A 57671-nucleotide genomic window follows, 5' to 3' on the forward strand; every position below is an offset into this window, starting at 1 on the left:
TTGTAAAATGAGTGCCATTGGGGCGTGCATGAGAAAATTGCTGGCAATCGCATATGGAGTACTAAAAACCGGCACCTCGTTTGAAGTGCCAGCGTAAAAAATTGACAGGCAAGACGGTATCTCGCATCCGCTCGGAATGACCGGAATCAATACGCCATCTCGTGAAGCACACAAAAATAATCAATACAAAATATCAATTACTAAATCAGTTGCCCCCTCACCCTAGCCCTCTCCCCCAGGAGAGGGAAAACCATAATGCAAATCGTCCACCGTGATTTACTTAAAAGTGAATATACTCCGGCGCAGACTTTCCTGACTCAGCAGATTCAAAACCGGGCTTGCCCAGCAGCTTGAACATCTCCTTCTTATACGCCTCGACTCCCGGCTGGTTGAACGGATTTACACCCAACATCAGTCCGCTCACCGCGCATGCGATCTCAAAGAAGTATATGAGCGCGCCCAGGCTCTCTGCATCCAGCCTCTCAAGATGGATCGTCATATTCGGAACACCGCCGTCTCTATGTGCTTTGGCCGTCGCCTCATATGCCTTTGCGTTGACGAAGCTCAGTTCTTTGCCCATGAGATAGCCCAAGCCGTCCGAATCGTCAGCCTCAGGAACCATCAGCGACGGCTCCGAGCCACCAACAATCAAGAAAGTCTCAGCAATCATCCTGTGACCCTCCTGGATATATTGACCCAGGGAGTGCAGATCAGTGGTGAAGTCGACTGATGCCGGAAATAGCCCCTTATTCTCTTTTCCTTCGCTCTCGCCGTAGAGCTGTTTCCACCACTCGGCCATAAAGTGCAGCCTCGGCTCGAAAGATGCAAGCAGTTCTATGGAAAATTCTTTGTTGTAGAGCACATTTCTGGCTGCCGCATAAAAATATGCCGGATTGCTCATCGGATCGGTGTTGGAACAAAGCTCCGCGCACTTCACTGCCCCAGCGACCAGAGCGTCTACATCGACACCAGCATAGGCAACAGGCAGCAGGCCGACTGCCGACAATACCGAATACCGTCCGCCGATGTTGTCCGGCACGACAAATGTCTCGTAGCCCTCGGTTTTGGCTAGCTGCAGCAGTGCGCCTTTCTTTGCATCAGTAGTGGCGACTATGTGCTTTGCCGAAGCTGCCAATTCGCGCATGATCCTGGATGCGATGGCGGGCTCGGTGGTGGTGCCCGACTTTGAGATGACATTGACCGCTACTCTCTTGCCTGCAAGCTGCTTTCTGAGTCTGGTCATATAGTGAGCGGAAATATTCTGACCCGCATAGACTACTTTATCGGGGTCATCGGCCAGAGCCTCGATCACCGCTCTTGCTCCCAGATATGATCCACCTATGCCGATCACCAAAAGCACATCCGTCTCTTTGCGCAGTCGATCTGCAGTTGCTTTCACACGAGACAGCTCGGCAGATGAGAGAATCTGAGCCGGGTTCAACCACCCGGTGAAGTCAGAGCCGGGATGATTGCCTGAGCGAAGCCGACCATCGATCAGCTTTAACTCATCTTTGCGACCGGCGATCATTTCGCTCGTTACGTTTGGTTTGAGATATTCTGCATTTATTGCTATTGGTAGTTTGTTGAATTGGTTCGACATATTACTCCTCTGGACTCTCTATCCGGTTATACTTATTCATGGCTGCCTCAATGCCTTCAGCCAGGATCATATCCAGCGCATCGGCTGCGTGTTCGAGAGTGACATCCATCTCCTGGCGGTCCTTACGGTTGAAACGTGAGAGCACATGGTTTATCGCTTCGCCATGGTGGCCTATTCCAATGCGCATGCGCGCAAATTCCTTGGAATGGATATGCGCAATGATCGACTTCATGCCGTTGTGTCCACCGGAGGAACCCTGAAGGCGTATTCTGATCTTGCCCAGCGGCAGGTCCATATCGTCATAGATCACAAATATATCCGAAGGTTCAAGGTGATATTTGCGCATTATCTGGCCGACGCACTGGCCGCTCTCGTTCATAAATGTCTGAGGCTTCACAAGCAGAATCTGCTCGCCGTAATGGTCGAAACTGCCTACCAGACCACGACACTGCCTGCTCAAAATTTTGACCTTACGGCGCTTCGCAAACGTATCGAGCACATCGAAGCCGACATTGTGCCTGGTGTGGGCATACTGCCTGCCGGGATTGCCCAGACCGACGATCACTCTCACGACTGTCCCTTCCACGCTTTATCGAAAATTTCACTGACGCTGCGGTCCGCATGGATTCGCATTATGGCATCGGCCAGCAGATCGGCCATTGAAACAATTACTATCTTGCCGTTTCGCCTGTCATCAGAAAGCGGAATGGTGTCGGTGATAATAACCTTCTTGATGGCAGAAGCAACCAACTTCTCGGGCGCATCGTCCGAAAGAACACCATGCGTGCATGCGGCGTAGACCTCATTCGCGCCGCGTTCGAGAAGGGCATTCGCGCCGCTTACTATTGACCCGCCGGTGTCTATCATATCGTCGAGCATGATTGCCGTCTTGCCCGATACATCACCTATCACTTCCATCACCACAGTCTTGTTAGGCTCAGGCCTGCGCTTCACTATGATCGCAATGGGTGTCCCCAAAGCCTCAGCAAGCGCACGCGCACGTGGAACGCCGCCCACATCCGGCGAGACCACTACCGTATTCTCGTCAACCTTAATATTTTTGCGTATATAGTCCGCTATGATCGGTCCCGCATAGAGATTATCGACGGGCGTATCGAAGAAACCGACTATCTGGCCTGAGTGCAGATCGACAGTAAGCAGCCTGCTCGCACCAGCCGCCGTCAGCAGGTCGGCAACCAGCTTGGCCGTAACGGGTTCGCGCGGCTTGACTTTCCTGTCCTGCCGTGCATAACAGTAATACGGCACCACGACATTTACCCTGCGCGCTGATGCCCGCTTGAAGGCGTCTATCATTATCAGCAGTTCCATCAGGTGTTCGTTCACCGGGGTCGGAAACGACTGGACTATGAACACATCGTCGCCGCGCACGCTCTCGTTCACCTGGACATGGACCTCGCCATCAGAAAACCGCTGGAGCGACATCTCACCGACATGTACCCCAAGCCGCTCGGCAATCTTTTTCGAGAGTTCGGGATTTCCAGCTCCTGAAAAGAGCATCAGTTCGTTCATTTTAGCTGCCTTTCCTGAGTTTTGAGACCGCTGATTGTGACATCGGTGAGCCGGGCGAACGGACCTACTTCGCAGTTGCTGCCTATGCGACTGCCACGCTCGATTATAGTGCAGGGATGGACTATCGTGTCGCCGCCGATCTCGACATCGCAGTCGATATATGTGGTCGCAGGGTCGACTATGGTCACGCCCGAAAGCATCAGTTTGTCCAGTATACGTTTACGCATAGTCGCGGCAGCTTCGGCAAGCTCGATCCGGTTATTGATTCCCAAAGTGTCCTTTACATTATCCGCAATAACCGCTCCCACCCGCTGGCCGGACTTATTCAAAAGCTCGATCACGTCAGTTAGATAATACTCTGCCTGGGCATTGTCCGGCTTAATCATCGTCAGCTTCTCGGCAAGCTGTGGGACCTTGAAGCAGTAGATCGCTACATTGAACTCACCTATGGAAAGTGTCGCCTCGTCGGCATCCTTGGCTTCGACAATCTTCACTACCGCGCCGCTATCATCCCGCACAATCCGGCCATAGTGACCCGCGTCGTTGAGCATGCCGGTGAGCAGTGTGGCTGCGTTGTCGGCTGACGAGTGAGTGTCTATAAGTCGGCAAATCGCCTCGGATGTAATCAGAGGCGTATCGCCTGGGAGCACGACCACATCGGTTATGTCGCTTGCAATACTGGGCATCGCCTGCATGGCCGCATGCCCCGTACCGAGCTGCTCGGTCTGGTAAGCATATGTAATATCCTCACCCAACGCCTGCCTGACCCTTTCGGCCTCGTGGCCGACCACTACTATCACCTGCTCGATCTCGGCGCCAAGGCATGCATCGACGACGTGGCGGGTCATAGACTTGCCGCATATCATATGCGCCCCCTTGGGAAGCGCTGATTTCATTCTTGTGCTCTTGCCGGCTGCCATCACAACCGCCGCGAATTTGCGTTTCACTGTGACATCCTCCGAGCACTATTATAGCAGAATTGAAGTAAATGAGGGGAGCCAACAGCTAAACTCGGCGTGTTGACGACCGTATACATCAGTAGTATATTGAAAAAAACGGCAATCGGGGTAACTACACGTGATTACGGGCTTTTGGGAATTTTTTGCGCCAAGCAGGCACAGCGACGGGCATGTGTGGGATTTGGACACATGGAAGCGGCATCTGGACGATATGGCGTCGCATGGCATCAATGTGCTAAATATCTACTTGCATGGATATGCCACCGGATACATGTCTTCAATATCGTTTCTGGATTCAACCAGCTCAGCTAACAGAGACTCGTGCAACAGGCTGCTCAACGAGATAATAGACCATGCGCACCGCCGAAATATTAAGGTCTTTGCAGCAAATCACACATATATCTATGCGCGTAAGTGCGTAGACAAACTGGATGCCTGCTATATAGACGATTTGGGCGTAGATATGATTTACTGGCCCTACGATAAGCTGGTGACCCTGTCCGCCGACAGCGGTTATACACAGGAGCTTATCCTAAAAATGTTTGAGGAGCAGTATAACTTCTTCCCCGAACTCGACGGCTTTATCTATGAGGGAGAACGCAAATACTTCCCCGGTCCAGGCTCAAAACGCAGCTATGACAGGTGGGCGGCCTCTCACGGACGCAGGCCCTATACACAGGTCGGACCGGAGCAGTTCTTTCACTGGGCTAACGAAAAGAATATAAACCAGGACTGGATCGATTATGTCAGTTTTCGCGAAGGCTCGCTGGTTCGTAACGTCTGGGAAACGCTGAAACAGCAGGGCTTCTCCGGCGAGATATTTTACTGCTATGGAACGATTGATCACTCAGTCGACCATCCGGTGAACGCGGATATTTTCATAGACACTTCGGGCGGCTGCTGCGGCTTTTGTCCGTATAACTACAGTTTCCCGACATCCTCCGATATCTATGACAATATCAAACTCATATCGGACAATCGCAGAGTTCCGGTAATGTATGTAGTAGACGCCCAGGTGGGCTGGCATGCGGCGCGAGACGAGAAATCGCCCGATTATATGAATGATGCATGGGCGCAGTATATTGAAGAGGCCAAGCAGCTTCAGCCGGACTACTTTATCTTCTTCGGATACCAGTGGAACTCGTTGCGAAACGGAGTTGCGCCGGCAGATAATCGAAAGAAGATATATAACCTGATCGGCAGCATGATCCGATAAAATTTAGCGACCGGCAGAGCCAGAAAATCTGGATTCGAGAAAAAGGCTCGGCGGGAGCCTCGCCCTCCCTGCATGCTCATTAACGGTGCAAGTCCCCGATGAATCGGACATCGGCAAAAATACTCGAATGAATGAACTCTATCCCTTTGAGGTTGCCTGTTCGCGGCGAGTGCACTACAATATAGTAGATGCAAGACCCAGGGGGTATAGACTATCATGCTTGATGCGAAATTTGTAAGGACAGAGCCGGATAAGGTGAGACAGGCTCTGATCAACAGAAACGACGACCCGGCAAAGCTTGACGAGTTTGTTAAGCTCGACGAGCAGTGGCGCCAGGATATCTATGAAGTCGAACAGCTCAAGGCTGAGCGTAATTCCGTCTCCGAACACATCGCAAAGATGAAAAAAAACAAGGAAGACGCGACCTCGGAGATCGAACGCATGCGTGAGGTGTCCGGTCGTATCAAGCAGATGGATTCTGATATAGCCGAAGTTGAGACAAAGATCAATGATATCCTGCTAACTATCCCCAATATGCCGCAGGACAGCGTGCCTGTTGGAAAGGATGAGTCGGACAACCCGACCATCCGCACATGGGGTGAGCCAAAAAAGTTCGACTTTGAGCCCAAAGCTCATTGGGACATCGCGACGAATCTGGACATCATAGACTTCGACCGCGGCAGCAAAATAGCGGGCAGTGGATTCATACTCTATAAGGGACTCGGGGCACGGCTTGAAAGATCGCTGCTGAACTGGATGCTTGACGTGCACACCTCCAAGCATGGATATAAAGAGGTCTTCCCGCCGTTTCTGATCAACCGAAAGGCAATGACAGGAACAGGCCAGCTCCCGAAGTTTGAAGAGGATATGTATCACACCGATAAGGAAGACGACCTCTTCCTGGACCCGACTGCCGAAGTCCCGGTGACAAACATATTCTCGGATGAGATACTGGATGCAGACCAGCTTCCGATATATTTGACAGCCTACACCGCATGCTTCAGGCGCGAGGCAGGCTCGGCTGGCAAGGATACGCGCGGTCTGCTGCGAGTGCATCAGTTCGACAAGGTCGAAATGGTGAAATTCGTGCGGCCTGAGACTTCATATGATGAGCACGAAAAATTAACCGCAAATGCTGAGTTTATTTTGCAGCAGTTGGGTATACCATATCGGATAGTATTGCTGTGCACGGGCGACTTGGGCTTCTCGGCTGCCAAGTGTTATGACCTTGAGATACACGCGCCGGGTGTGGATAAGTGGCTGGAAGTTTCGAGCTGCTCGAACTTCGAGGACTTTCAGGCGCGCCGCGCAAACATCAGGTATCGACCCGAACCAAAGGCTAAACCGGAGTTTGTCCACACACTTAACGGCTCAGGTGTCGCACTGCCCAGACTGGTCGTATCGCTAATTGAAAACTATCAGCAGCCAGATGGCTCGATTATCGTGCCGGAGGTCCTGCGGCCATATATGAATGCAGACAGAATTAGTATCTAGTATTTCATATTGATTATTGCTGGAAAAGCAGATTCTTTGCTAATCCGAATCGCAGTTTTTTCGGGCGCGATCAGATATCGCGCCCGAACGGTAGCAAACCGAAGCTGACTGCACGCCGACAGAAAAATATAAAATACCAAATCTCAAATACTAAATTGGAGTATGTTATGGGTGATTTGATTTATCTCGATCATGCAGCCACGACCCCGGTCGACCCGGAGGTCCTTGATACTATGCTGCCGTTTCTGAAAGACAAATATGGCAGCGCTTCCACTCTCTACTCGATTGGGCGTGAAGCCCGCGATGCGGTCGAGACCGCTCGTGAACGGGTCGCCGAGCTGATTAACGCTCAGCCCGAAGAAATTTACTTCACATCAGGCGGCAGTGAGTCCGATAACTGGGCAATCTTCGGTGTGGCTTCGGCCAAAGCCAAAAAGGGCAATCACATCATCACCAGCAAGATCGAACATCATGCAGTGCTGGAGTCATGCCATACCTTGGAAAAGCATGGCTGCACGGTTACATATCTGGATGTGGACGAGAATGGTTTTGTGAGTGTTGATGATCTCAAATCAGCAATCACTGACAAGACGATCCTCGTGACTATAATGCACGCCAATAACGAAATAGGCACTATAGAGCCTGTGGAAGAGATAGGTAAGATTTGCAGAGAAAAAGGTATTCACTTCCATTCGGATACCGTGCAGACGGTAGGGCATATACCCGTGGATGTGCAGGCTATCGGATGCGACTCACTCGCAATCTCAGCGCATAAGCTCTATGGTCCAAAGGGCATCGGCGCAATGTATATTCGCAAAGGCTCCCGCGTGGACAGGTTCATGCAAGGCGGCGGCCAGGAAAATAATCGACGAGCCGGAACTCACAACGTGCCTGGGATAGTTGGTCTGGGCAAAGCGTGTGAGCTTGCCAAGGTTAGAATGGCTGAGGAAGGCGAATATACGACCAGGCTGCGTGATGCATTGATCCACGGCGTGGAATCGAAGATAAAAGATATCAGGCTCAATGGAGACCGCATCAAACGAGTGCCGAACAATGTGAACTTCTCGTTTACCGGGGTCGAAGGCGAATCAATGATCCTACTGCTTGATATGCAGGGTATATGTGTCTCATCAGGCTCGGCATGCACGTCAGGCTCTCTCGATCCCTCTCATGTCTTGATGGCTCTGGGGCTGAAACATGAACAGGCTCATGGCTCATTACGAATGACTCTGGGCAATGACAACACAATGGAGCAGATAGACAAGGTAGTGAATGTGCTGCCGGGGGTAATCGACCGCCTCAGGCAGATGTCGCCTATATACGCCGTCGGAGAAAAGTGCGATCAGGAATAGTCCGCATAGGGTTTGCATAAAGGCAACCGGATCATATGACAATCCGGCTGCTTTCTAGCCCGAATTATGCGCTTAGTGAATAATGCGGGTGAAGCATTTGCGATGGTATTTGAGAAGCCTATCAAATTCTAATTGGCAAATGCTTCACCCCTACATTTATGGAGCACTAGAACTGACGATATGCGCAGGAAGGCTGCTGCATTATCTGGCCGTTGTCTATCGTCTGCTTCCATGTGCCGGTGCTGGCAGAGAATTCGATCTTCGGAGAACACCACTCGACCTTGCCGGATGTCGTTGTGGTCGGATTGTATTCAAATACCTCTCCGCTGAAGCGGCTGACGCCGTCAGTGCTCTCTCCCGAATACGAGTTGGTAATGAGCCAGTTGCCGCTTGGAAGGACATGTATGCAGGATGCTCTCAATGGAACGGACAGCGCTTGAACACCAGCTGTTTCATCATCACGATCTAGATTGCTCCTATAACTATCGTCAGTCAGAATTGCAGCCACTTTCGGCAGGATCGATGGATCCGAAGGAACTATGGCATCATAGACGCCATAATTATCGCAAACATACAGATACCTATTGCCGGAAGAAGCATCATCTCTGACATAGAAATACCTTGGGCTCGCAAGGGGCGCCGAAGACAGACCACCTACATTTGAAAAGTCCATTTTGTCGCATCCGTAGATTATCTGGCCGGAATCATCTTTCGCATAATCCCAACTATTTCCGTTAGCTACACGATAACGTATCCCCACTACCGCGCCGCCCAAGCCCTGGGTTGTGGCCGTGGAGCCGGTTCCCGTTCGGTAATTGGAAATCGCCGCCCATATATCAGTCGTGGTGCTGCCGCCAGATGTGCCCGATATAAGCTGAAGGCAATCGAACACATAGTTCTGATTCGTCGTATCGGTTGTGGTGACCCAGTTCAAACGAGGCAGGCAGAAACCACTGGCAGGATCGATGTCAGAATCATTTGATTCAAGAACATATTCGTTGCTGGCATATCTGAACTTATATACCAAGTCTACGATCCGGTGATTGCCCGAATCGGCGACCAGACAGTGAATCACTTGATAGGTGTCACCCGAACCATCGGTTTCCGTCTCCTGCCAGAGGATTGCATCAGTGGGACCATTGAGGCTCGTCGGCTGACCAGGACGCAGCAGGCGTTTTGGATCGGAGAAACGGTCATACATCCAACGAATATATACATAGTCATCTGTCACATTTGTTGCCTCGACGCGCATCGAACCGACCTGAGCCGACTTGTCAATACGGCACACCTGGTTGGCGCCCGAATTCGTGAGCAGCAGCTCGCCGGAACTGATATACCGCACACGACTTGGCTTGTTTATCGGACCGGAAGTGGTCGCGGGCTTGGTGTTGAGACTGGGTGGAATATGAGCAGGCCACGTGATCGAATCGGCAGCCCAGCTCAGCTCGCCCGCACCGTCGAGTTCCATTACTCTGTTCGTGTCCGCAACGAGAGTCGTTGTGTTTGAATATGCATACAGACCGTCTGATTTCGGAATCACGAGCACACCGTTGGAACCCGCTATCGAGAAATTCGTTTTGCTCGTGCTGGTTGAAGTTGATGGCTCCTTCCAGATGACCTGGTCGTCATCAATTGGTTTGCCGAGAGTCTCACCAGTCTCGGTATTGATGGCATATATCGTGCCCTTATCATCCATAAAATAGACAACATCTCCAATGACCACAGGCGATGAATGGATCGGTTCGTCTACAGGATAGTACCACAGCAGATTGTTCCAACCGCTCAAGTCCACTGAGTCGCTCATCTTACCAGTTGGTGCCGTGCTCATATAGGCGCCCAAGGGACCCCAGGTGGAAAAGTCGACTGGAATCTCGACATTGTCTACCATCACCCAGACCGGCAGCGACGGTGATAAGGTGTTGGGAGTTACACTTGATGAACTCTTCAGTTTCAGTGTGCTGAAATTATCGATGGTTATGGTCCCTTTGTCATAATCTATCATGGAAGCAGGAACACCAACCTGACCAGACAAAAAGTCTAGAGGACTATCATCCAACAGGTTCGGCTGCCAGATACTGACTACGCGCTTGCCGCCGGTGGTGGAATTGTAAAGGCTCTTTGCTTTTCTTATGGGGTTGCCTTCAGAATCATAACCTGCATTCTCAGTGATCCTTATCACAAAATCAGGATTGGCCTTGAAGCATAGAAGCGCACCGCCGTTGTAATCACTGCTGCTGCCGCTGCCGAAATAGCCCGAGACCGTGACGAATACTTTGTCACCCGAGCAGGCAGGATTGGAGAGCGGCTGCGGGTTTTGCAGTGGAAGCCACCCTGAGCCAGTCTTCTTCATTACCACACCAGGAAGTACCAGACCTGAAATCGGACTCGTGATATTGGATGACTCGGACGTGCTGTAGCCCGATGCGTTCTCCAGTGTTGATCGCGCAACGCCGGCATGCAGGAAATAGTTCCATCTGTTCGTCTGTGCAGAAGCATCAATCTGAAGGCCATAGACCGAACCGCCGGAATTTAGTGACTTAAGCTCCACCGGGTCTCTCTCACCATTAATATAGACCATTGCGTTACGTCCGAGAGCTGTTGTGGCAGTGGCCTCGGTCTTCGGAAGAGAACTGCTGCCGGTGGTGGATACATCAGGTTCGAGAGGAAGCTTGATCTGCTGTGGTGCGCGGACAAATCCTCCGGTGCCGGCGGTGGCATAGTCGAGACTGTAATCGGCGCATATTATCACGTCACCCGGCACTTCACCGCCATTTTGATTTATAGCAGACCCGCTCAGATTGCACAATATTCGGCCGTCTGCTGTGTCTTCAGATGGACTCGATATGGTTGCATTCTTTACCGGATTACCGCTTATCTGAAGATCGCTTGTGCCGTAGTTCTTGATCCATATGTTTGAGATATTTTTGATCTTAACCGACTTTATGTTTATCTGGCAATCGACCTGAGAGCCTACGATTTTTTTAGTCTGAAGAGTGTCATTTTTTATTACCAGCGGCAGACCGAAAACAATGTCGTTCTGACTGGTCACCGTACTCCCGCTGGTCGGCCTATTAGTTGACCAGTAGAGCATACCGGTGAGCGCTCCACTGCCATTTGAACTGGCATAGCCGAAACATAGACCGGACTTGAGAATGCCTCCTGTATATAAAATGCTGCTGGAGGAACTGGGAAACTCACGCAACCATTCACTTTTATATGTGTCACTGCCGCTGCGGTAGTAGTGCATGACCGGATTAAAACCGTATATATGGACACTCTGGGTCGCATCAGTCGATTTGCCGGCAACATATATCCAGCCGTCTACGAAAACAGGCGGAAACGGTTTCTCACACGTCGAACCGGTATCCCAGTCTATTTCGCTGTAAAGAAGTGACTTTCCAGCATTCGTCGGTGATGTATCCAACACGTAGACTGTGCCGTCAGTGGATGCGACCATCACCGCATCTACACTGTCTCCGGGGCTATTGTATTTGCTGGGGTCCTGCATGGTCACCGCTACAGGAGAGGAGAGTGTGCCGCTGCAGGGCTTCTTCCATATGAGGTCACAGCCGGTGTCATTGGGCATATCATCTTCGCCGTCGTCAATATCGCCGTCCCCATCAAGATCCTCTTGCGGCTTCAAATCATATGCGTAAAGAGTGTCCCCCCTGGAATAATAGACTATGTTCTTATATATCACAGGAGCAGACTCTACCTCATCCTCGGAAGAAAAAGGACAAGACCATATCTTGGCAAGCTCGGTGCCGCCGACAGTGTCGATCGAACTGCCGGAGTGACGCGGGCTCTTCCTTGCATTTGTCCATGAAGAAGACAGCGCTATGAGATTATAGGCAAACTTGAGGCTGGGAAGACAGTATGGATAATTCATATAACAGCCCCTGCCGACGTAATCGGCAGTCGCTACAATATAGCCGCCGCCATACGCATTCGAGGCTATAACCGGCGGATTACCTATACCCGTGTTCCTGACCACTGGGAATAAATAATCAAAATCATCAGGGACGCCACTGCTGCTGTCATAACCCGGCCATACACAATATTGGCCTGCATTCGAGCCGAGTATGGATACATCCTGATCGGTGAGCCAGTATGGGATCGTCAAAAGTGGATGATGCCGCACGTCTATGTAGTCGGTGCCCAGCGCAGAGCTAAACTCGAAGTCCGAGATAATGAACCCGGCACTGGCACTGTCGTCAAAAGTCAGAACACTGCTCACGGCGGAATTGTCCACCCACAGCACACCTCCGCCGTCCACAAACCTGCGCAGCTTCTCTCTGTCATCGTCATCCATGATCACCACGCCATGGGCAGGTAAATACAAAATTTGCATCCGAGACAGATCACGAGTAGATGCCAGGTCTACAAACCAGTAATCGACCTCGCTTTTGGTATATTTTCTGGCTGAACCGGACGATGCGGCGGTGGACCCGGCAAATGGATTTTCCAGTGTCCAACCTGCGGGCTTCATGCTCGTCAGGTTGTCGAGCAAATAGAACAGCTCACCAACTCCGTTGCCCAATAAATAACCACTCGTACCGTATCCAGACCCGAGTTCGGTGGCCTGGTTAATCTTATAGCTTGAGAGCCTGACAATTCCACAGTTGATCTGCTTTCGATTGCTTGAATACAGATATGCGCCGGCATCAGCAGGAAGCCCTGATGCAATGACACCGAATATGATTGCAAGAAATGGGATAGTTCGTGTGAAGCTTTTCATAATGTCAATCTCCCTCACTCAGGTCCTCTCCCACAAAGGGAGAGGGAGAGGCGCTACATAACATCGCCGAAATAGATTAGGCTGCCACAGACGGGAAGCCTCGGCGCAATAGGCAGAGTGCGCCCGTAACTATCTCGCCTGATCGGCGAAGTGCTGCTGGTTGTTGTCCATGGTCTCAGGCTCTTATATGGCCAGGCGGCATGATCGTCATAGAGAATCGTCAGTCCCTCGCCAGGGTGAGCCGTGGCAAGACCAGTTGAACCGTATTCATCCGGTATTGTGCCCCACTTGGACATCCATTCGGTCACATCGCTTACCACTGCAGGCATGTTCTCACTGACCGCTCCATCTATGATGACGCGTATATCCAAGGGCTGGCCATAGAATGGAAACGCATCTCTTGCACCCTGCCTGCCTGTTGAAGAGCTGTAATCGGCCTCGGTGTCCGAAGGATTTTGATTGAACCACCTGCCGGGAATCACAAAGAATGAACCATCCTGGGCATAAATCACGGCCTCAATACGGATATCCATCGGCTGAATCGCCAGACCGCCCAACAGGTAGTTTCTATACGTATAACTGGTCTGATCCAGCGCAAGCATTAAACTGTTGACTGCTCCCGGCTTGGTGTATAATTCAGCGTTCAAGCCACCCGAATCCGTGCCCGAAGTTAGGTGGAATGCCTCGCCGAAGTATGAACTGTCTATGCCCCAACCGGACGGATTAAAGTTGGGATCGCCGATGCCCCAGATATGCACGGGTAGAGTGCTTACCGGAGAGTGGGTGGAAGGACCCAGCGACCAGTCATTGTTGAGATAGAGAATGCCCCAATTCGTCAGTGACTGCCTGGCGTTGAGCCAGGCATTGATATACGAAGTGCCGAACTGGCCTGAATGGCGCAGCAGCAGCATGTGATCATTCGGGTCGGAACCTTTGTCGGACTCGTATGGAGCAAACCCGAATGACATTCTCAAGCGGCTGCTCATATTACTAGACACAACAACGCTGTCATCATCATCTATGTTATCACCAACACCACCTATGGGCGACATGAACTGAGTCGTGTTGACACAGACATTCTGGCGCGCAAGCAAAGCAATTCCGCAGGACTCGGTGTCAGTGCCTGTGCCGCGCCAAGGGTTGTCAGATGAGATTGTGGTGCTTGGATTTCGATACTTGAGGATGTTGCCCTCGATATATATATTCGAGTTGGAAACCACAGTGAGCTGCGTATCTGCGGGAAGCATACCCCTTATGCGGATGTTGCCCTCGGCATAGATCACGCCATTGCCGTCTATAGTCCGCTCATATGAACTGTCGCCGCCCTCGCTCTTCCAATGCAACGTGCGGCCGTCGGCGGCATCAGGATAGGGCACGGTGACGGTTTTGCCCCAGTCCGGCCTGGCCTTGCCATCCGGGTCATGCCAGACGCTGCCGTCCGTACGGGTTATGGTCATATCAGCCTGGCGGTCGCCGTCGGTATCGTTCGGGTTCAGAACTATGACCACACCCGGCGGAATATAGAACGGACCCTTCCAGTATTTGGACATCTTGTTGCCCGGCTGCAGCCAGTCCGACCTGAGAGTGTAGCCGCCGAAGAGCGTGGCGCTATCACTTTGGACATCATTGGAATTGTCGATATATATGCCGCGCCCCCAACCGTACTCGCCCAGGTTGACCCATGAACCATTTACGTATTTTCTGGCGCCTGAGTTAAGCGTGAGCAGACGATAGCGGGTCGTGGTGCCTGTGGTGTCGGAATTGTCCTCAAACGGTAGAGGCGGATCGAGATATTTGATACGTCTGGCAGGCTCAGTCGATGAACTGCTGCCGTCACGCCAGAAGCCGTCGATTGTCCAGTCCGTGGAAGAAGTATCCGAACTGGGTCGACCGGAATACTGTGTTACGGTTGATTCGTTCGGCTCTATAACATCTACGATCACACCGACCGAGCCGTCATCGTCTTTGTATTGTTTGATCTCTCCGGAGACTTCTACCCAGTCGAGAGGTATGGTGCCGCTGGTCGAGCTTGTGGTACCTGAAGCCACAGACCGCAGAAAAATTTCGACACCCGAATCGCTGCCGGATTTACCGCAAAACATCAGGTTCCCATTTACCCTGATCGGGCCTCCACGCGAACCATAATTGGAATCGGGCGATCTGCCAAAGATAGAATGATAACCCGGACAACCGAGAGTAAAATTGGTGGAACGGTGGTCCTTGTTGGTGATAAACCTGAGATAATCGGTGACGCCTATCGGCTTATATGCCGTGATCTCACGGCGCATGCCGGTGTTGGCCTCGTTTGCCCAGGTCGTCGGGTCGTCCTCATCAAAGACGCCCCACCTGCCTATGGACTCGATCTTTATATACTTCGACAGCGGATCTCTGGGTGTCGGATTATATGACACACGCAGCAGAAACCGCCCGCCGCCAGACCTGAATGTCGTGTAGCCGCCGGTCGGACCCGCGCAGCCATTGCCGTATTCTGTCGGCCACCACGCCCTGGTCCATTTGAAATCGGGATACTGCTTCTGTATCGCCAGTTCATCTGCTGGAACGCTCACAGGCAGAACATCGGGGTATGTCGGCACGTTGGTGACACCGTTGTTGTCAGGCTTGGGACGCCAGTCCGCACCATCCTCGCTCGACGTGAGCATCTTGTCGGCATAGCGAACACCAGCCTCTGCTAACTGAGCAACGGCGTCCACGTTTGAGAAACGCTCGGACCTAAACAGGTTCCGCGCGACCAATGCGATGAAGACAGCCGATATCACCGCGAGTATGAACATCACCATTATCGCGATGACCAGTGTCTGACCTCGCCTGCCGGATGTTATTCGATTGTTTGTGTGATTGAACATAGAACACAACACTAATCTGCTTTTTACGGCGCCAGGTTCAAAGCAGATTCCTCACATTCGTTCGGAATGACAAACTTGAAACGTCTGCAGTTCTGTTTCGGTCGCGATCAGATATCGCAACCGAACATAGAGCAAAATATTAAATACGAAATACCAAATACTAAATCAGGCAGCGCCCTCACCCTAGCCCTCCCCCAGGAGAGGGAACCATGACATATCAGATTGGTTCAAAGCGGATCCCTCACATTCGTTCGGAATGACTTGAGCGATTAGCCCGCAAATTTCCAATCCAAATAATCAATATAAAATTCTAAATATAAAATTATCTGAGCGCATTGCGCACCTTGATAGTGTTGGTTAGATCGACTGAATGAGGCTTGGCGGACTCGGGATCATACATCTTCATCTGTAAGTGAACAACAACCGCAGCCCTTGTTCGATAGTTGCCGCGCACAACATCGCCGTCCCGGTTGAACCGGACTTTGTAATTTACGTATATTTTGCCGCGATCCTCCGGCAGAGCCTGCTCATAAACTGAACTGAAATATATACGGCCATTGTCATAATCGACCTTATACTGATTGTAACCCGGCTCACCCAGAGCAAAAGGCACGCGCTGATATGTGACATAGCTGCTGCTGGAGTTGGGAGTCATATCTGGTCCGGTTACCCGCTCGCTGCCGGGCACAATCGTGGCGTATTCCAGATAATTGTCACTGCCGGATTTGAAAGTGCTCAGCAGCGCACCCCGGCGGGCTGTGCCCCTGTCTTGTCTATATGCTTCTGTATAGTCGTAATTGATGGCGGCAGGATCGAGATCACTTATTGATCCATAGTCATCAGGCGTCGGCGGCGTTATAGCAAAATTGACCCTGCCGCGTGTCGTGTCTATGGTAAACGCCATTTCGCAGCCGGAGCCGATGGTGCCGGGAAGGACCTTGCCGTTGTTCGTCAGGTCTGTATTGTATTGAGTTATATCGAATGTGGTGACCGGTGAAGACCAAGTTTCGGTGGACGCGGTATAGACTCTCTTGTTGATAACTACATGCGTGCTGCCGTCATCCAGATCCATTGCGTATTCGTTGATGACGCTCGGTGAGTTGTTTGAGTCATATGTGTAGCGATATACCGAAATATCATAATCGTCCGGCATCCAATAGCCATATTCAGCTTGATAGATGGCCGGAACGGCGTCAGGATATTCATAGCTCTGATCGGACGAATAGGTACCGGAGAAATCGTCATTGTCCATCTTCTTATAGTTGAACGTGACACATGGGGTCAGAGAATTCCAGTTGCCGTCGCCGTCAGAATCGACGCCCTCGACCAAGTCCTCGTATTTACCGACCCCGACTACACGAGCCTTACGCGCCCATACATGCCAGAAAGGCTCTGCTGAACTGTCGGATTCATCACTGTAGAAAAATCTTGGGTCCTCCAAAATTTCCTTGAGCTTTGCAACAGCAATATCTTTGTCAGTGCCGAAAATGGTCTCGTCTGACGAGTCGAACTCGATCCTGTATAAGACCACCTGGTTACCCGCTCCCGCCTCAACATTCTTGGCCCAGGGAGAGAGCCAGCCGAAATCAGGAGCGTCAGGGTCTGCATACTTGCCGTCATGCGGGTCCGGATTGTTATACATCAGACCAAGAAAATATCTGACAACCTTTGTATCCGGCTGCAGCGGCAACCCAGGACGAATCTCGACGTCTGTTGAATCGCACACCGGACAACTCGGCAGAGCTTCATCACCTCGCTCGAAATCGCGCGGATATTTGGTCGGATCAGTCGCATCAACAGGATGATCAGGATTGTTGCAGTGGGCTATCATTTTTGGAAGCACAAAATCTATCTTTGCATTCGGCACATCCAAAAATTCTACGGTGATGCCATCAGACTGAAGCACAGGAATCTGTAGAGGCTGGGCATTTTCGTACTCGACGATATCCATTGCCTCGCCGAGGTCGCGGCTGATCTGCTCCATGGCAAAACGCGCCGCATCCTGCGACTCTACCATTGCCTGGGCGCTGCGCGTCATCTTGAATGACTGCGTGACCGGATACAGCACCAGACCCATCAAAACCATGGATATGGCGAGCACCACGAGCAGCTCTATGAGCGTAAAACCCCGATTATAGCGTTGACCCTTTTTCATCATTGAAGCCCTATTCGCCTCTTACGAGGTTCGTATCCAAGTCCACATGACGCCAGTGTTTGCCGTCACGCCAGATTACTCTGGCTATAAACGATGTGCCGATCACGGATACACGTGTGATTGTGTAATTGGTTGCTGGCACTTTTATGTCCACATAATAACAACCGTTCTGATCCGATACGTCCGAAGCGGTATCGGAAATCTGGCAAGCTCTGCCGACAACACGATGTTCTACATTGTCGGACGTGGTGACATACGTATAGTCCACAGAGACAGTCTTTCCGGCATCACACGGAGCAAAGAGCAGGCGGTTGCTATCCACAAGACAATATTTGTCGTACTCTACACTCGACGGCTCATAGACCCGCGAATAGTTGGCGTAGGCCTTATTGCACTGGACGGACCAGTCACCGTCTGCCCTATACAAAAACCTGAGATTGCGCCCGCGAAGGTCCACATTCTTGACTATAATGTTGTTGGAATAGTCTATCAGGCAGGCTCTATCGTCACTCGCCGCCGCAGGACCAGGGAGATTGACTACACCCGTCTTGTAATCGACAAAATCACTCGTATAAAGGGGGACCCCGGTGCCTGATCCTGAGCTTTCCGGCACGCCAACCCTCAGACCGGTCTTCAGGTCGACTATGAGCATAGAGTATTTTATAGTCAAATCATCCGAGATGGTTATCTTGCGACCCAGCTGAGGTCTGCCGTTATACTGGCGCATGAGACCCTCGAAAGTAGGCTCGTCGGGGTTGTCGGTTGGGTCGCCGTCCGTTATATCGCTCGGGGCGCCTGCATTGAGAATAAACCTAAGAGCCAGTTTGATCGGAATTCTCTCGGCGTTGTCACTCACATCAGGAATGACTTTGTCTTCACGTATTATGCGAGGGTCGTATATACGATAATCAATGCTCGCCTCAATTGGACGTTTTCCGTAAGCAGTATACTCATACCGGTCCTGCGCATTGGGATTGAATGAAATAATGCCCAGGATGGAATCGGAGAGTTTGTAGGTGTACGGGTCGGATGTCCATGGATCACTCTCTCCCAACAGCGAAAAACCACGCGCGCATGTATCCGAACTCTCCTGGATGCCTACAACGTCATAGCCTGATGGAGGCGTTATGGTCACTGTCTGAAAGCTTACATCATCGCCGCTGATTGTGCCGGAATCAGGGACGCGCTGGTCCAAAACGCTTATCAACGTAGGATCACTATCGGTCGTGCCCGTCGGCACGGCCCAATATGAATAGCTTATGTAATAGAATCTATCTATGCTCGAACTTTCCCTGGGAAACGACACATAGAACTCGGATGAGCCGGATGTATAAACAATCGAATACTGACCGCGCTTGATAGAGGGAAGATATGTAACCGAACCGACAGCGCGCTGCAGGGGACCGCTCTTTATGCTCAGACCGTTCAAACCGTTATCGTCAGTGTAGACGTCTATCGGGCTGAATGCAAGAGTGTATTTGGAACCGAACTCCGTCCCGCTGCCGGTCTGAAAATACCCTGGAGCCGGTATTGAGGTGGTCTCACCAATTACCTGGCGAATATTGAGCACATTCCCTCGCTCCAAAACATCGTCAACAGTCATAAACTCGCCAAAGGGCGGACCAGCCAGCACGCACTTATTACGAATTTCAGCGCTGTATGCGGTGTTGTCGGCAAAGAATGTACCATCTTCCTTGATTGGGATGATGCCGGTGGGTAGGTTCGCAGACATCGCTTTCCAGCGCTCAAGCTCCTGTTGGGCAAGACGTGTGGCAATTGTGCGGCTCTCGGCGGCCTTGACTATGCCAAAGCCGGTCGGGAACATCTGGATCACCGTCATGATCCCGACAAGCAGCACCACCATTACCACCAGCACTTCGACCAGCGATGTGCCCCTCTTGTTTTGCAGGACTTTATTCATTTGTCTCCACCGATGGTACGACTATCGTGCGCCCCCTAATGTTCCGCATAGGGACTAAGCATTCAATAACTATACTCAATATAAATTTGCCATAACGCGCACGTTGGGACAGGATGATTCCCGTCCCAACGCGAAAAAACACATTATTCGACCAGGCTCAGGACGCTTAATATCCCCTCACCCCAACCATCTCTCGCCAAGGAAAGAGGAAGAAGCGAAGGCTAATCATTAGCCCTTGGTAGGTCGAACTCGCCACTTGCAGGCTTCAACTTTACTCGCCGGTACACGCTCCGTGCTGCCATCGAGAAACAGCACAATCGCATTGCCGGTCGGGGCAGTGGCTGTGCCGCCCTGATGATATGAACACCAGGTTATGACAGTATCAGCAGGCGGGTTTCTGAACTTGAGCTGGCGCTCATAGTCCGTCTGCTGCTTCGTTGTGTCATCCGTTCCCTCGTCTGGTTTTAGTCTGCTCACACCAGTCGTAGAATTGTCGGTTTCGCTTGCCCAGTCAGTAAAATAATGCCGATAAACAGTGCCGCCGCTGTCTACATAGCCGTCGTAACTGCTGTAGACGTAGATAGAGATTGTCGGACTATTGGCATAGGCAACCTGAGGCACCGAAAATATCGATTTCGTATCCGTTATATTCGACGACGGACAGTGAAATGTCTTGAATGAAGGAACGTATTCCATAAACAAATAATCGTCGCTCTTTGCAACTGTAAAGTCTACTGCACTCTTTTGTTCTTCAGTGGGTTCGCCGTTGGAATCGACAGCGCCGACCAGAGCAAGGGGATATTTGCGGTTGTCTGTCTTGAACATGGCAACCGCTGAGCCTATCTGATGGAGACTGGTCATGCAGTTGTTCTGACGCGCCTTCTCCTTCACTACACCCATCACAGGGAAAATAACTGCAGCCAATATTGCTATGATCGCGATAACTGTTAGAAGCTCTACCAGAGAGAAACCTCTATTTGATGTCCTCATGTTATGCACCTCCGCACGGAAGTCGTTAGTTAATTATACACTTTTGGCGATAAAACTCGCCAGTATGTTCCATCACCTGCTATTACGGCGTGATTATGCCGACCCACCATGCCCAAATCGAACTAAGTTGAGGCGCGGCTAGAATTACTGCCAGAGCACCGATCACCATATGCGGTCCGAAGGGTATCTCCGTGCGCCAAGACACGCCCTTCTTTTCGGCGCGGCTCTTCAAGATCATATATGTGACGCCTACCACTGAGCCAACTATCACCGCAATAAAGAAAGAGACCAGCGCACCCATCACTCCGAGCACAGCGCCAACTGCAGCGGCCAGGTTTATATCTCCGCCGCCAAGCGCACCTTCATACTCCTGGTCATCAGCGTCATCTTCAGGCTCGGACCTGCCTCTGGGACGAAATACAAAATAGCCGATATACGCAATCAGGTAGAAGACCCCTGCGCATACCACCATACCCGCTATGCTCGGCAGCATCGGAAGCATATTGCCCGAAGCTGTCGGTATATGCAGCAGATTGATGTCACCGGCTATGATATGAGCGACGTCCTTTAACACCCCAAGGATCAGACCGAATATCACTACCTGGTCGGGTATGATGAAATGATCCAGATCGACAAAGAACGCTATGAGCAGTGCACATATGAAAAACACATACACAAATACATCTATGCTGATGCCATATCTCAAATACGTGCCCACAAAGAGCAGGCCGGTTATAAGCTCCACACTGAAATATCGCCAACTTATCGGCTCACCGCAATAACGGCACTTTCTGCCCAGCATCAAAAAGCTCAGCAATGGCACCAAGTCCATTCCCCTGAGCCTTTTGCCGCACTTTGGGCAATGCGATGGAGGCGTCACGATTGACTGCTCCTCGGGTATCCTGTATATGCATACGTTCAGGAAACTTCCTATCGCCGCACCGTATATAAATGCTATCGCGCTTCCAAGCCAGATAGGCAGCATAGACGCTAACCGCCTCCGGAAAGGTTCTGAATAACAGCAATCAACGGCATGAACATTCCGATAACGATACAGCCTACAACCGCACCCAGGGTAACAATCAACACCGGCTCGATGGCAGAGGTCAAACTCGAAACGGCCGCATCGACTTCATCTTCATAGAAGTCAGCGACCTTGCTGAGCATTGGGTCAAGTGAACCGGACTCCTCACCAATAGAGATCATCTGCACTACCATCGGTGGGAAGAGCTTGCTCTTACCCAGTGGTTCGGCTATACGGTCTCCCTCTCTGATTCTTGCCCTTGCTTCAAGCAATGCATCGGATATGATATCGTTTGACACTGTCCCTGACACCGTCTCCATAGCCTGCAAAATTGCAACACCGCTGGCAAGCAGAGTGGCAAGCGTTCGGGCGAACCTTGCAAGCGCAACTTTATGATTCAGGCTTCCAAATACAGGCAGCTTGAGCTTTACCGTATCTAATGTACGCCTGCCGATTTTTGTTCTGCCGAAGAGCCTGGTGGCAACAACAAAACCTACGACAATCAAGATCATAAAATACCACTTGCTGAGCATGAAATCACTGCAGCCCTTTATTGCGGCTGTAAGCGGAGGAAGGTCTTTGATGCCCAGATCAACGAACATGGTCATAAATTTCGGCAAAATAAACGTCATCAAACCAATAACTACCAGACCTGCAAAACAAAGGATCATGACCGGATAGGTCAGAGCAGACTTGATCTTGCGCCGCAGTTCGACATCACTTTCAAGGAACTGCGAAAGCCTCTGAAGACTCTCTTCAAGCGCTCCACCGACCTCACCCGCATTCACAAGACCGATAAACAACCTGTCGAAAACAGTCGGGTATTTCTCCAATGCCCTGGTCAGAGTCTGACCGCTCTCGACCTCGTTGGTAACATCGGTCAAAATTGCCTTTAGCTTGGGATTGGTCGCCTGCTCAGAAAGCACATTCAGACAGCGCACGAGGTTTACACCGGCATCGATCATGGTTGAAAACTGGCGGCACATGATCGAAAGCTCGGACTTCTTGACACCGCCCATTCCGCCGATCTTTTTCTGAGTGCTCTTGGTCTGTTTGATCTCGACAACCGTGAACCCCTGCTCGGTCAGCCTTTTGCGCAGAATATCTTCGTTCTCGGCCTCTGAGGTCCCAGGAATTACAGTCCCCACTGCGTCTCTTATCGTGTATGCATAATTCGGCATCTTAATCACCCCTTGTTGGGGGTTAGGGGTTGGAGATCAGGGGTTTGGGCAAAAGCCCTATCCCCTATCCCCTATCCCCTATTTTCTATCCCCTGAAATTTAATGTGCTGGAGCCATTGCTTGCAGCATTCATATTTACCATGCTCTTCAGTTCTTCCGGGTTCGCAGCTACCTTTATGGCTTCATCCAATGTAATATGACCACTTTTATATAATTCGCACAGATGCTGGTCCATGGTCATCATCCCAGCACTCGCACTGGTCTGAATAATAGACCCGATCTGATGAGTCTTGGCCTCTCGTATCAAATTTCTTATCGCCGGTGAGGCTATCATAACCTCCATAGCGCATATGCGCCCAGGCTGACCCGAACGGGGCAGGAGCTGTTGACATAAAACAGCCTCAATGCTGTTTGAAAGCATCAGACGTATCTGCTCCTGGCCGGACGGAGGAAATGAATCCACGATGCGGTCGACTGTCTGCGCCGCGCTGCTGGTATGCAGCGTCGCGAGCACCAAATGACCCGTCTCAGCAGCCTGGATCGCGTTGGTCATTGTGTCCAGATCGCGCATCTCGCCGACCAGGATCACATCCGGGTCCTCCCTTAATGCCGACCGCAGCGCATGAGAAAACTCCTTAGTGTCCTGACCCAACTCCCGCTGGTTAATTATGCTGTATTTGTGCGTATGCAAATACTCGATCGGGTCCTCAATGCTGATAATGTGTGTGCTGCGCTCGTTGTTGATCTGATTTATCATCGCAGCAAGAGTGGTCGACTTGCCTGAGCCCGTCGGACCCGTGACCAATATCAACCCCCTCGGCTTTCTCGTAAGGCCTTCCAACACCAGCGGCAACTTCAGTTCACGTATGGTCGGTATCCTGGCAGGGATCAGTCTGAACGCGGCCGCAACAGCTCCCTTGTCCTTGAAAATGTTGACCCTGAACCGAGCCATGCCATGCACTGTGTATGAAAAGTCGAGTTCCCAGTTTTCCTCAAAACGCCGGATCTGTTCGTCGGAGAGTATATCATACATCATACGCTGGGTATCGGTGGATACCAGCTTCGGATAATTAAGCGGCAATAACTTACCGTCAACACGAATAACCGGAGGCACATCGATGCATATGTGCAGATCGGATGCGTTCCGCTCCATCATGTCGCGCAGCAAGTCATCGATGTGTAACGCATCAATCGAGACTTCTTGTTCAGCCCTTTTGGTCAATTGCTTTCTCCCGAAAGATGAATGCGAAAAATGGAAAGCCCGGAATCGGCTGCTCTCCACTATCCACTTTCTACTTTCCACTCTTCAAAAAGCAGATTTCTCAACAACACTATTGCCCGGCTGTGAAGACGACCCTCATAACCTCGTCGGGTGTAGTGACACCTTGGAGAACCTTGTCCAGACCGTCCTCCCTGAGTTCATGCATGCCGTTGGCCTTTGCGGCCTCTCTAAGATCGGCTAGAGGAGAACGGCGGACCATTAGCTCTCGAATCTCGTCGTTGATCCTCATCAGCTCATAGATGCCGATTCGTCCCTTATAACCGGTATGCTTGCATACCTCGCAGCCCTCACCCTTATAGAGAGTGACCTGTTGATTGGGGTCCGATGCCTTGAACCCGAACCGCCGCAGTTCGCTAGCGGGAACCTGGTAGGGAACCTTGCATTTTTGACAGACCTTTCGAGCCAGTCTCTGAGCAAGAGTGGCAACTACCGTAGCGGAAATAAGATATGGCTCAACACCCATATCCACAAGTCGGATAACTGCGCTCGGCGCATCGTTGGTGTGCAGAGTCGAAAGAACGAAGTGACCGGTAAGCGATGCCTCGACACCGATCTCGGCGGTCTCAAGGTCTCTCATTTCACCGACCATGATGATGTCAGGGTCCTGGCGGAGGAATGATCTCATAGCTGATGCAAACGTCAAACCTGCCTTTTTGTGGACCTGAACCTGCGAAATACCGCTTAACTGGTATTCGACAGGGTCTTCGATGGTGATGATGTTCTTTTCGACTGAGTTGAGCTTGTGGAGAACTGAATAGAGCGTGGTGGTTTTGCCTGAACCGGTAGGCCCGGTGGTCAGAAACATACCGTTCGGCTGAACGACGATCTCCTCGAGTTGGGACTGCACTTCGGGACTGAAACCCAGTCTATTCAGACCGATGAGAACGTTGCTCTTGTCGAGGATTCTCATAACGATCTTCTCGCCATGGACAGTCGGCAGACATGATACACGAAGATCATAGTCTTTGTTATCCCAGCGGATCGGAATACGCCCATCCTGAGGAATACGACGCTCAGCAATGTTCATATCGGACATGATCTTAAATCTTGATATCAAAGGCTTGTCGATATACTTCGGCAGAGGCATGACCTCGTGCAAAACACCGTCAATTCGATAACGCACCCGCACACCGCGTCTGTCCGGCTCGACATGGATGTCACTGGCGCTGTCCGCAATTGCACGCTGGATGATCGTGTAGGCAATTCGGATAATAGGCGCTTCTTCTGAGACCTTGGCGATGCTCTCAGTGTCCTCATCGGCAATTTCCTCGCGCGCTCCAAAGCCTGCAATTGCCTGCCTGATGTCAGCCGACAGATTGAGGCTCGCTCCTCCTCCGCCGCCATTCGATCCACCAGGTATCGGTGCCGCTCCAGGATCGGTAGTAGGCACAACTTCATTGCCTGCGCTGCCGCCGCTATTATAAACGCGGTCTATCGCATCAAGCAGGTCGTCCTCTGTTGCCAAAGCCGGAACAATCTGCTGGGCACCACTGGCGAGCCTTATGTCTTGAAGTGCAACAGGATCGTTGGGGTTTACCACCGCAAGGATCAATTTGTTGCCGTTTTTGCCTATGGGCAGGACCTTATGCCGTTTGGCAACATGCTCAGGAACAGCATTTACTGCACTCTGGTCTATCTTCTGCGTTACTAAATCCACAAAAGCTATGCCCAGAATCTCCGCCTGGACCTCCGTGACAGCTTTTGCATCCGCAAACCCAAGGTCTATGATTATGCGGCCAATGTCGCCGGGGGCGCTGCGCTGAACATCCCTTGCCTCCGCAAGCTGCTCAGCGGTAATCACTCCCTTGGCGACAAGCGCCTCACCTAAATCTTTTCTAGCCATTTCCAGCACCTCAACGAAGCCGCGCAAATCCGCGACACAAAAAAATTATAACACAACAGCAGCCGCTTCTTCCATCACATTAATCGGCACCTGTCGCCCGGTCCACATTTCAAGCGATAATGCACCCTGGTGAACCAACATCCCCAAGCCATTGACCGCTCTCGCTCCGACCTCACGAGCCCGGCTGACCAGCCGGGTGACCGGAGGGTTATATACGAGATCGTACACCATCAGATTTGGATGCAGCAACTCGGCCGGTATTGGAACAGATTCTATATCCGGGGTCATGCCCACCGATGTGGTGTTTACCAGCAGGTCTGCCCTCTTCACCTCATCCGCAAGAGTCTGTCTGTCCATCTCTACAGCCCTCGCAATTCCTCTCCCGAAGACTGAACTCAAACCCTCGGCAAGCTGCGTCGCCCTCTCAGGCGTCCGATTCGCTATCGCTATATCGCATCCGATCTCGGCAAGCGCAAAGCTTACTGCCTTTGCCGAACCGCCTGCCCCAAGTATCAATACTCTGCGTCCGTCCAGCTTTCCCCACTCAGACTCCGCCGATTTGAGAAAACCGGGACCGTCGGTCGTATCCCCAACTAGATATCCGTCTCGATTTATGATCGTGTTTACGGAATGAATCCTCATCGACCGCTCGCTCACTTCATCGAGATATGCGATGACGCTCTCTTTATGGGGAATCGTGACGTTTATCCCCGCAATGTTCATCGCCCTGATTCCGGCAACCGCTCTCTCAAGATCCTCGGGCAGTACATGAAACGGCACATACACGTAATCTATTCCCATTGCCTCAATCGCCGCATTATGGATCGCAGGCGACAGACTGTGAGATATTGGGTGCCCGAATACGCCCAAAACACGTGTTTTGCCGAGTATGTTCACTTGGTATCCTGTTTTTCTGACTTGCACAGACAGCCGTTTGTTCCAGCAGCAGGCACTTTGCGCAGGCGATGCATGATCCATCGTTCAAGCAAGCGGCTGAGCTTTGTGCCGATAAACTCTTTTGGATGCATAGGCTCGACCAGAATCGTATGCATACACGCCCAGTTGCCGCCGAGTATGTCCGTGAGCAGTTGATCGCCCACTACGACGCAATTTTCGGCTTTGCAACCCAACATCTTTAATGCATTGTTAAAGCCATGCGGACGCGGCTTCAATGCCCTGAATACACAGGAGATTCCAAGCTCGCGAGCAACGGCATCCAATCGCTTCGGATTGTGCGTGTTGGAAATAATGCACATCTTCATGCCCATGGCTTTGGCCGATTCGACCCAACACCTGCTGGACTCGGGAACCTGTGAACTCGCCCACGGCAGAATCGTATTATCCAAATCAAGCATCAGAGCCTCATAACCGCTCTGCCTGAGCACGACCAGGTCGATCTCGCTTATATTGCGCACGTATTGATCGGGTCGAAACAGTTCAAGCATCTCACCCATATCAGCGGCCACCATTCTTTATCGAGTTCTTGGCTGCAATGTGCTCCTGAAACGTCCTGCTGAAATGATGACTCCCATCAGGTCGAGCAACATAATACAAATAGTCCACATCTGCCGGATGCATAGCCGCCTTGATAGATGCCAGACCAGGATTGCATATCGGACCTGCCGGCAGACCTGCATGAGTATATGTGTTATACGGAGAATCCTTATGCAGATCGCCGTAATATATCTTGTCCTTATTGTCAGTGCTCTCGCCGGGCATATATGTCACAGTGGCATCCACCTCCAACCTCATACCCTTTGACAGGCGGTTCCACAGCACGGCTGATATGAGCGGCCTGTCACCAGGGACCTTCGCTTCACGCTCTATCATGGACGCCAATATCAAGAGCTTGTTCAAACCCTTGGCAAACGACTGCTTGCCAAGACCAAATCTATCACTTATAGTCTGCTCTATCTCAGCACGATTGGGCTCAATAACCTTCCGACCAAAAGCATCAAGCATCTTTCGAGCTATGCCCTGAGCATCCGTGCCCCTTGCTATCAGATATGTGTCTGGAAAGAGATAGCCCTCAAGCGAACTGCCATAGATGAACGAATATTCCGGGAACTCGCTGCCGGCGGTGAAGGCAAGCCCTAAAAATGCGTCCCCGGCAGTCAGCTGTTTGCTCTGAAGCAAATCGGCAATCTGGCGTGTTGTAAAACCCTCGGGAATTGTGACCCAGCTCTCGAGCGTCCTGCCGTTGACCAGGTGATCTATCATCTGTGGCATACTCATTGCGCGGCTCAGTTCGTAGACACCGGGTTTGAGTTTCTCAGTCGCACCACCCGCTTTGCACGCAAGCACAAATACAAAAGGGCTTCTGATCAGACCCTGTTCATCCAGAGATTTGCCGATATCCCTGGCAGTGTATCCTTTCAACACAACCACACGGACGGAAGAAGCATCACCGGAAATCGGACGCAGACAGATAAACAGCCATAGGCCGGTTATAACCAACACGGCAGCCAGAACGATAACATAAGGTTTTGCTTTAACAAAAATTTCTTTCATAAGCACATAAATCAATACTCAATATAAAATATAAAATACTAAATCAGAGGCGTTCTTCGCTGGCAAGATAGCTCTGTAATATGACGGCTGCGGCCATCTGGTCGATCACTTTCCTGCGCTTTTTGCGCGAAATGTCCATCTCAATGAGAGATTCCTGCGCCTCGACAGTGCTCAAGGACTCGTCCCATAAAACTACAGGAATACGCAGGCGCTTTGTGAGCCTGTCCGTAAAGTCTTTTACTTTTGCAGCTTGAATCCCTTCCTCACCACTCAAATCCAACGGCAGCCCAACCACAACCATGGATGCATCCAGTTCCTTGATAAGCTCCACCACGGCCCGCAGGTCAGCCTTTATACTCTTACTACGCCTGATAGTGGTCACAGGGTTCGCCGTAATGCAAAGCTCATCACTTACGGCAACCCCGACTGTGGCATCGCCGACATCCAGAGCCGCTATCCTAGGCACTGTTTGCCTCCTCAGATTTGCCGGCGGCGGTCTCCATCATAAAATAAAGAACGAGAGAAGAGAACATTCCAAACATTATCAACGCCATCACCATGCCCGAATCGTTGAATATGAGCGCCACCAGCATTCCGATCAACAAACCCTTAAGACTCGCAGTGGTCGGTTTGTCGCTCATGAACGCTTCCTTGAACCTGCTCGGCACTCGGTATACCCAGAGCAAATATGTGGGAATAAGCACGGCATATGCAATCATCGCTTCGGGTCGAACGATGATCCTAAGATTGAGCATGACCTTTCGTACTATAAGCGAGAATACATAATCTCCGCCGATCCTCTGGACCAGGTTTGCCATTCGACCCGCATGTGCGGCTGTGGAACCAGCAACATGATAGTCGACGACGGCCAATATCGCTAGAATTGCAACCCCGCCGGTAAATGCCGACACCACATGGCGCAGCCCAAACCGGCCCTTCATAACGGCAGTGCAAATCAGGCCAAATACGACGGATGCAGTGATCGTGGCGCCATAGTTTGCGCCAGCCCTGCCCATACCCATCACAAATATCACCAATATCCCGACTATCGGAGCAAGATATCTGCGCAGTCTTTGCCCGCTGAATATGACGACAAGAGCAGACATGGAGATCAGCAGACCGGCATATTCATTTCCGATGCCATAGTATCTGAACCCGCTGAGCTGATATTGACTCGGCAGCGCATATCTGCACAGACCGCCGCCGGTGACGGCATCGACTATAATCCCTACCGAGCCGAGTGTGAACATCGCAAGCATGGGTGCGGCACGCAGTCCGAAAGCTCTTCTTAAAGCATGACCAACACCAAAACTCGCCGCAACAATCAGACACCAGAATATGCATATGGCAGTCAGTTGAGAAGCGATATCCGCCGGGGCAAACACGGCCAGCAGCATAGCCAGGGAAGACGCACAGCCCGTAACCAGCCCTATACGAACGAGAGTGTATACTCTCCTGCGCGCTCGGATAGAAAAAGCAAGCAGCAATATCGCGGATATGTATGTGAGGGCGCCGATCGTCATAATCACATAGATGACAGGAGCGACAATGATCTGATGAGTATGGACCCGCATGTCTAGATCCCGCACCAAATCGAGCTTGTTCGCGCATGGAATGGCACTTGCCGCTCTGCCCAGCATCTCGGGCGGAGCAGTCAATGAAAACATGTTCAGAATCGTCGGAGCAAAGTCGCTTGCCGCGATGAGTCCGATGGTGCGGGTCGTAGGAGAAGTCAAAGCGCCTTTATATTGAGGGGCATAGATCACAATTGGAGTAAGCCTATCCCAAGGTTTTCCGGTCGGCAGGCTGAATGATACGAGCACGAGATTGACATCATCAGCCATCAATCTGTCGACCAACTTGTCCAGATCTTGCATAACCCGGCTCTTTTGCAGTGCGAAAGCCTTGTCGGTCATGCGGTCCTTGAGATCGTCAAGGCGCGTAGTGGAACCGAAGTCGATGACAGTAAAATCAGCATCGCAAGACGAAGAATGACTCAACCGGCCAAAATCTATCTGACCGCGTGAGTCCATTGCCAGAGCCGCTGCTGATCGATCAATCTGGCCAGGATGTATGTCCGAGTTTCCACTGACACACGTCTTCCTGCCGGACACGTGAAGCGCATCACCAAGAATCCCCAACCTGGCTGGTTTTGCAAGCTCGATATTCGTGCGCAGCGCAGGACCCAATCCCAAAAAAACAGCCGAACCCGGACCGGCTTTGCAGCCTGTTTGACTGGCGTATGCGTCACATGCCGGGACGCCGTATTTGGTCATTTCACGAGAATCATAAAAGTCACGCAGAAAACCCCCACCCCGGCAGCTTGCACCCGCACCGGCTGTGAGCATGCATGAAAGCTCACTCTTTGACCCAGTGCAGTTTGGACTTATCAGCCCTATCGCGCCATTATGAACCAGTTTGGTGATTGCATGCAGTGAAGGATCGGTCAGGTCGTCGAGTGTGAGACGGTTGGTCACTACTACAACAACCTTTGTCTGCCTGCTTGCATCTCGTGCTTCTGCAGTTGTAGCAAGCAGCATTACAAGCAAAATCAGCAATATGCTATAGGCAAAACGCAGCTTACCAACCCCCGCCCCCCTCCGAGGCAGAGGGGGAATTGCTGGTACATTTGGGGAGAGGTTATTTGATGTGTTAAAAATCAACTTGCCTGTGCCTTGATAATATCTACGGCTTTTGCGAGAGCTTGGTCGACCTTACTCGCGTCTTTACCGCCTGCCTGGGCAAACTCGGGTCTGCCGCCGCCGCCGCCGCCCGCCACTTTCGCAACCTCGCGCAGAGTGTTGCCTGCATGAAAACCTTTGGAGACAAGATCGGACGTGACTTTGCCGATAAACAAAACCTTGCCGTCGGACACTCCTGCAAGCACCACCACACCGGACTTGAGCTTATCGGCAACGCCATCGGCGAGCTTTTGCAGGGTCGGCACATCGACTGTCGAGACAGAAGCAGTGACGAACTTGACTCCGCCGACTTCCTGCGCAGAATCGGCGAGTTCGCCTGCCTGCTCGGCGGCTCCACGGCTTTTGAGCACATCTGCCTCATGCTGGGCATCTTTGGCTGCCTGCACGGCACGCTCGGCTGCCGAAACAGTATCAGATATGGATGAACCAAGAGCATCGGCTGTCTTTTGAAGCTGATCCTCAATCTCGTTGACATAATGGACAGCCGCCTCACCGGTCACCGCTTCTATGCGCCTCAGACCCGCGCCTACGCTCGACTCGCTCATCAACTTAAACAAACCGACCTGGCCGGTGTGCTGGAGGTGAGTGCCGCCGCAGAGCTCTATCGAGACATCACCCATCTTGACTACGCGGACCTGGTTGCCGTATTTCTCACCAAACAGGGCTGTTGCCCCCATCTTTCGCGCTTCATCTATATTGGAGATGGTGACGTTGGCCTGAACATCCTCAAGAATAAACTCATTTACACGGTTTTCGATGCGGCGCAGTTCGTCATGAGTGACCGCCTGGAAATGCGAGAAGTCGAACCGGAGCCTATCTGGTTCCACAAGAGAACCCTTCTGCAAGGCATGCTCACCCAGGACTTCATGCAAAGCAGTGTGCAAAAGGTGAGTTGCCGTATGGTTTCTGGCTATAGACATGCGGCGCTTTTTGTCCACCTTGCACTGAACCGCATCGCCAACCGAGATAGTCCCAGACTGCATCTTGCCCTTGTGGAAGAAAAAGTGTGAAGCCTTGATCGTATCCAGGACTTCCAGGGCTGCGCCATTGTTGACTATCGACCCGGTATCGCCTACCTGGCCGCCCATTTCCGCATAAAACGGCGTCTCGTCCAGCACGAGTTCGACCTCGTCACCCTCATTTGCAGAGGTTACAAGCTCGCCGTCCTTGGTTATCGCCAGGATGTTTGCATCGCAGGCGGTCTCTTCGTAGCCAATAAATTTGGTAGCCTCAACTGTCTTTTCAAGCTCGATTATGATCGTCCCGCCGCCGCCGAAGAGCTGGGTCGCAAAATCACTGGACTCTTTGGCGCGTCTGCGCTGCTCCTCCATCGCGGCATCGAAACCGTCTGTATCCACCGAGACACCCTTTGCGGCTGCAATCTCTATGGTAAGTTCAAGCGGGAAGCCATAGGTATCGTATAGAGTAAATGCCGACTCACCGTCCAGAGTCTTCTGATTGGAAGACACGGCCAGTTCGATCTGATCCTCGAGGCGCTGCATGCCGCTGTCGAGTGTATGGCGGAACTTCTCTTCCTCGCTGCCGATCACTTTTTCGATATAGCCCTGCCTGTCAGCAATCTCGTGATAGACATCGCCCATTATCTCGACCACTATCGGCACGATAGGCTCCAGAAAGCTCTTCTTCAAGCCAAGGGCTCGACCCTTAACCACCGCATTGCGGATCAGCCTGCGCAGGACATAGCCCCGGCCGACATTGGACGGCATGACACCATCGGCTATTGTAAACACGGCGGACCGGATGTGATCGGCAATCACCCGGATCGACTTGTCCGTATCCTCGTCCGAGCCGTACTTGGCGCCGGAGATCGATTCGATTCGCTGAACGATCGGCAGGAAGAGATCGGTCTCATAATCGCTGGGCATCCCACTGAGCACAGTAATAGTACGCTCGAACCCCATCCCGGTATCAATATTCTTCGTAGGAAGCGGCTTCATCGTGCCGTCCTCCTGGCGGTCGAACTGCTGGAAAACCAGGTTCCAAATCTCGACAAATCGGCTGGAGTCGTGCGCTATTGACCATGCCGGATCCTCTGGCGGGCCGAGTTCGGGCTTGGTATCAAAAAATATCTCATTGCATGGGCCGCATGGGCCGTTCGGCCCCTTGCTGGGAGCATCAGCGGGCCAATAGTTCTTATCCTCGCCAAGCCTCACGACCCTATTCGCCGAAAAGCCGATCTCTTTGATCCACACATCAGCAGCTTCATCATCATCGATATAAATGCTGGTCCAAAGGCGCTCTGGATTTATCTTCAACGTCTCGGTCAGAAACTCCCATGCCCAGTGGATGGCGTCACGCTTGAAATAATCTCCGAAGCTGAAGTTGCCGAGCATCTCGAAGAAAGTATGATGAAAAGCGTCGCCGACCTCGTCTATATCGTCCGTGCGCATACATTTCTGCGATGTCACGATCCTGCCAGCAGGCGGCACCCTTTCGCCCACAAAATAGGGCTTGAACTGCACCATCCCGGCGGATGTGTAGAGCAGGCTTGGATCATCAGGCACAAGGGAATCGCTTGCATGGATCAAGTGACCCTTGCTCTCGAAAAATTTCAGGTATTTGGTTCTGAGTTCACTACTAAGCATGAGTTGTTTTCCAGTTTTTTAGTTATGGGTTCGTGAGTTGTGGATTATGGGTTGCGAGTTCTTTCCAGGGTGACAGAATATAAACACCACTCTTATAGCTTGTCAGCTTTGATTGGAATCCTTGGTAGGCCCATTTTTCCTTTTCAGATATAGGCTTATGCCGCCACGCTCACATGACCTGTCTCTGAACTCGGCTCGGGCACTGGCATTCCACTTGCTTTCAATCCTTCAATGTGAAACTCAAGCGCTTCCCTGAAGTTGTTCTCCACTTCGTAGCGTGTTTTGCCTGTGGCCATGCACCCAGGTACATCCGGTGAATAAGCCGACCAGTTATTTTCCGTGTGCTCATAGACAACAATATACTCTTTCATCGTTTGTTCCCTATCTGTGCCTGCTTGAAAATATTGTTAAGTGTGCCTATAGGCACATCATCTGATGGATGGCCGTGTACGGTAACCAATCCAGGTTTAGCTGGGTGTTTGAATTGTCTGTGGCTCCCACGGGTTCGGTCAATATACCAGCCATTCTGCTCAAGTTGCTTAATCAGATCGCGTACTTTCATAATCTCTGGCTCAGGTAGACTTCTTATTCAAATCCAGCCTTGCAATAAACTCGCCCTGGAGCATCTGACCTGTCCGCTTGAAGCCTGCGCTCATATACAGCGCATGCGCCACGAAGTTCTCAGGGCGGTAACCGACAAAAATCTCATCGCAGTCAGGCAACTCACCCATAATTTCGATCAGCTTTATCAAAGCCGCTTTGCCGAAGCCGCACCTCTGGTGATCGACGTCTATCATCAATCTGTATATCCAATACTTGCCGTCATCCGGGTCCAGGCCATACATCGCAAAGCCGACTATCTCATCACCATGAAAAACAGCAAGCTGAACAAATGTAGGCTCAGCCTTAAACTCACGGACTTTATAGAAGTTGGGAGCTACAAGCCCACCCTGCTCCAACTTGAATGCAAGGTTCATAACCTCAGGCCATGAATCCTTGGTGACCTCTTTAAGCTCCACATCAACCATTACACGCGATCCTGCTGCGCTCATTTGTCTTTGACTTCTCCAACTCCCTGCATACCACATCCTTCCCCAAAGATGTCTGCATGTAACTTGCCGCCGCTGGCCCAGCTCTGCCGGTCCAACTCTTCTATGAACACGGTTACCCACTCCTGCTTTACATCGAGTGTCGATACGACCGCATCCGTAACTGCACGAACCAGTTTGCGCTTGGTCTCGATATTACGACCTTTTGCGATATTGATCGTGACAACCGGCATTGCTTAGGCTTCCCGTTCGGCAATAAACTTTTCGATTGCGGCCTGATCCTTTATTCCATCTGTTGCGCCGAGAGCCGTCACACAAAATGCACCCGTCGCATTGGCAAACCTGCCCGTGCGCTCCATGTCCCAACCATTCGCCAGACCGGCAAGGAAACCTGCCGCGAATGCATCGCCCGCACCCGTGGCATCAACCGCATCTACACGGTATATAGGGATTCGCACTTCCCCATCCGCACTCTTTATATAACAGCCGTCGCTGCCCATCTTGAGCGCGACCGTACCGACACCCCTATCCACCAATGCCTTAGCTACATCCGAGGGGTCATGTTTGCCGGTGACCATACGCGCCTCTTCTATGCTCGGCACCGCATAATCGACATACTCCAGGCAAGGTTCCAGCAATTTCATCCACTGACCCTTGGAGTCCCAAGCAGTGTCCAGCGCAGTTGTAACTCCAAGCCCCTTGGCCTTCTTGAGCACATTGGCCGTCGGCTGACCGTCGAACCCGGGCATCAAAAATGAACCGGCAATGTGCAGTATTTTCGAGTCTTTCACCACATCCCAGTTCACATCATCTTCGGAAAGGGTTGCGTTGGCACCCAGATAATGAATAAAACTGCGCTCGCCATCGCCGTGGACCATGACCATGGTCGCAGAGGTGGCAACAGACTTATCTCGGGCAACTCCGCTTGTGTTGACCCCACTTTTTTCTAGCAGGTTCACCATGAAATCGCCGAAACCATCCATCCCGACCTTGCCGATCACCGCAGTCTTGACGCCTATCTTTGCCAGGCCGATACCGGTATTGTTCGCGCAGCCGCCGCCATGAAGCTCCATCCTATCAACCAGGCTCAGCTTCCCTCTCTCGGGCAGACTCTCCACCGGCTTGCCTATTACATCAGCCACTAATATGCCTAAACACGTCACATCAAACATTAGCACAGCCCCCAATTCGGGATTTAGTATTTAAGATTTTTATTTGATATTCGCCTACAGGTAGGAGGACGCCGTAATTATTTGTTTGGCCAATTATCCTCCACAACTTCCGGCTCCTGCTCAACGATGCCATACTTGACGAAGAGTTCGCGCAAAGCATGGGTGACAAGGAACGCGGAGGCCCCTAAAAACAGGAACGCGATCCCAATAAACATGGGGACTACGCAGAGCACTGCAAACGCGATTATAACAAGAAAGAGCCCTACTGTAAAGCCGGGATTGTCCGCCAAAAGCAGGAATGACTTGCGTAAAATCACCCTCACACTCGGATTCGATTCCAACAAAAATTGACTGGCAAGCAGCGGCAGATGATAGACCAACATTAACAGCCACGTGAAAGTGGCATATCCGATCAAAATGGCTGGCACCGCGAAGATAAAAGTATGCCTGCTGCCGATCATCACAAAAAAGAAAATGAAATCCGCCACAAGGACAACAGTGATAATCGTGTCGATTATAAACATCTTCAGTGCGGGCTTGATGAGCTTGCGTATGCCGTCTAGTGTGTCCAGCAATATGGGATGCTGCCGATATGCAGACATACCGGCAAAATAATTAACACCTACAGCGCATAAGTAGGCGATAAAAACAGCAGGCAGCATTGATAATATTTTCACCACATTTGGTGTGCCTATAGACCGCCAGACAAATGACATAAGACCCGCAATCAGGGTCGTCAATACAAATGTGGTAAACGTCATGAATACAACATAGCCCAGGTGGTCATACGCGTCAATGAAACCCTTGCGTATAGCTCTGAATAGGCTCGGACGCATGGGAGTGATGTTATCATTATTCATACAAGTATTATACAGTATGAGGACAGACTCGGAAATGCGATTTCTGATGAACCTTTGCCTGGTGTGCGGTGTCTTGAGTTATGGAGGGCGTTTTGATGCGGTCCGATATGGATCTTCTGCAGGCGATACAACAGCAAGACACTGACGCGTTCGAGGTATTTTTCGAGCGCCATCGCGAGCGTGTCCGGCTTCATATCAGCAAAATCCTTCGCAATCCGGATGCGACAGAGGATGTTTTGCAGGAGACGTTCCTGAGAGTATGGCAGCACGCCGACCAATGGGACCACAGCGGCGCATGCATATCCTGGCTGCTTAAAATAGCCACAAATCTCGCGCTCAACAGCCTGCGATCATGGCGGCGAAAAAGGGAAGTGCCGCTGGAAGGACACAGCTCTACCGGTGAGCAGGAAAACTCTTCAGTCCCCGAGTGGATGGTGGATGAAGCGACTATTGGACCCGAAGAAGCTCTGGAGATATCGGAGCGGTTGGCAATGGCCAGGCGGTTGGTAGACGATCTGCCGGAAGAAAAACGTGAAGTGATCCGGCTTGTGCACGAGTCGGATATGGGAATCGGCGAAGCTGCGCAGACTCTGGGAATACCGGAAGGGACAATCAAATCGCGCCTTCATAATGCACGCAAACATCTTGCCCGGCAATGGGACAAGATATGCTCCGAATGGGAGGAACTCTGATGCAAGGCTCATACACAGCACCATGGCATAAAGCATCTTTCGATCACTTTGTGAATCAAAAACTACCGGAACTGCTCGCTGCAAAGCTTCCTCTTGCCGGATATAATGCCGAACAAGTGGATGATTACACATGTCGTGTGACAATTTCAATAGATGCAAACGATAACGAATTCAATGTGATATATGACATACTCAGCCCAGACAATGAGGGGATTTTTCGAGTTGACGACAGGCCGCGAGTGGTGGTGCCGATTGCATCATCCGCTCACCTGGATAAAGCCGAGATCAAATGCGTCGGTGAGCAGCTATATGACTATATTGAGGAGCGTATTGGAGAAACCGGACACGATACGCCCCCACCGGATGAGGATTTTATACGCACAATACTGCCTCTGGATATGTGGGTCCGCAGCCTTATAACATCCGCGGATGGTGACTACGACCACTGGGCGACTGGGCAAGCTCAGGATACAACCAACTGGCTGGCTGCAATAGCCCATCTAAGGCGAATTTTGATCGAAGACATAGAGGATGTCGTGACTCCGAGCCAGTTTGGCCGGGTATGCCCGTTCCAAACACCGGAAGGCCCCAACATCGGCCATATCTTCAGTATGGCTCTGGGAGCACGGATTGAAAACGGCAAAATCGAGATATTCGACAACTGCCCAAGCGCGAAGCTGGGACTCTCGGCATCCACAGTCCCTCTGCTTGAACATAACAATCCTGTCCACCAGTTGATGGGGGTCAACATGATGCGGCAGTGGATTCCGCCGATCAACCCGGAACAGGCAATGGTGCAAACAAGTAATGAGCCGGACGTGCCCGATTTCTGGTGCGGATACAACCTGCTTACTGCGTTCATCTTCTGGGGACCAGAGACATACGAAGACGGCATTATAATCAGCGAATCAGCAGCCAAGCGAATGCATTATGATATACCCGTAGAGGTCGGAGATAAATTCAGTAACCGGCATGGCGCAAAGGGTGTGATCGGAAACATATTGCCGGATGACGAGATGCCGCATATGACGGACGGCACGCCTGTCGAACTGGTCTTCAGTTTTTGCGGAATCGATAAACGCCTTAACTTCGGTCAGATCCGTGAAGCCCTCCTCGGCAGGATCGCGTATGCTGAAGGCAAGCCCATTATTGCGCCGCCGTTTGAAGGACCGTCCGAATCAGAGCTTAAAGAGCGCCTGGCAAAATCCGGGCTGCCCGATGATGGTATGGAGACCTTAACCAACGGCAAGGATGGTGAGCAACTTGCGCGCCGGAGCACTGTGGGATGGGTCTACTGGGGCCGGACCGTTCATATCGCATCCTATAAGATTCATTATGCCGTCAGCCCAGACGAACGGCTCAATCTGCAGGGCGAGTATGAATATCACGCTATGCGAGATATCGGAGCATATGCTAATATCGCTGAGACATACAACTTGCGATCTGTGGAGCGTGAAGACAGCCACACACTAGCAAAACGGGCAGCCGAGCACACCGTCGAATTGCCCGGACCGACAACACCTATGTTCGACAGGCTCAAAAAACACTTGAATGCGACAGGCATAAGCGCCGATTTCACCGGAAACAGTGTTGAGTTTAAAAAAACAGGCATTGAGGGTGACAGGCTCAACCTGGCATGCGCAGTCAGAGACCCATGGTCGGCTGGGCATGAGGTAACTGAAGTCGGTGTAATCGAAAACATTCCAGAATATCAATCACTGGTAGATATCAATGATAAGATGAGGCGTCTGCTGGCAACCAAAGCACCTGATAGTCTCAAGAGTAAGCTGAAAGCTGATTTGGAAACAGCAATAGAAGATTACTTCGATGCGCTCATATCTCACAAACAGATGTGCTTTTTTAATCAGGTGCTATTTAGTGGCAGAACAGTCCTATCGCCCGCTTCAGACCTGCATGCAGACCAGGTCGGTATACCGGATGAAATGGCTCGGGCGCTCTTTGGACCATTTGTGGAAAAGAAGACCTGCAAGCCTCTGAAGGATATGAAGGATGATGAGGCGTCACAAACCATAGACGAGATCATGGCGGACTCATGGCTAATTATAAATCGAGCGCCAACGTTTATGCCTACCTGTCTGCTGGCTTTTCATCCCATCCGAGTGCCGGGTAGATCGATCCGCCTGCACCAGATCGCATGTATGCTCCTAAACAGCGACAATGACGGCGACCAGGCTGCCGTCTTCCTTCCGCTTACAGATGAAGCTCAGCGCGAAGCAGGTGAACTGATGTCGATAGCAGGTCACTTGAGGCGTGATCACTCGCTGATAAGATGGATCAGCCCGACAAATGAAGCCATGTGGGGACTTGCCCAGCTAAGCCGAAGCACAGCGGGTCTGGACAAGATCGAAACAATAATCGGAGCCGAAATCGGCACTACCGGGTGCTTAATAACCAGAGACAAGGTTATAAGTGCGCTCAGCAAGTTACTCGGACGAGATGGAGTTGATGCTGCTATATCGGCCTGCGAGCAGCTTATGCGATTGGGATTTGAAGTATGCAAATCATCGGGCGCATCACTGAGCCCGTTTGCCGGATCGAGTCTGAAAAATGGGACTGAAGTCGACAAGGTCACTGAACTGATAGAGTCCGACACCGATTTCGACTCTGATGACATAGGTCCCCAACTTATCTCTGCAAAGAGCGGGGCTCGCAGTTCGGTGGAAAGTATCCGAAAACTCATTGGACCCTATGGACAGGCAACAGATGCATCAAACAGCAGTGTTTATATTTCAGGCGGGTTCAGAGATGGTATGAAGCTGGATCAAATATGGACGTTAGTCGGCGATACACGCAAGAAACTATCACAAGTTGCGCAGACGCTTCAGATCCACTATGTCTACGGTGCACAGGAGCTTAAACTCGCGCAAGGTTATGGCGTGCTGGCAAGGGCGATGCGGTCCGAAAAACCTGGAGTGGTTTTTGCAAATGCAGCCGTCCGCAATGAAACAGACCCGCTGGCAGATATAGACAGCAGGCTGTTTGTAGGGCTGCAAACCCCATAGTAATTTCACGCCCCACGCAACTTCCTCGGCGTGGGGCAAACATCTATCACACATCTCATTTGATCATCCCACATAGATTTTCAAAGTATGTATTGACGACACTGCTGCCTTGCAATATAATTTTGGGGTATAAAGTGGTAAATTGTGGTATATAGGGATACCATTGCACCAAAGGAGCTCCGAAATGCCCGCCAAATCAGAGAAAATGGATACAGTTCGGGAAATTTGCGTTGATCCCAAACCAAATGGCCTTAGAGCAGTTTATCTGGTCGAAACACGCTCAGAAAATGAAGAGCGAGAAATTGCCAGACTCTTTTCCGAACTGGAACCCGAACTTATGATCAGGCAGCTATCAAAAGGAAGACTCGTCAGCTATGTCGTACAGGCACATGAATCAAATGCAAGTATGCTCAATGAAATCGAAGATGTTCTGAAAAACAACTATGCATTTGTCGTTACCCAGAGATCGTTTGATGAACTAAGCTGCCGCATCATAAAAGAACTTGCAAGGCATACGGGAAGTAGACTCCTGCCGATTCCGAAATGCAATATCTGTGGCAATGTGGACCCATTTCCAACTACCACCGTCAACCTCTCTGATAATGATGGGGGTGTGCTGGCAACCAGGAGTTATTGCGCAAGATGCACGGCAGAAGCAGCCGCAGCCGGCAACAAGGTAAACAACATAGAATTTATTAAGTCCCTGCTGGCGGCAGATGAGCATAATTTCGATGGGATCAAACACGCCAGACTTGTTCGACATCCATCACGCAAACGACCTATACGATATCGCGTATTTGATATTTAGAATTTTATATTTTAGATTTGGGAATTAGATTGTTTTCAGGCGCATACGAACATACAGTAGATGATAAAGGACGAACCGTCATTCCTGCGCGCTTCCGGCAAAAGCTGGGTGAGCGATTCGTAATGACAAAAGGTCTGCACGGCTGTTTGTGGGTGTTTCCTGAAAATACTTGGACGCAAATTCAACAAAAACTCACACCTAAAACGCTCCTGGACGAACGAGGAGTCAAGCTCGAACGATATTTCCTGGGCGCAGCATGTGAGTGTACGCCCGACAGGCAGGGCCGCGTGCCGATGTCTTCGATCTTAATGAACCACGCCGGCATAAAGACCGGCGATGCGATTTCAATAATCGGATTGAGCGATAAAGTCGAAATATGGAGCACGTCCAGATGGGATGAGTTTAATGCAGGATTGACCGACGATGTTATCGCGGAACTGGGCAGGGATGCCTAGCGCGCATTATTCACGAGAAACGTGAATGATGCGCGGCCCGGACCCGAAATAGCTCGACGAGCATAATTCGGGCTAGAACCCGTGATACTCGCACCAAGGCAAGAAAAACAGCCGGAGGCAGGGATGCCCCGGCTGTTTTTCCTTAAAACTTATGATTGCGTCTTTTTCCGATATTCCTTTTCGCTCTTGATATGGTGATAAACATACAGCACTATAAGGATCACTATTACAGCCAGAATTGCAGTGTCTGCTTTATGAAAATAGGGTTTTAGCGTGGTATCCCACTGTGGTCCCAAGGCTTTGCCAACCCATGCGAGAGCAATACACCAAGGCAGCGAACCAAGGAAAGTATATAGGATGAACCGCCAGAATTTCATTCCTGATATCCCGGCGGGAAATGAAATGAACGTCCGAACTACCGGCATCAGACGGCTGAAAAATATAGCAGCATCGCCATATCTTGCAAACCACGCATCCGCTTTATCCAGGTCTTTGTGGCGGATGAGTATATAGCGGCCGTACTTCTCGATAAACGGCCTGCCGCCGTATTTACCTGCCCAATACGCCACCATCGACCCCCATACACACCCGAGCGCACCTGCCACACCCATACCCCAGATGCTGAACTGCGACGGGTCCTTAAAGACCAGATATCCACCATAGGGCATAATAATCTCACTTGGCAAAGGTATGCAGGCACTCTCGATACCCATCATTATCATAATGCCGTAGTAACCGAGTGCCTCGATATTCGTTGTGGTCCATTGTGTTATTGCGTGGAGTATTGACTGCAATTGATTCCCCTGTTTGAAGTAGATTGATAAATTATACCATTTATCCTTGTGCATATCGATGCGAGGGTATAACATGATGACGGCTCTCTATGCTCTACACCGCGGAGACAGTCCGCGTACAGATGATTCGGGTGCTCGCTCGGGTCATTTCAGTCTGGTTTCCTTCGCAGTGCACATGGGGTAAGTTTTGGCGAGTGTTAAATCTCGCGAAAGGAGACCGTCGAGTTGTCTAGAATAAGAAAAGTCACGTTTGTTGAACCTAAACCGCCGGGCTATCATGTCTACTCGGGCATAGCGCTGCCCAGGCTCGGCCTGCCTCTGATGGGCGCTATGCTTAAAAATAAAGGCATAGACGTGTCCATATACTGCCAGGATATTCAGGATGTGGACTACACTGATCTGCTCTCGTCAGATATGATAGGCATATCCACCACAACTTCCACCGCACCTGAAGGCTACAAAATTGCCCAGTTGGCTAAAGAAGCCGGGATACCGGTCGTAGTCGGAGGATCGCATGTGACTTTTCTCGCTGAAGAAGCACTTCAGCACGCAGACTATTGCGTAAGGGGCGAAGGCGAATATGCGATGGTTGAGCTGGTGGAGGCTTTGGACAACGGCTCAGGACTGGCTAATGTTGCGGGTCTGTCATACAAGGTAGGCAATGAGATCAGGCATAACCCTGCAAGACCGCTGGTTTGTGACCTGGATGCGCTGCCGTTCCCGGACCTCTCGCTCATCAAAGGGCATGAAAAGATCAAAATTACACCAATTGCAACCTCGCGAGGATGTCCATTCGACTGCAGCTTCTGCTCGGTCACCAAAATGTTCGGCAGGAAATACCGCGAACGCAGCATCGCAAACGTAGTAGAAGAAATAGAGCAGCTTGAACCCAAAAGTATTTTTTACTATGACGACAACTTCACGGCGGACCGTGAACGCACGAAAGTGCTGCTCGACACCCTTCTTTCAAAAGGGATCACGCCAAAATGGACGGCTCAGGCGCGGGTGGATGTGGTAAAAGACAAAGATCTGCTCAAGCTGATGAAACGCTCGAACTGCAGTATGCTCTATATAGGTTTCGAGTCGGTGAACCCGGCCACACTCAAAGAATATAACAAGCGGCAATCTGTGGAAGAGATAGCTGAATCAATACGGATACTGCATCATTATGGGATCATGACGCACGGAATGTTCGTCTTCGGGGCTGAGAATGATGACGCTCAGAGTCTGCGGACAACACTCAACTTCGCCCTCAAAAACAACATAGACACAACTCAGTTCATGATCCTCACCCCTCTGCCGGGCACGCCGTATTATGACAAGATGGTCAGTGAAGATCGGCTGCTCACAAGGGACTGGCAGCTCTACGACGGACAGCACGTCGTCTATCAGCCAGTAAAGATGAGCCCTTATGAACTCCAGAAAGAGACATTCAAGGTCATGAAGCGCTTTTACAGTCTGCGAGAGTGTGTTAAAATGCTCTGTGGACTGGAAACGCTCAAGTTTACGTTCAAAATCAACTTGAGCATACTCAGCGGAAAATGGGACTGGGCAAAAAAGCAGATATATAACCGCGCATGGAAATGTTTCTATCGCGCGTACGGACATAAGCTGATCCGCCGCTGGGAAGAAGCCAACAAAGACTTCGGAGAAAGGGTTAAGGCGCTGGCTGAAAGGGCGCGCGCACTGCGTGCGGCGAAGATGACCTCGCCAAAAAAGTTGATTGATGTCTACCAGGTTAAACAAGATAAAAGCTGATTTCGAGCGGCTGTACGGCTCTTCACCAACAATAATTGTAAAGGCTCCCGGCAGAGTCGATCTGATGGGTAATCATACTGACTATAATGGCGGGTTCGTGCTGCCGGTGGCTGTGAACCTCGATGTGATTGCAGCAGGGCGGCTTCGAGATGATGGGACGGTTTCGGTATACTCACAAAATTTTGAAGCAGAGTCAAAATTTTCGCTCAACGATATCGTCCATGATGATGTAAACACATGGAGCAACTATGTGCGTGGGGTGGTGCTTTTTCTGCAGGAAGCGGGTATCGAACTGCGCGGCGCAGATATCGTGATGCACGGAAATGTGCCGATAGGCTCGGGAATGTCCAGCTCGGCAGCTATCGAGATGGCGACCGGCTTCCTGTTCCAGAGCCTGCTTGGGTTCGACCTTGGCGGACCGGAAATGGCATTGATCGGCCAGAAGGCTGAGAACAAGTTCGTAGGAGTCAACACCGGCATCATGGACCAGTTTATCTCGCGGCTGGGTAAAAAAGACCATGCGCTCTTTATCGACTGCCGCACCCTGGAATATGATCAGTTTCCACTCGACACATCCAGGGTAAAGATAGTCGTCTGCGACACCATGAAGCGCCGCGGATTGGTTGACAGTGAGTATGATCTGCGGCGGAGTCAATGTGAGGAAGCATCGAGACTCTTTGCAAAGTGGATTCCAAATGTAACTCAGCTCAGAGATGTCTCGCCCGCCGATTTCGAGAAGTATAAGGACAAACTACCGGATGTGGTGCGAAAACGCGCTGAGCATGTGATCTACGAAAACGAGCGTGTGTTGCAGAGCCGGGCTGTGCTCGAAAAGGGTGACTTCGAGGGCTTCGGAAAGCTGATGAATGCCTCTCACGACTCTGCACGCGATCTGTATGAAGTGAGCTGCGCTGAACTTAACGCGATGGCAGAGGTGTGCCGCAATGCGCCAGGCTCGCTGTGTAATAGAATGGCCGGAGCAGGATTCGGCGGATGCTCTGTCAGCCTGGTAAAAGATAAATTCGTGGAACAATTTACATCGGTGGTAGCCGTAGAATATGAAAAGAAGACGGGGCTTGCTCCAAACCTATATATCTGCACTGCAGAAGATGGAGCATGCGTAATAGAGTAAATAGGCATTTTCTGATAGAGAAGGTGACAAGACGTGAAATGCAAAAAATGCGGTGCTGAGCTTCATGAAGACCAGAAAGTGTGCATAGCATGCGGAACACGCACGATCCGCGGCGATAATTATGAATATGACAGCCAGGTTGCATGGCGACCGTCAAGAAATATGTGGATCGCGGCAGCAGGCGTAGTGGTGCTTGTAGTCATCGCGATAATCCTCAACTCCATGCGCACGGTTCCGCCGAAAGATGTCGCAAATGAATGGTTTAGCGCAATGACCCAGAGAAAAGTCAGGGATGCACGCGAGTTGTCGACGCCCCGCTTGGAGGAAGACCTTCAATCACGTGGGATGGATTTGATCGCGATTTCTGAAGAATATTATGGCGACATTACGTCCAGCGGCGGCTCATTTGAAATCAGCAACCCCAAACCCGCCGGAAAAAATGCGCTCAGTTTCGATGTCTCCATAAACTATAATGATGGTGAACCGACTCGCGGCTATTGCCTTGAAATGGTTAAAGTGGGACGGCAGTGGCGTGTCGATAAGATAATGTAGTGTCGCTGCTTAATGGCTTCTATTATCGACATACCAGTAATGGCCGTTTGTTTGCCAATTATAAATATAGGTCTTGTTAAACCACTTTGCGTGACCATCACAAAAAATGAAGATCGCTCCACCATTGTGCCTGAAATCCGGAGGAACATAAAAGCTGCCGGAAGTAAGTGCTTTGATGACATCATTAAAGGCGTTCCTTCCAGTGTAGCCGGGGAATAGGTAAGCAATATCGGAATCATCGCTGGACTTGCTGTCACCAAATGCAATGTGCCTGCTCGCTGATACCAGATCAGATATATTGTAAGGGTCGGGTGTATACATATTGCTGTTTTTGCCGCGGCCGACACCATTAGCCTTGCCGCCTCCACCGTCACTTGTGTTGTAGCCCCATCCGCCGGTCTTCCTATCGGCATCCGCGCTGTAACCAGCCGTTGTGTCTGCAGTGAAACGCCTGCTTGGAACAGACGGGCAGGTATATACATCCAGGCTCTTTGTGTATTTGTACAAACCATGCGCCCATGTCAGTGTGCTGTCACCAGGTCTAAACATCCAGCAGAGCGGGAACTTACCGTTGTGGTCATCCAAATACAAATTTAAGGCCATTCCAAGCTGCCCACCGTGTTTGAGACAGACAGTCTGCCTGGCTTTTTCCTTCGCACCGGCAAACACAGGAAACAGTATTGCCGCCAGTATCGCTATGATTGCAATTACTACCAGCAGCTCGATTAACGTAAACCCTCTTTTTCTCATCGCAGCAAACACCTCTCCCAAGATGACCTAATCAGCATTTCAATCTAAAAAATACCATATGCTATTTTTTAAGCTACATAATGCATGGTATTTGTATTATGCATCCGCCATGGCAGTTTGTCAATAAGTATATTGACGTAATTGCAATATATAGAATTATTGCCTCTTTACTTGCCTGTTTGCGCACTATTATCTACAATAATGTGTGTTATGGTGGAGCCATCGGTCTGTCAGCTCTGGAGTTTTATGAGGAGTAAATGAGCGTTATATACGGCTTTGACAATGTTGGACGAGAGTCAAATGGACGTGCGGTTGCAATAGGTGTGTTCGACGGCGTGCACTGGGGACACAGGGCGATCCTGGAAAAGCTGGTGCATACCGCTGGCGAACATGGGATCAAAAGCGCTGCACTTACATTTGACAAACATCCTGCCGAAATTCTCGCTCCAACTCGTGCTCCGCAGTATATAAACAGCCTCGACCAAAGGATAGAACTCATCGAAGAGATGGGTGTCGATGAAGTGATTGTGGCTGAGTTCGACCACACACTCGCAAACCTGACACGCGAAGACTTTGTTGACAAAATTCTCCTGAAAACTCTGCAGACCAGACAGATTGTGATCGGCTCGAATTTCAGGTTCGGCAAAGACCGTGCCGGAGATATTCGATATCTCAACGAAATATCTTCAGACACAGGCATTGGCATTACCGCAGTGTCGGCAGTCATTGTCGACGGCGGACCGGCAAGCAGCACTCGTATTCGTGCGCTTATATCTCGCGGCGATATGCCCGGTGCCACAAAACTTCTCGGCAGACCGTTCGCACTGCGTGGAGAAGTAGTCACAGGAGAACAGATTGGCCGCACACTCGGCTTTCCGACAGCAAATATACGAACGGCTCCACGTCAAATCATACCCGCACGCGGCGTATATGCTGTCGAATCCACTATTTCCAATACCACATATGCCGGAGTATGCAATATCGGCAGCAGGCCCACATTCGGTGGGGACAACACCACCGTTGAAGTACACTTCTCTGACTTCGTCGGAGACCTATATGGCAAAAAACTTGATATAACGTTCCTCCGACGCATGCGCGATGAGATAACTTTCGACAGTCCTGAAAAACTCGTTGAACAGATCAGAATGGATATAGAAAAAGCACGCGAAAACAGCATCTAAGTAAATCACTGTTGGTCGCTTGTATACCACTATAGTTTTTCACACCAGTAAAACCACATACAAACGTGCAATTTACTAAGTCAGATTTCCACAGGAAATGTGACTCTTTACTGACCGTAAATTGCTTAGCTTAATCTATCACCACACCCCAAAGAATTAAGCCCAACGTTGACAATTAACCTGCATATTTCAGAATGATTGACAAAATACCAGACACAGTCACACACGTGCATAATCTTCCACGATACGATGAATGAAATATATTATATTCATCATTGATTCTCTAATGGACGCTTGTTATCATATGCTCATTGATGGGTTAGTCAGGTTCATATCGAACGGAGGTGAACAGATAATATAGAACAATTACGATTGACATCGTGTTGAATGGATGCATAAATTGCAAAAAATGCAATCTCAATGCCAATAAGACCTATCGACCACCCGTCTGGTTTCCTCATTAACTTGAACAGGAGGCAATTGATGAAGAACAGATTTAGCTTTTTTGTGTTGGCAGTATGTTTGCTCATTATTGCGGCAGTGTCGGCTCAGGCATCAGTAATCTATGTAAAGACTGACGGCAGTGACGGAAATGACGGCTCGACATGGGCATTGGCCAAGGCCACCATAGGAGGAGCCTTGAGCGTGGCCTCAAGCGGTGATGAGGTGTGGGTCAAAACAGGCACATACTCGCTTTCCACCGCAATACCTACCGGTGTAAAGCTCTTTGGAGGCTTTGACGGCACGGAAACTTTACTTGACAGCAGAAACTGGGGCAGCAACACTACGACCATCAATAGTGGTTACATTACTGCAACAGTCACCAGCGGTTCGTCCGCTATCGACGGTTTTATACTGACAGATCTGTCGGGAATCGACCTTACCGGAGATGTCACATTCTCACATAATGAGGTGGTTGACTGCGATAATATCGACCCTGTGATCTCTTGTACGGGTGTTGTCAAGCTGGTCAACAACCTTATCTATAACAACAATGGTTATGAGACACGCCACGAGTCAACATGCACGATCACTTGTGCCTCCAGCAACGGCGATGCGATTATTGTTAACAACACAATATCGGACAACGGCTTCTCGGATGGTGGTGGAGCTGCCATTTATTGCACGGGCACACCAGACATTGCGAACAACATCATAGTATTCCAAGCAGGTAATGGAATCTATGATGCGTCAGCAGGAACACCGACTGTTTCCCATAATTGTGTGTATGGAAACGCAATCGCTAATTATCAGGGTTTCCCAATCAATTGGCAGCCGGATAATGACATCAATGTAGACCCGGAATTTTGGGACCGGCCTAATGACGATTATAGACTCGATAGAGACTCAGTGTGTGAAGAAATGGGCAGCAACAGCTACATTGATTCCTCTAGCGGTCTCCCTGACTATGCGAGAACAAAGGATTTTTGGCATCATCAGCGCATCGCTACGATTGTCGACATAGGCGCCTTTGAGTCATGGGATTAACGACTTACCCCTAGAATTTTAGTCACTATTAGGCTGGCATTGACATTCTTATGAGTGTCTGCCAGCCTTTACTGATTCTATCCCAAAACTATAAGCATAAACCTTGTATCCAAAATGCCAGGCACTGTATAATGATATATAATCTGGTAAACATATGACCCGATTTCAAGGAGCAAGGTAGATGTCTGAAGTCGAACTAATCTGCAAAAAGGCTAAAGCCGCTGCGCCATTGCTGGCTTCAACTGGAACCGCCATAAAAGACAAGGCTCTGATGGCAATGGCCGATGCATTCGAGACCAACAAAGCCGCCATATTTGAGGCGAACAAAAAAGACCTCGCATCTGCCGAAAAGGCCGGCATCGGCCAGGCAATGCTCAAACGCCTCGAACTGACCGACAAGAAAATCGTTCAGATGGCTGACGGTGTTCGCCAGATAGCTGCACTCCGCGACCCGGTGGGCGAGACAATCGACGGATATCTGCGGCCCAACGGTATGGAAGTACGCCGGGTGCGCGTGCCGATAGGCGTAATTGGGATCATATATGAGTCAAGACCGAATGTCACTGCCGACGCCGCGGCGATCTGCCTGAAATCCGGCAATGCCGTCATACTTCGAGGCGGCTCTGAAGCGATCAATTCCAATATGGCTATCGCCAAACTCATTAGCGATGCGATCACCTCAGTCGGCATGCCAGACGGAGCAGTCCAGATAATTACGACTACCGACCGTGCTGCAGCGCGTGAACTGATGACCATGAAGCCATATGTGGACTGTCTGATACCACGCGGCGGCAAAGGTCTGATAAAGACAGTGATAGAGAATTCGACTATTCCCGTGATCGAACACGGAGACGGCAACTGTCATGTATATGTGGACGGCGCCGCGGATATCAAGATGGCCGATGAGATCGTCTTTAACGCAAAGGTTCAGAACCCCAGTGTGTGCAATGCAATGGAGACTCTGCTGGTGAGCGAACAAATCGCCCCCAAGTTTCTTCCTATTATATGTAAGCGTCTGGCTGATGCAGACGTCGAGGTCCGCGCAGATGAAAAATCTCGCGCAATCGTGCCGGGACTAATAGAGGCGACCGATGATGACTGGGCTACCGAATATCTCGACCTCATCCTTGCCGTAAAAATTGTATCGGGGGTTGACGAAGCGATCGAGCATATAGACAAATATGGCAGCAGGCATACCGAAGCGATTGTGACAGAAGACTATAGTGCGGCGCGCAAATTTACAAACCGGATCGACGCGGCGGCGGTGTTCGTCAATGTCTCCACGCGCTTTACGGATGGATATGAATTCGGCAAGGGAGCCGAGATGGGTATCAGTACTCAAAAGCTACATGCTCGCGGACCAATGGGTATCGAGGAGATGACGACGTATAAGTATATAGTGACGGGCAATGGACAACTCAGAGGATAAAGCCATCTTCCATCACCCATCACCCGGCATCCGACACCTGGGAGTAATGGGAGGCACGTTCGACCCGATCCATTACGGTCACCTGATACTTGCGGAACAGGCAAGAGAGAGGTTCGACCTGGATAAAGTGCTGTTTATCACGGCGTCAGACCCGCCCAATAAGTCGGGGAATGATATAGCTCCGGCTCTTGCGAGGCACAAAATGGCGTATCTTGCCGTAAAAGATAATGCGAGCTTCGAGTGCTCGACGATAGAAATCGAGCGCGGCGGAACGTCTTATACGATAGATACGTTATTACAACTGAAACAGCTCTATGGCGAAAATGTCGACATCCATCTGCTGCTTGGAGCCGATGAAGCGGCAATGCTTATGAGCTGGCGCGACCCATACGGCATTCAAGAACTGGCCAAGATTGTGGTGGCGAATAGACCCGGTCAGGAAGTCGAAGACGTGCTCAGACTCCTGCCTGAAAACTTCGCGATCAATATCGAGCCGCTGAAGATGCCCGGTGTGGACATATCGTCCACCGATCTGCGCGAGAGAGTGCGATCAGGTAAGTCGATCAAATATCTGGTGCCTGAGTCGGTGGAAAACTACATCATGAATAATGGTTTGTACAGGGGGTAAGGATGCGAGGCACATCCTTTTGGATTATTGCCCTGGTTGTTGTTGTTGGAGCCGCGTTGGGTATTGCCGGAGGGAGTTTCCTGGCCGTCATGCTTCCGTCCATGCGAGCGACAGGAACCGGCTGGGAGTCACTGCTGAACGGTCCTTTCGGCAATAAACGTCAGGTCAGAATATTGATGATCGGTGAGGACGACACCTCAAAGCGCAACTCGAACGGCTATGGATTGTCGGACACGCTGGTGGTGATGGCTATCGACACAAAGACCAAGGAAGTGCGGGCGATATCTATTCCTCGCGATACAATGGTCGACATCCCCGGACATGGCACATGCAAGATCAACTCGGCCAATGTTCACGGCGGTCCTACACTGGCTATGCAGACCGTCCAGAACCTTTTGGGCGTTCCCATCGACTATTACGTTATGACCAATACCTCCGGCCTGCGGGGACTTGTGGAACTGGTGGGTGGTGTGTATATAGTCATCGATAAGGATATGCATTACACTGACCGCCATGGCGGACTGTATATCAACCTGCATGCCAGCCCGAATAAGCAGCTTTTGAATGGTAAGCAAGCTGAAGGCTATGTGCGGTTCAGGCATGACGCAACCGGCGACAGCGGCTATAAGATGAAAGACGGCAAGATGGTCCCGGCTGGTCGGATCGTGCGACAACAGTACTTTATGCGTGCGCTTGCAAACCGAGTCCTGAGCATCCCGACCAAGCGCGGCCGAGCCGACGTTTTGCGTAAGGCTTACGAAAAGAAATACATAATGAGCAACCTCAACTTGACCGACTGGGACGGCCTGGCCGACTTCTTGAAAGACTTCAAGCCCGAAGAGATGGTCATGAACGTGCTGCCGGGGCATCCACAAAACATTAACGGCGCGAGCTATTGGGTTGCCGACATGAACGAGGCTCAAGAAGTAATATCTTATAATCTGCTCTTCCTTGGCAGCAAAAAAGGAGACGAGCCGAAGGTCGAAGTCCTCAACGGCTCCGGCATAACGGGAGCCGCCCGCAAGGCTGCAGAAAAGCTGCAGAACGCGGGATTTGATGTGACCAGGACGGATAATGCGCCCAGTTCCGATTATCCCGAAAGCTGCGTTATCGCCCATAAAGGCAAGACCGAACCGGTCCAACGAATCGCTAAACTGATGAACTGCACCGACATTCGAGAAGAGGCAAAAACCGATGGCGAGGCGGATGTGACCGTCATTGTCGGAAGAAATTACAGCGACTAAGTAAATACGGCCTTGAACTTGTATCAAAGAATATGCTTCTAGTATACCGAAATCTAGGCCAAGACGTGCAATTTACCTGGCGTAAATTGCTTAGCAAGGAGTCATAACTATCGAGACACAAGAAAAGCTGGACATAGTCCTTAGAATTCTCTCAGAAAAGAAAGCCGAAAATATTGAGGTCATGGAGGTCGGCAAGAGAACACTGCTGGCCGACTATTTCGTGGTCTGCAGCGGCACATCCAACACCCATATCAAGGCTATCGCGGACGGACTTCTGGTCGACGGCAAACAGGCCGGTCTGCGCAAGGACCATGCCGAGGGTTATGCTCAGGCGAAGTGGGTGCTGGTTGACTATGGAGATGTCATCGTGCATATATTCGCAGCCGAAGAGCGCGAGTATTATGACATAGAATCACTCTGGAAAGAAGCCGCGGTCAAGCTGGAGCGAGAGACTCAGTAGGCCATAAATATGAAAAAAAGCAGCAGTGGATCGTCCGGGGTATTCTTGCCCCGGACACACTTGTTCAGGGCATTCCTGCCCTGATTCTTTGCAATGCGCAAATGCAGCAGGCAAGAATGCCCGTGAAGACAGGTCGGAGGCAGGAATACCTCCGACCATCGGGAAAGAGACATGGAAATCAAACAGCAGGCAGAATTTGATCGGTTGATGACAGCCGCGCATGTCCACCGGCGCAGAGGCGACTATGATGAGGCCGAGCGCACTATAAAGCAGGCTCTGGAAATATCACCCGATGACCTGGATGCACGGGAGTTTGCCGCCGATATGCTGTTTGCTCGGGGCAAGCTGGAAGAGGCTGTCGAGGCGTATAAGGCCATTATGTCTGCTGATAAGTCGCGGGCATCGGCCGAGGAAAAATACGCGAAAACAATACTGCAGATAGCCGAAGGCAAACGTCAGCAAGACCTGCTGAAAGATATGCTGGAAAACCCCAAGAAATATCGCAGCAGACAACCGGCGCGCAGTCCGGCTGTGGCCGCCATACTTTCGATCGCTCCAGGGTTCGGACAGATATATAACGGCCAGTTCGTCAGGGGTGTCGTGATCTTTGTTGTCACCATGGTTTTCTGGCTGTTTTTCTATCTGCTCACACCCGATGTGAGCACGTTTCCCACTGATAAACGACTCACTGCATTTATTCAAAACCTCCCACCACTCGCTGTTGTCTTTGCGCTTGTGGCCGTCTTCTTGCAGGTGTATGCATTCGTAGACGCCCCTGTTTGCGCCAGCAAACAGAAAGAAGAACAAAACGCCCAGAACCAGAATCGGTCGGAACCCGATTAAATCATGCCATTACGCCGCTGGATCAAATATTTATCCGCAGTCATATTCCTTTTCGGCATTGCTGCGCTTTTGTATGTGAAGCTCAATATATCGCCCAGGCAGTCACTGTTTGCAGACTTCGTCCCATCAGCAGATGGCAAGATATGGAGTGTGATAGGCAGCACAGATTCGCCAAAAGAAGCATATGTCGGCATGGACGGCTCTCTCCAGAGCGGCCGGACCGACTATGCCATATATTGGTATCTCTATGACAGAAACTCGCACAGCCTGCTCAAGCCCAAACATATACGCAGGTCTCTGCTGGACGGCCACTTGCCCTGCCCTATCGTTGAATGGACTGAAAAAGGCATCAATACAAAGATCACGTCGTTTGTGGACGCGGAGGATATCTGCTTCTCGGCCATAACTATCAAGAACACCACCCGGCAGGATCGCTCGCTCAATGTATTCATGGCGGCGCTGCCATATGGCGTGACGGGCAGGATGCAGAGCGCAAAGAGCATCGAATACAACAGCCGTGAAAACGCTCTTGAGATCGATTCGCAAAGAATATATTGTGATAGTCGGCCGAAGGGCTTCGGAGCCGTCATATCATCGCAACAAGACAACAGACTGATAGATATAACCGGCTATATAGCAAACGGCGCTCTGCCCAGATACGGCTCTCATAAAACACACAGAAAATCTCAGGTGATATCAGGGGCGATAGGGTATGAGATAACCCTCAAACCCGGCAGTGCACGCACGTTTACATTCAAAACACCTGTATCGAACAGATTTGGCTCGGCAGGAGAAACGTCCTCCCATTGGGATAAAGCAATGCAGTCGTTCAGAAAAGAATGGGGGAAACAGCTATATCATGTGAAGCTGTCTCTGCCCGACAAACGATATGCCGACTGTTTCTATGCAAGCCTGGCATATCTGATGATCCTGAGTGATGACGGCGCGCCGAGGCCGGGTTCGGCTATATACGGACCGTTCTGGGTGCGCGACAACGCATATATTGTCGACGCATATTACTTCGCCGGTCGGCAGGATCTGGCTGCACAAAGCCTGGAACAGCTATACAAAATGCAGCTTCCAAATGGCGGATTTCGACCGCATACCGGCACCGGAGGCGACAGCGAATATGACGCCCCGGGTCAGGCTATTTACACGCTCGTTGGGCACTATCGCCGCACAGGTGATATTGATAGCCTGCGCAGAGCATGGCCTGCAATCAAGTCTGCAGCACGGTATATCAACGGACTACGCATGGATCGAGATGGGATACTGCCGCCGTCCATGTCAGCGGAAGACCTTGGTTCGGAAAAGCAGCAGCACTATTGGGACGATTTCTGGGCTGTGCGCGGCCTGCTGGATGCCTCATATGCAGCCGAAACCCTGGGTTATTATGATGATGCAAAACAGATCGGCAAGGCTGCCCAATCACTGATGGATGCGACCTGGACCAGCATTCGCAAGTCGGCTAAGCAGCACTCGCTTGACTATATCCCAAACGGACCCCAGGACCTGACAAGCTCGGCTATGGCTAGGGGGACATCGTGCGGAATATGGCCGACTGGAGTGTTGGAGCCGTCAGACCCGTTCGTTCGCTCTTCATTCGATATATACTGGAAAAAGTGGATCGGACCGCACAACGGAGGCTTCGAGCACAAAGGTGAGTTCTGGCCATACGCGGGCATGGATATGGCGATGGATTACCTGATTCTGGGTGAATATGGACGCTCGGCATCCATTCTGCGGTGGAGTATCAATCATGATCCGACCAAAGGGTTCTATTCCTGGCCGGAGGGCATGAATATGAAGAATCTGACCCTAGCTGCAGGAGATATGCCCCATGGCTGGATGTGTGCTTCATATATTAGCCTGATACGCAATATGCTGGTGCGTGAATCGGTAGATGGAATATTGATCGCATCGGGCGTGCCGCAAGAATGGCTCGAACCCGGTCGACAAATAAAGATAGCCGACTTTCCAGTATCAGACGGAAGAGTGACGTATTCGCTGAGCGCATCTAAAAATGCTATCGACATAGACCTGGACTGCACTACGAAAGTAAAAACATGCCGGATGATCCTGCCTAAATCAATAAAAGTAACCGCCCTGGTTGTCGATGGACACCGCATCAGTTCGTTTTCGGCCAATGAATGCGCTTTTTTAGCCTCTGCACACCGCATCACAATCAAAATCAACAACAAATCGCAAAATTTATGAAATCAAGGCTCTTGTATTGCGTCTAATAAATTGTATACGCAATGAGGAGGGCAATCGAAATGTCTACACGAAGTTTCATTCATCCGACTCGCTTTATGCAGGCAATATTAATCCTGTCACTCTGTTTCATACTGACTGGAAGCACATTTGCCGCCCGCTCAAATAACCAGGATCGCGGCAAAAATGACAAGCCAAGCGTCTCAAAGCGCGTAACCGACAACAAAGACAGCGCAAAGCCGGATAAGGCCAGTGACAACAAACGCACACAAGACAACAATCGCGACAAAGGTGATGCACGCGACACAAAGTCTGATCGCCCCTCCAAACCGGCGACGGACAATAAAAAACCAAATCAACCCGACAAACGAGTGAATGATCGAGATAAGAACGCATCTCGTGACCGCGATAGAGACCGTGATCGAGACCGATATATCAGCAGACCGCAAAATTCTAAAACACTGGTCCGCCGTGAGATCGCGGTTCAATGCCGGTACCCGTCAAAGCCTAATTATAGACCTGCTCACTATACACATTGGGTATTTGATATCAGAAGCACGCCAAGCTGCAGAAAGTCGGTCTATTTCTACTTCGGATACCTGCCGTATGTGAGCACGGCGCGTGTATATGTCGACCCGTACATATATGTTGAATATCGCTCTGCGCCGGTCATCATCAGCAATGGTTACTACCTATACAGGCAGCACACGACGCAGTTGGATGATGCTCTTGCCGATATCCGCAGTGCATGGCTTGATGGTAGAGTGGACCTTATAAAGAGGCATATCTCCTCGTCTATGAGGATTGCAGTCCTGCTGGACGGCAAATATGACTACTCGGTCGACTCTGACGATTATGCAGATATGACAAATGATGCAATCGACCAAATGAATACGGTCGGGTTTGTGTGGGAGTCGGTGAGGCAGCGCACAGACGGCAATTACACCGCATCCGCCAAGCATACATATATAGATGACTCCGGTCAGCAAAAGTCAGTCTACGTAAGCTATACTCTCGACAGGTATTACGATATAGTTGAGGTAGGCTCTTCCGAAACATCCCTGAACTATTATTGACCTCAATTGTAGACTTTGGGCCGGGATCGAAAGACCCCGGCCTTTGTTATCTGTACTCTCGATTGTGGATTTGCCCGGCTGTTTCCATTCTCTAC

Annotated in this window: 47 protein-coding genes (1 of these 47 running past the window's edge); 19 read left to right on the forward strand and 28 right to left on the reverse strand. The window is 50.8% G+C overall.

The window, feature by feature from the left end; genetic code table 11:
* Positions 1–280: 280 nt before the first annotated feature.
* The 4 genes from LLG46_04005 to LLG46_04020 are packed head-to-tail and all read right to left on the reverse strand — an operon-like array spanning position 281 to position 4077.
* Positions 281–1600, reverse strand: coding sequence for a glucose-6-phosphate isomerase (locus LLG46_04005; GenBank protein MCE5322463.1), 1320 nt, complete (start codon positions 1598–1600; stop codon positions 281–283).
* A 1-nt stretch (position 1601) separates the two neighbouring features.
* Positions 1602–2171 (reverse strand): aminoacyl-tRNA hydrolase, encoded by a 570-nt coding sequence (gene pth, locus LLG46_04010; protein MCE5322464.1) that lies wholly within the window; start codon positions 2169–2171, stop codon positions 1602–1604.
* Complete coding sequence (locus LLG46_04015; GenBank protein ID MCE5322465.1) at positions 2168–3130, reverse strand: ribose-phosphate pyrophosphokinase; 963 nt, start codon at positions 3128–3130, stop codon at positions 2168–2170. The genes pth and LLG46_04015 overlap by 4 nt, the downstream gene beginning before the upstream one ends.
* Complete coding sequence (locus LLG46_04020; protein MCE5322466.1) at positions 3127–4077, reverse strand: NTP transferase domain-containing protein; 951 nt, start codon at positions 4075–4077, stop codon at positions 3127–3129. The genes LLG46_04015 and LLG46_04020 overlap by 4 nt, the downstream gene beginning before the upstream one ends.
* Positions 4078–4270: 193 nt before the next feature.
* Here LLG46_04020 and LLG46_04025 point away from each other — a divergent pair, with 193 nt between their 5' ends.
* From LLG46_04025 to nifS, 3 genes are all read left to right on the forward strand, one after another.
* Complete coding sequence (locus LLG46_04025; GenBank protein MCE5322467.1) at positions 4271–5305, forward strand: hypothetical protein; 1035 nt, start codon at positions 4271–4273, stop codon at positions 5303–5305.
* 216 nt (positions 5306–5521) lie between these two features.
* A complete protein-coding gene (gene serS / locus LLG46_04030) occupies positions 5522–6799 on the forward strand; it encodes a serine--tRNA ligase (GenBank protein MCE5322468.1) in 1278 nt (425 codons plus the stop codon).
* A 176-nt stretch (positions 6800–6975) separates the two neighbouring features.
* Entirely contained in the window at positions 6976–8151 is a 1176-nt protein-coding gene (nifS, locus tag LLG46_04035; GenBank protein MCE5322469.1) for a cysteine desulfurase NifS, read from the forward strand.
* Positions 8152–8317: 166 nt separating this feature from the next.
* Here nifS and LLG46_04040 read toward each other — a convergent pair whose 3' ends face one another.
* The 21 genes from LLG46_04040 to LLG46_04140 all read right to left on the reverse strand — a co-directional run bounded on the left by LLG46_04040 (position 8318) and on the right by LLG46_04140 (position 37049).
* A complete protein-coding gene (locus LLG46_04040) occupies positions 8318–12889 on the reverse strand; it encodes a PQQ-binding-like beta-propeller repeat protein (GenBank protein ID MCE5322470.1) in 4572 nt (1523 codons plus the stop codon).
* A 53-nt stretch (positions 12890–12942) separates the two neighbouring features.
* Positions 12943–15753 (reverse strand): hypothetical protein, encoded by a 2811-nt coding sequence (locus LLG46_04045; protein ID MCE5322471.1) that lies wholly within the window; start codon positions 15751–15753, stop codon positions 12943–12945.
* A gap of 322 nt (positions 15754–16075) precedes the next feature.
* On the reverse strand, positions 16076–17911 hold the full coding sequence (locus tag LLG46_04050) for a prepilin-type N-terminal cleavage/methylation domain-containing protein (protein ID MCE5322472.1): 1836 nt from the start codon (positions 17909–17911) through the stop codon (positions 16076–16078).
* Positions 17912–17918: 7 nt separating this feature from the next.
* Positions 17919–19829, reverse strand: a complete 1911-nt coding sequence (locus LLG46_04055) for a hypothetical protein (protein ID MCE5322473.1) — start codon at positions 19827–19829, stop codon at positions 17919–17921.
* Positions 19830–20057: 228 nt separating this feature from the next.
* Positions 20058–20819 (reverse strand): prepilin-type N-terminal cleavage/methylation domain-containing protein, encoded by a 762-nt coding sequence (locus LLG46_04060; protein MCE5322474.1) that lies wholly within the window; start codon positions 20817–20819, stop codon positions 20058–20060.
* A gap of 82 nt (positions 20820–20901) precedes the next feature.
* Positions 20902–21804, reverse strand: a complete 903-nt coding sequence (locus tag LLG46_04065; protein MCE5322475.1) for a prepilin peptidase — start codon at positions 21802–21804, stop codon at positions 20902–20904.
* A gap of 5 nt (positions 21805–21809) precedes the next feature.
* Positions 21810–23024, reverse strand: a complete 1215-nt coding sequence (locus tag LLG46_04070; protein ID MCE5322476.1) for a type II secretion system F family protein — start codon at positions 23022–23024, stop codon at positions 21810–21812.
* A gap of 85 nt (positions 23025–23109) precedes the next feature.
* The gene (locus LLG46_04075) at positions 23110–24246 is read right to left on the reverse strand and encodes a type IV pilus twitching motility protein PilT (protein MCE5322477.1); all 1137 of its coding nucleotides are present in this window, start codon (positions 24244–24246) and stop codon (positions 23110–23112) included.
* A 109-nt stretch (positions 24247–24355) separates the two neighbouring features.
* Entirely contained in the window at positions 24356–26149 is a 1794-nt protein-coding gene (tadA, locus tag LLG46_04080; GenBank protein MCE5322478.1) for a Flp pilus assembly complex ATPase component TadA, read from the reverse strand.
* 45 nt (positions 26150–26194) lie between these two features.
* A complete protein-coding gene (locus LLG46_04085; GenBank protein MCE5322479.1) occupies positions 26195–27046 on the reverse strand; it encodes a shikimate dehydrogenase in 852 nt (283 codons plus the stop codon).
* Positions 27043–27603 (reverse strand): YqeG family HAD IIIA-type phosphatase, encoded by a 561-nt coding sequence (locus tag LLG46_04090; protein ID MCE5322480.1) that lies wholly within the window; start codon positions 27601–27603, stop codon positions 27043–27045. The genes LLG46_04085 and LLG46_04090 overlap by 4 nt, the downstream gene beginning before the upstream one ends.
* A 1-nt stretch (position 27604) precedes the next feature.
* Positions 27605–28660, reverse strand: a complete 1056-nt coding sequence (mltG, locus tag LLG46_04095; GenBank protein MCE5322481.1) for an endolytic transglycosylase MltG — start codon at positions 28658–28660, stop codon at positions 27605–27607.
* 43 nt (positions 28661–28703) lie between these two features.
* Positions 28704–29126 carry a Holliday junction resolvase RuvX gene (ruvX, locus tag LLG46_04100; GenBank protein ID MCE5322482.1) on the reverse strand — a complete coding sequence of 141 codons (423 nt, stop codon included), beginning with the start codon at positions 29124–29126 and terminating at the stop codon, positions 28704–28706.
* On the reverse strand, positions 29119–31200 hold the full coding sequence (locus tag LLG46_04105) for a hypothetical protein (protein ID MCE5322483.1): 2082 nt from the start codon (positions 31198–31200) through the stop codon (positions 29119–29121). The genes ruvX and LLG46_04105 overlap by 8 nt, the downstream gene beginning before the upstream one ends.
* Positions 31201–31319: 119 nt before the next feature.
* Positions 31320–33968, reverse strand: a complete 2649-nt coding sequence (gene alaS / locus LLG46_04110) for an alanine--tRNA ligase (GenBank protein ID MCE5322484.1) — start codon at positions 33966–33968, stop codon at positions 31320–31322.
* A 155-nt stretch (positions 33969–34123) separates the two neighbouring features.
* Positions 34124–34339: a type II toxin-antitoxin system HicB family antitoxin gene (locus tag LLG46_04115; GenBank protein MCE5322485.1), complete on the reverse strand. Its 216-nt coding sequence runs from the start codon at positions 34337–34339 to the stop codon at positions 34124–34126.
* The gene (locus tag LLG46_04120; GenBank protein MCE5322486.1) at positions 34336–34530 is read right to left on the reverse strand and encodes a type II toxin-antitoxin system HicA family toxin; all 195 of its coding nucleotides are present in this window, start codon (positions 34528–34530) and stop codon (positions 34336–34338) included. Before LLG46_04120 ends, LLG46_04115 begins: the two co-directional genes overlap by 4 nt.
* Before the next feature lie 10 nt (positions 34531–34540).
* Positions 34541–35020: a GNAT family N-acetyltransferase gene (locus LLG46_04125; protein MCE5322487.1), complete on the reverse strand. Its 480-nt coding sequence runs from the start codon at positions 35018–35020 to the stop codon at positions 34541–34543.
* Positions 35017–35250 carry a 4-oxalocrotonate tautomerase family protein gene (locus tag LLG46_04130; GenBank protein MCE5322488.1) on the reverse strand — a complete coding sequence of 78 codons (234 nt, stop codon included), beginning with the start codon at positions 35248–35250 and terminating at the stop codon, positions 35017–35019. Before LLG46_04130 ends, LLG46_04125 begins: the two co-directional genes overlap by 4 nt.
* A 3-nt stretch (positions 35251–35253) precedes the next feature.
* Positions 35254–36189: a sugar kinase gene (locus tag LLG46_04135; GenBank protein ID MCE5322489.1), complete on the reverse strand. Its 936-nt coding sequence runs from the start codon at positions 36187–36189 to the stop codon at positions 35254–35256.
* Positions 36190–36266: 77 nt separating this feature from the next.
* The gene (locus LLG46_04140; GenBank protein MCE5322490.1) at positions 36267–37049 is read right to left on the reverse strand and encodes a hypothetical protein; all 783 of its coding nucleotides are present in this window, start codon (positions 37047–37049) and stop codon (positions 36267–36269) included.
* Positions 37050–37144: 95 nt separating this feature from the next.
* Between LLG46_04140 and LLG46_04145 the strand changes: the two genes are divergently transcribed.
* The 4 genes from LLG46_04145 to mraZ all read left to right on the forward strand — a co-directional run bounded on the left by LLG46_04145 (position 37145) and on the right by mraZ (position 42027).
* Entirely contained in the window at positions 37145–37741 is a 597-nt protein-coding gene (locus LLG46_04145; protein MCE5322491.1) for an RNA polymerase sigma factor, read from the forward strand.
* A complete protein-coding gene (locus LLG46_04150) occupies positions 37741–40764 on the forward strand; it encodes a hypothetical protein (GenBank protein MCE5322492.1) in 3024 nt (1007 codons plus the stop codon). The genes LLG46_04145 and LLG46_04150 overlap by 1 nt, the downstream gene beginning before the upstream one ends.
* A 184-nt stretch (positions 40765–40948) precedes the next feature.
* Positions 40949–41572 (forward strand): hypothetical protein, encoded by a 624-nt coding sequence (locus LLG46_04155; GenBank protein ID MCE5322493.1) that lies wholly within the window; start codon positions 40949–40951, stop codon positions 41570–41572.
* Positions 41573–41601: 29 nt separating this feature from the next.
* A complete protein-coding gene (gene mraZ, locus LLG46_04160) occupies positions 41602–42027 on the forward strand; it encodes a division/cell wall cluster transcriptional repressor MraZ (GenBank protein ID MCE5322494.1) in 426 nt (141 codons plus the stop codon).
* Positions 42028–42176: 149 nt separating this feature from the next.
* On the opposite strand, the gene LLG46_04165 is transcribed toward mraZ, so the two are convergent.
* Positions 42177–42821 (reverse strand): DedA family protein, encoded by a 645-nt coding sequence (locus LLG46_04165; GenBank protein MCE5322495.1) that lies wholly within the window; start codon positions 42819–42821, stop codon positions 42177–42179.
* Between the two features lie 225 nt (positions 42822–43046).
* On the opposite strand from LLG46_04165, the gene LLG46_04170 reads away from it, so the two are divergent.
* From LLG46_04170 to LLG46_04180, 3 genes are read left to right on the forward strand one after another with little or no spacing between them, the layout of a single operon-like run.
* Positions 43047–44579: a B12-binding domain-containing radical SAM protein gene (locus tag LLG46_04170; protein MCE5322496.1), complete on the forward strand. Its 1533-nt coding sequence runs from the start codon at positions 43047–43049 to the stop codon at positions 44577–44579.
* Entirely contained in the window at positions 44548–45711 is a 1164-nt protein-coding gene (locus LLG46_04175) for a galactokinase (GenBank protein MCE5322497.1), read from the forward strand. The genes LLG46_04170 and LLG46_04175 overlap by 32 nt, the downstream gene beginning before the upstream one ends.
* A 33-nt stretch (positions 45712–45744) precedes the next feature.
* Complete coding sequence (locus tag LLG46_04180; protein MCE5322498.1) at positions 45745–46263, forward strand: zinc ribbon domain-containing protein; 519 nt, start codon at positions 45745–45747, stop codon at positions 46261–46263.
* A gap of 9 nt (positions 46264–46272) precedes the next feature.
* Here the strand turns inward: LLG46_04180 and LLG46_04185 are convergent, their stop codons facing one another.
* Positions 46273–47013, reverse strand: a complete 741-nt coding sequence (locus LLG46_04185) for a prepilin-type N-terminal cleavage/methylation domain-containing protein (protein MCE5322499.1) — start codon at positions 47011–47013, stop codon at positions 46273–46275.
* A gap of 257 nt (positions 47014–47270) precedes the next feature.
* Here LLG46_04185 and LLG46_04190 point away from each other — a divergent pair, with 257 nt between their 5' ends.
* The 9 genes from LLG46_04190 (at position 47271) to LLG46_04230 (ending at position 57576) form a co-directional block, all read left to right on the forward strand.
* On the forward strand, positions 47271–48194 hold the full coding sequence (locus LLG46_04190) for a bifunctional riboflavin kinase/FAD synthetase (GenBank protein MCE5322500.1): 924 nt from the start codon (positions 47271–47273) through the stop codon (positions 48192–48194).
* 483 nt (positions 48195–48677) lie between these two features.
* Positions 48678–49682, forward strand: coding sequence for a right-handed parallel beta-helix repeat-containing protein (locus LLG46_04195; GenBank protein ID MCE5322501.1), 1005 nt, complete (start codon positions 48678–48680; stop codon positions 49680–49682).
* Between the two features lie 181 nt (positions 49683–49863).
* A complete protein-coding gene (locus LLG46_04200) occupies positions 49864–51111 on the forward strand; it encodes a glutamate-5-semialdehyde dehydrogenase (protein ID MCE5322502.1) in 1248 nt (415 codons plus the stop codon).
* Entirely contained in the window at positions 51092–51739 is a 648-nt protein-coding gene (gene nadD, locus LLG46_04205; GenBank protein ID MCE5322503.1) for a nicotinate-nucleotide adenylyltransferase, read from the forward strand. The genes LLG46_04200 and nadD overlap by 20 nt, the downstream gene beginning before the upstream one ends.
* A gap of 2 nt (positions 51740–51741) precedes the next feature.
* Positions 51742–52983 (forward strand): LCP family protein, encoded by a 1242-nt coding sequence (locus LLG46_04210; protein ID MCE5322504.1) that lies wholly within the window; start codon positions 51742–51744, stop codon positions 52981–52983.
* Between the two features lie 145 nt (positions 52984–53128).
* Positions 53129–53443: a ribosome silencing factor gene (gene rsfS, locus LLG46_04215; GenBank protein MCE5322505.1), complete on the forward strand. Its 315-nt coding sequence runs from the start codon at positions 53129–53131 to the stop codon at positions 53441–53443.
* A 171-nt stretch (positions 53444–53614) separates the two neighbouring features.
* Positions 53615–54286 carry a tetratricopeptide repeat protein gene (locus LLG46_04220; protein MCE5322506.1) on the forward strand — a complete coding sequence of 224 codons (672 nt, stop codon included), beginning with the start codon at positions 53615–53617 and terminating at the stop codon, positions 54284–54286.
* Between the two features lie 3 nt (positions 54287–54289).
* The gene (locus tag LLG46_04225) at positions 54290–56503 is read left to right on the forward strand and encodes a hypothetical protein (GenBank protein MCE5322507.1); all 2214 of its coding nucleotides are present in this window, start codon (positions 54290–54292) and stop codon (positions 56501–56503) included.
* A gap of 59 nt (positions 56504–56562) precedes the next feature.
* Positions 56563–57576 (forward strand): hypothetical protein, encoded by a 1014-nt coding sequence (locus LLG46_04230; GenBank protein MCE5322508.1) that lies wholly within the window; start codon positions 56563–56565, stop codon positions 57574–57576.
* A gap of 91 nt (positions 57577–57667) precedes the next feature.
* On the opposite strand, the gene LLG46_04235 is transcribed toward LLG46_04230, so the two are convergent.
* A protein-coding gene (locus LLG46_04235) for a glycosyl hydrolase-related protein (GenBank protein ID MCE5322509.1) crosses the window boundary here: on the reverse strand, positions 57668–57671 show its end. Its footprint extends 3101 nt past the window's final position; only the last 4 of its 3105 coding nucleotides appear in the window; the start codon falls outside the window, past its right edge — the gene reads right to left on this strand; it ends in the stop codon at positions 57668–57670.

Source organism: bacterium, from assembly GCA_021371935.1.
GTDB lineage: Bacteria > Armatimonadota > UBA5829 > UBA5829 > UBA5829 > UBA5829.

Bases quoted from the DNA above. Each gene is read 5' to 3' on its own strand.
- LLG46_04175 (MCE5322497.1), top strand. From the start codon at position 44,548: ATGTCTACCAGGTTAAACAAGATAAAAGCTGATTTCGAGCGGCTGTAC.
- tadA (MCE5322478.1), bottom strand. From the start codon at position 26,149: ATGGCTAGAAAAGATTTAGGTGAGGCGCTTGTCGCCAAGGGAGTGATT.
- LLG46_04065 (MCE5322475.1), bottom strand. From the start codon at position 21,804: ATGCTGCCTATCTGGCTTGGAAGCGCGATAGCATTTATATACGGTGCG.
- serS (MCE5322468.1), top strand. From the start codon at position 5,522: ATGCTTGATGCGAAATTTGTAAGGACAGAGCCGGATAAGGTGAGACAG.
- LLG46_04005 (MCE5322463.1), bottom strand. From the start codon at position 1,600: ATGTCGAACCAATTCAACAAACTACCAATAGCAATAAATGCAGAATAT.
- LLG46_04185 (MCE5322499.1), bottom strand. From the start codon at position 47,013: ATGAGAAAAAGAGGGTTTACGTTAATCGAGCTGCTGGTAGTAATTGCA.
- LLG46_04190 (MCE5322500.1), top strand. From the start codon at position 47,271: ATGAGCGTTATATACGGCTTTGACAATGTTGGACGAGAGTCAAATGGA.
- LLG46_04060 (MCE5322474.1), bottom strand. From the start codon at position 20,819: ATGAGGACATCAAATAGAGGTTTCTCTCTGGTAGAGCTTCTAACAGTT.
- LLG46_04055 (MCE5322473.1), bottom strand. From the start codon at position 19,829: ATGAATAAAGTCCTGCAAAACAAGAGGGGCACATCGCTGGTCGAAGTG.
- LLG46_04200 (MCE5322502.1), top strand. From the start codon at position 49,864: ATGTCTGAAGTCGAACTAATCTGCAAAAAGGCTAAAGCCGCTGCGCCA.
- LLG46_04115 (MCE5322485.1), bottom strand. From the start codon at position 34,339: ATGAAAGAGTATATTGTTGTCTATGAGCACACGGAAAATAACTGGTCG.
- LLG46_04140 (MCE5322490.1), bottom strand. From the start codon at position 37,049: ATGAATAATGATAACATCACTCCCATGCGTCCGAGCCTATTCAGAGCT.
- alaS (MCE5322484.1), bottom strand. From the start codon at position 33,968: ATGCTTAGTAGTGAACTCAGAACCAAATACCTGAAATTTTTCGAGAGC.
- mltG (MCE5322481.1), bottom strand. From the start codon at position 28,660: ATGAAAGAAATTTTTGTTAAAGCAAAACCTTATGTTATCGTTCTGGCT.
- LLG46_04135 (MCE5322489.1), bottom strand. From the start codon at position 36,189: ATGTTTGATGTGACGTGTTTAGGCATATTAGTGGCTGATGTAATAGGC.
- LLG46_04015 (MCE5322465.1), bottom strand. From the start codon at position 3,130: ATGAACGAACTGATGCTCTTTTCAGGAGCTGGAAATCCCGAACTCTCG.
- LLG46_04155 (MCE5322493.1), top strand. From the start codon at position 40,949: ATGCCCGCCAAATCAGAGAAAATGGATACAGTTCGGGAAATTTGCGTT.
- nadD (MCE5322503.1), top strand. From the start codon at position 51,092: ATGGACAACTCAGAGGATAAAGCCATCTTCCATCACCCATCACCCGGC.
- LLG46_04220 (MCE5322506.1), top strand. From the start codon at position 53,615: ATGGAAATCAAACAGCAGGCAGAATTTGATCGGTTGATGACAGCCGCG.
- LLG46_04050 (MCE5322472.1), bottom strand. From the start codon at position 17,911: ATGATGAAAAAGGGTCAACGCTATAATCGGGGTTTTACGCTCATAGAG.
- LLG46_04145 (MCE5322491.1), top strand. From the start codon at position 37,145: ATGCGGTCCGATATGGATCTTCTGCAGGCGATACAACAGCAAGACACT.
- LLG46_04045 (MCE5322471.1), bottom strand. From the start codon at position 15,753: ATGTTCAATCACACAAACAATCGAATAACATCCGGCAGGCGAGGTCAG.
- LLG46_04040 (MCE5322470.1), bottom strand. From the start codon at position 12,889: ATGAAAAGCTTCACACGAACTATCCCATTTCTTGCAATCATATTCGGT.
- LLG46_04150 (MCE5322492.1), top strand. From the start codon at position 37,741: ATGCAAGGCTCATACACAGCACCATGGCATAAAGCATCTTTCGATCAC.
- LLG46_04210 (MCE5322504.1), top strand. From the start codon at position 51,742: ATGCGAGGCACATCCTTTTGGATTATTGCCCTGGTTGTTGTTGTTGGA.
- LLG46_04125 (MCE5322487.1), bottom strand. From the start codon at position 35,020: ATGAGCGCAGCAGGATCGCGTGTAATGGTTGATGTGGAGCTTAAAGAG.
- LLG46_04130 (MCE5322488.1), bottom strand. From the start codon at position 35,250: ATGCCGGTTGTCACGATCAATATCGCAAAAGGTCGTAATATCGAGACC.
- LLG46_04120 (MCE5322486.1), bottom strand. From the start codon at position 34,530: ATGAAAGTACGCGATCTGATTAAGCAACTTGAGCAGAATGGCTGGTAT.
- LLG46_04195 (MCE5322501.1), top strand. From the start codon at position 48,678: ATGAAGAACAGATTTAGCTTTTTTGTGTTGGCAGTATGTTTGCTCATT.
- LLG46_04230 (MCE5322508.1), top strand. From the start codon at position 56,563: ATGTCTACACGAAGTTTCATTCATCCGACTCGCTTTATGCAGGCAATA.
- LLG46_04090 (MCE5322480.1), bottom strand. From the start codon at position 27,603: ATGGGTGAGATGCTTGAACTGTTTCGACCCGATCAATACGTGCGCAAT.
- LLG46_04105 (MCE5322483.1), bottom strand. From the start codon at position 31,200: ATGCTGCTTGCTACAACTGCAGAAGCACGAGATGCAAGCAGGCAGACA.
- LLG46_04225 (MCE5322507.1), top strand. From the start codon at position 54,290: ATGCCATTACGCCGCTGGATCAAATATTTATCCGCAGTCATATTCCTT.
- LLG46_04070 (MCE5322476.1), bottom strand. From the start codon at position 23,024: ATGCCGAATTATGCATACACGATAAGAGACGCAGTGGGGACTGTAATT.